The 54,861-nt window shown below is 64.5% G+C and carries 61 protein-coding genes (2 of these 61 only partly in view); 32 read left to right on the top strand and 29 right to left on the bottom strand.

Translation table 11 applies throughout. The annotated features are described in order from the left end of the window. On the bottom strand, window positions 1-213 hold the 5' portion of the coding sequence (locus CH296_RS10000) for a helix-turn-helix transcriptional regulator (RefSeq protein ID WP_094684683.1). It extends 648 nt beyond the left edge of the window; the window shows 213 of its 861 coding nt (coding positions 1-213); its start codon is at window positions 211-213; its stop codon lies off the left edge, out of view. 127 nt (window positions 214-340) lie between these two features. On the opposite strand from CH296_RS10000, the gene CH296_RS10005 reads away from it, so the two are divergent. After that, window positions 341-1,414: an aldo/keto reductase gene (locus tag CH296_RS10005; protein WP_094684624.1), complete on the top strand. Its 1,074-nt coding sequence runs from the start codon at window positions 341-343 to the stop codon at window positions 1,412-1,414. 12 nt (window positions 1,415-1,426) lie between these two features. Here the strand turns inward: CH296_RS10005 and CH296_RS10010 are convergent, their stop codons facing one another. Continuing rightward, window positions 1,427-1,888, bottom strand: coding sequence for a GNAT family N-acetyltransferase (locus CH296_RS10010; protein WP_179277684.1), 462 nt, complete (start codon window positions 1,886-1,888; stop codon window positions 1,427-1,429). Continuing rightward, a complete protein-coding gene (locus CH296_RS10015; RefSeq protein ID WP_218830252.1) occupies window positions 1,885-2,214 on the bottom strand; it encodes a cupin domain-containing protein in 330 nt (109 codons plus the stop codon). Before CH296_RS10015 ends, CH296_RS10010 begins: the two co-directional genes overlap by 4 nt. 369 nt (window positions 2,215-2,583) lie before the next feature. On the opposite strand from CH296_RS10015, the gene CH296_RS10025 reads away from it, so the two are divergent. After that, window positions 2,584-3,309: a haloacid dehalogenase type II gene (locus CH296_RS10025; RefSeq protein WP_094682406.1), complete on the top strand. Its 726-nt coding sequence runs from the start codon at window positions 2,584-2,586 to the stop codon at window positions 3,307-3,309. 266 nt (window positions 3,310-3,575) lie between these two features. Here CH296_RS10025 and CH296_RS10035 read toward each other — a convergent pair whose 3' ends face one another. The 4 genes from CH296_RS10035 to CH296_RS10050 form a co-directional block, all read right to left on the bottom strand. Beyond that, window positions 3,576-4,031, bottom strand: coding sequence for a MarR family winged helix-turn-helix transcriptional regulator (locus CH296_RS10035; protein WP_094682405.1), 456 nt, complete (start codon window positions 4,029-4,031; stop codon window positions 3,576-3,578). A 164-nt stretch (window positions 4,032-4,195) separates the two neighbouring features. After that, window positions 4,196-4,408 carry a hypothetical protein gene (locus CH296_RS10040; RefSeq protein WP_032397043.1) on the bottom strand — a complete coding sequence of 71 codons (213 nt, stop codon included), beginning with the start codon at window positions 4,406-4,408 and terminating at the stop codon, window positions 4,196-4,198. 16 nt (window positions 4,409-4,424) lie between these two features. Beyond that, entirely contained in the window at window positions 4,425-5,495 is a 1,071-nt protein-coding gene (gene mraY, locus CH296_RS10045) for a phospho-N-acetylmuramoyl-pentapeptide-transferase (RefSeq protein WP_032397044.1), read from the bottom strand. A gap of 117 nt (window positions 5,496-5,612) precedes the next feature. Continuing rightward, on the bottom strand, window positions 5,613-6,437 hold the full coding sequence (locus tag CH296_RS10050) for a helix-turn-helix transcriptional regulator (RefSeq protein ID WP_256980400.1): 825 nt from the start codon (window positions 6,435-6,437) through the stop codon (window positions 5,613-5,615). Window positions 6,438-6,482: 45 nt separating this feature from the next. Between CH296_RS10050 and CH296_RS10055 the strand changes: the two genes are divergently transcribed. Further along, a complete protein-coding gene (locus CH296_RS10055; RefSeq protein WP_094684627.1) occupies window positions 6,483-6,860 on the top strand; it encodes a VOC family protein in 378 nt (125 codons plus the stop codon). Beyond that, on the top strand, window positions 6,841-7,266 hold the full coding sequence (locus tag CH296_RS10060; RefSeq protein ID WP_052049975.1) for a VOC family protein: 426 nt from the start codon (window positions 6,841-6,843) through the stop codon (window positions 7,264-7,266). The genes CH296_RS10055 and CH296_RS10060 overlap by 20 nt, the downstream gene beginning before the upstream one ends. 4 nt (window positions 7,267-7,270) lie before the next feature. Here CH296_RS10060 and CH296_RS10065 read toward each other — a convergent pair whose 3' ends face one another. From CH296_RS10065 to CH296_RS10080, 4 genes are all read right to left on the bottom strand, one after another. Next, the gene (locus tag CH296_RS10065) at window positions 7,271-7,663 is read right to left on the bottom strand and encodes a VOC family protein (protein WP_032397048.1); all 393 of its coding nucleotides are present in this window, start codon (window positions 7,661-7,663) and stop codon (window positions 7,271-7,273) included. Next, window positions 7,660-8,181, bottom strand: coding sequence for a DUF664 domain-containing protein (locus CH296_RS10070; protein ID WP_094684628.1), 522 nt, complete (start codon window positions 8,179-8,181; stop codon window positions 7,660-7,662). Before CH296_RS10070 ends, CH296_RS10065 begins: the two co-directional genes overlap by 4 nt. Before the next feature lie 19 nt (window positions 8,182-8,200). Then, window positions 8,201-8,554 (bottom strand): PLD nuclease N-terminal domain-containing protein, encoded by a 354-nt coding sequence (locus tag CH296_RS10075; protein ID WP_032397050.1) that lies wholly within the window; start codon window positions 8,552-8,554, stop codon window positions 8,201-8,203. A gap of 106 nt (window positions 8,555-8,660) precedes the next feature. Then, window positions 8,661-9,278, bottom strand: coding sequence for a LysE/ArgO family amino acid transporter (locus tag CH296_RS10080; RefSeq protein WP_094646296.1), 618 nt, complete (start codon window positions 9,276-9,278; stop codon window positions 8,661-8,663). Window positions 9,279-9,353: 75 nt separating this feature from the next. Between CH296_RS10080 and CH296_RS10085 the strand changes: the two genes are divergently transcribed. Further along, complete coding sequence (locus CH296_RS10085) at window positions 9,354-10,208, top strand: LysR family transcriptional regulator ArgP (RefSeq protein ID WP_045197864.1); 855 nt, start codon at window positions 9,354-9,356, stop codon at window positions 10,206-10,208. Between the two features lies 1 nt (window position 10,209). Here the strand turns inward: CH296_RS10085 and CH296_RS10090 are convergent, their stop codons facing one another. Both CH296_RS10090 and lat read right to left on the bottom strand, forming a co-directional pair. Beyond that, window positions 10,210-10,614 (bottom strand): hypothetical protein, encoded by a 405-nt coding sequence (locus tag CH296_RS10090; protein ID WP_045197865.1) that lies wholly within the window; start codon window positions 10,612-10,614, stop codon window positions 10,210-10,212. Between the two features lie 69 nt (window positions 10,615-10,683). Next, window positions 10,684-12,012, bottom strand: a complete 1,329-nt coding sequence (gene lat / locus CH296_RS10095) for an L-lysine 6-transaminase (RefSeq protein WP_094684629.1) — start codon at window positions 12,010-12,012, stop codon at window positions 10,684-10,686. Window positions 12,013-12,136: 124 nt separating this feature from the next. Here lat and CH296_RS10100 point away from each other — a divergent pair, with 124 nt between their 5' ends. Genes CH296_RS10100 through CH296_RS10110 form a run of 3 tightly spaced genes read left to right on the top strand, consistent with a single transcriptional unit; the run spans window position 12,137 to window position 15,260 of the window. Then, a complete protein-coding gene (locus CH296_RS10100; protein WP_094684630.1) occupies window positions 12,137-13,672 on the top strand; it encodes an aldehyde dehydrogenase family protein in 1,536 nt (511 codons plus the stop codon). Between the two features lie 4 nt (window positions 13,673-13,676). After that, complete coding sequence (locus CH296_RS10105) at window positions 13,677-14,915, top strand: hypothetical protein (RefSeq protein WP_094684631.1); 1,239 nt, start codon at window positions 13,677-13,679, stop codon at window positions 14,913-14,915. Between the two features lie 51 nt (window positions 14,916-14,966). Beyond that, entirely contained in the window at window positions 14,967-15,260 is a 294-nt protein-coding gene (locus CH296_RS10110) for a hypothetical protein (RefSeq protein WP_094684632.1), read from the top strand. A gap of 98 nt (window positions 15,261-15,358) precedes the next feature. On the opposite strand, the gene CH296_RS10115 is transcribed toward CH296_RS10110, so the two are convergent. Beyond that, on the bottom strand, window positions 15,359-17,044 hold the full coding sequence (locus tag CH296_RS10115) for a cutinase family protein (protein ID WP_032397058.1): 1,686 nt from the start codon (window positions 17,042-17,044) through the stop codon (window positions 15,359-15,361). A 104-nt stretch (window positions 17,045-17,148) separates the two neighbouring features. Here CH296_RS10115 and CH296_RS10120 point away from each other — a divergent pair, with 104 nt between their 5' ends. The 7 genes from CH296_RS10120 (at window position 17,149) to CH296_RS10150 (ending at window position 23,549) form a co-directional block, all read left to right on the top strand. Further along, the gene (locus CH296_RS10120; protein ID WP_143546344.1) at window positions 17,149-17,403 is read left to right on the top strand and encodes a hypothetical protein; all 255 of its coding nucleotides are present in this window, start codon (window positions 17,149-17,151) and stop codon (window positions 17,401-17,403) included. Between the two features lie 86 nt (window positions 17,404-17,489). Next, entirely contained in the window at window positions 17,490-18,377 is an 888-nt protein-coding gene (locus CH296_RS10125) for a hypothetical protein (RefSeq protein ID WP_094656728.1), read from the top strand. Beyond that, on the top strand, window positions 18,374-20,560 hold the full coding sequence (locus CH296_RS10130) for a cation-translocating P-type ATPase (RefSeq protein ID WP_094684634.1): 2,187 nt from the start codon (window positions 18,374-18,376) through the stop codon (window positions 20,558-20,560). The genes CH296_RS10125 and CH296_RS10130 overlap by 4 nt, the downstream gene beginning before the upstream one ends. A gap of 43 nt (window positions 20,561-20,603) precedes the next feature. Then, window positions 20,604-20,837, top strand: coding sequence for an RNA-binding S4 domain-containing protein (locus tag CH296_RS10135; RefSeq protein WP_032397061.1), 234 nt, complete (start codon window positions 20,604-20,606; stop codon window positions 20,835-20,837). After that, window positions 20,834-21,571, top strand: a complete 738-nt coding sequence (locus CH296_RS10140; protein ID WP_094628922.1) for a class I SAM-dependent methyltransferase — start codon at window positions 20,834-20,836, stop codon at window positions 21,569-21,571. The genes CH296_RS10135 and CH296_RS10140 overlap by 4 nt, the downstream gene beginning before the upstream one ends. Continuing rightward, window positions 21,568-23,085, top strand: a complete 1,518-nt coding sequence (locus CH296_RS10145; protein WP_032397063.1) for an NAD(P)/FAD-dependent oxidoreductase — start codon at window positions 21,568-21,570, stop codon at window positions 23,083-23,085. The genes CH296_RS10140 and CH296_RS10145 overlap by 4 nt, the downstream gene beginning before the upstream one ends. Window positions 23,086-23,093: 8 nt before the next feature. Beyond that, window positions 23,094-23,549, top strand: coding sequence for a GNAT family N-acetyltransferase (locus CH296_RS10150; protein ID WP_094684685.1), 456 nt, complete (start codon window positions 23,094-23,096; stop codon window positions 23,547-23,549). Between the two features lie 52 nt (window positions 23,550-23,601). On the opposite strand, the gene CH296_RS28900 is transcribed toward CH296_RS10150, so the two are convergent. Both CH296_RS28900 and CH296_RS10155 read right to left on the bottom strand, forming a co-directional pair. Beyond that, window positions 23,602-23,775 carry a hypothetical protein gene (locus CH296_RS28900; protein ID WP_179277685.1) on the bottom strand — a complete coding sequence of 58 codons (174 nt, stop codon included), beginning with the start codon at window positions 23,773-23,775 and terminating at the stop codon, window positions 23,602-23,604. A gap of 50 nt (window positions 23,776-23,825) precedes the next feature. Beyond that, window positions 23,826-24,263: an Hsp20/alpha crystallin family protein gene (locus CH296_RS10155; RefSeq protein ID WP_045200692.1), complete on the bottom strand. Its 438-nt coding sequence runs from the start codon at window positions 24,261-24,263 to the stop codon at window positions 23,826-23,828. A gap of 228 nt (window positions 24,264-24,491) precedes the next feature. Here CH296_RS10155 and CH296_RS10160 point away from each other — a divergent pair, with 228 nt between their 5' ends. Both CH296_RS10160 and CH296_RS10165 read left to right on the top strand, forming a co-directional pair. Further along, the gene (locus tag CH296_RS10160) at window positions 24,492-24,836 is read left to right on the top strand and encodes a helix-turn-helix transcriptional regulator (RefSeq protein ID WP_032397064.1); all 345 of its coding nucleotides are present in this window, start codon (window positions 24,492-24,494) and stop codon (window positions 24,834-24,836) included. Further along, window positions 24,833-25,300 carry an SRPBCC family protein gene (locus CH296_RS10165; RefSeq protein ID WP_094684635.1) on the top strand — a complete coding sequence of 156 codons (468 nt, stop codon included), beginning with the start codon at window positions 24,833-24,835 and terminating at the stop codon, window positions 25,298-25,300. Before CH296_RS10160 ends, CH296_RS10165 begins: the two co-directional genes overlap by 4 nt. A gap of 1 nt (window position 25,301) precedes the next feature. On the opposite strand, the gene CH296_RS10170 is transcribed toward CH296_RS10165, so the two are convergent. The 3 genes from CH296_RS10170 to CH296_RS10180 form a co-directional block, all read right to left on the bottom strand. Continuing rightward, window positions 25,302-26,321, bottom strand: a complete 1,020-nt coding sequence (locus CH296_RS10170) for a DUF5914 domain-containing protein (protein WP_176459177.1) — start codon at window positions 26,319-26,321, stop codon at window positions 25,302-25,304. A gap of 153 nt (window positions 26,322-26,474) precedes the next feature. Further along, complete coding sequence (locus CH296_RS10175) at window positions 26,475-27,620, bottom strand: NAD(P)/FAD-dependent oxidoreductase (RefSeq protein WP_179277686.1); 1,146 nt, start codon at window positions 27,618-27,620, stop codon at window positions 26,475-26,477. Then, a complete protein-coding gene (locus CH296_RS10180) occupies window positions 27,617-27,952 on the bottom strand; it encodes a bifunctional 3-phenylpropionate/cinnamic acid dioxygenase ferredoxin subunit (RefSeq protein ID WP_179273657.1) in 336 nt (111 codons plus the stop codon). The genes CH296_RS10175 and CH296_RS10180 overlap by 4 nt, the downstream gene beginning before the upstream one ends. Window positions 27,953-28,129: 177 nt before the next feature. Between CH296_RS10180 and CH296_RS10185 the strand changes: the two genes are divergently transcribed. The 3 genes from CH296_RS10185 (at window position 28,130) to CH296_RS10195 (ending at window position 32,917) form a co-directional block, all read left to right on the top strand. Further along, window positions 28,130-30,562, top strand: coding sequence for an FAD-dependent oxidoreductase (locus CH296_RS10185; RefSeq protein WP_094684636.1), 2,433 nt, complete (start codon window positions 28,130-28,132; stop codon window positions 30,560-30,562). 73 nt (window positions 30,563-30,635) lie between these two features. After that, on the top strand, window positions 30,636-31,775 hold the full coding sequence (gene solA, locus CH296_RS10190; protein WP_094684637.1) for an N-methyl-L-tryptophan oxidase: 1,140 nt from the start codon (window positions 30,636-30,638) through the stop codon (window positions 31,773-31,775). After that, the gene (locus CH296_RS10195) at window positions 31,772-32,917 is read left to right on the top strand and encodes an aromatic ring-hydroxylating dioxygenase subunit alpha (protein WP_094684687.1); all 1,146 of its coding nucleotides are present in this window, start codon (window positions 31,772-31,774) and stop codon (window positions 32,915-32,917) included. Before solA ends, CH296_RS10195 begins: the two co-directional genes overlap by 4 nt. On the opposite strand, the gene CH296_RS10200 is transcribed toward CH296_RS10195, so the two are convergent. The 3 genes from CH296_RS10200 to CH296_RS10210 are packed head-to-tail and all read right to left on the bottom strand — an operon-like array spanning window position 32,891 to window position 34,677. After that, the gene (locus tag CH296_RS10200; RefSeq protein ID WP_094682519.1) at window positions 32,891-33,652 is read right to left on the bottom strand and encodes an IclR family transcriptional regulator; all 762 of its coding nucleotides are present in this window, start codon (window positions 33,650-33,652) and stop codon (window positions 32,891-32,893) included. The genes CH296_RS10195 and CH296_RS10200 overlap by 27 nt on opposite strands. A gap of 18 nt (window positions 33,653-33,670) precedes the next feature. Further along, entirely contained in the window at window positions 33,671-33,982 is a 312-nt protein-coding gene (locus CH296_RS10205; protein ID WP_045197890.1) for an AzlD domain-containing protein, read from the bottom strand. Next, on the bottom strand, window positions 33,979-34,677 hold the full coding sequence (locus CH296_RS10210; protein WP_032397071.1) for an AzlC family ABC transporter permease: 699 nt from the start codon (window positions 34,675-34,677) through the stop codon (window positions 33,979-33,981). Before CH296_RS10210 ends, CH296_RS10205 begins: the two co-directional genes overlap by 4 nt. A gap of 66 nt (window positions 34,678-34,743) precedes the next feature. On the opposite strand from CH296_RS10210, the gene CH296_RS10215 reads away from it, so the two are divergent. The 3 genes from CH296_RS10215 (at window position 34,744) to CH296_RS10225 (ending at window position 37,066) form a co-directional block, all read left to right on the top strand. Continuing rightward, window positions 34,744-35,301 carry a helix-turn-helix domain-containing protein gene (locus tag CH296_RS10215; RefSeq protein ID WP_032397072.1) on the top strand — a complete coding sequence of 186 codons (558 nt, stop codon included), beginning with the start codon at window positions 34,744-34,746 and terminating at the stop codon, window positions 35,299-35,301. Window positions 35,302-35,467: 166 nt separating this feature from the next. Continuing rightward, window positions 35,468-36,295, top strand: a complete 828-nt coding sequence (locus tag CH296_RS10220) for an SDR family oxidoreductase (RefSeq protein ID WP_094684638.1) — start codon at window positions 35,468-35,470, stop codon at window positions 36,293-36,295. 255 nt (window positions 36,296-36,550) lie between these two features. Continuing rightward, a complete protein-coding gene (locus CH296_RS10225) occupies window positions 36,551-37,066 on the top strand; it encodes a GNAT family N-acetyltransferase (RefSeq protein WP_094684639.1) in 516 nt (171 codons plus the stop codon). On the opposite strand, the gene CH296_RS10230 is transcribed toward CH296_RS10225, so the two are convergent. Both CH296_RS10230 and CH296_RS10235 read right to left on the bottom strand, forming a co-directional pair. Then, window positions 37,063-37,449, bottom strand: coding sequence for a hypothetical protein (locus tag CH296_RS10230; RefSeq protein WP_094646314.1), 387 nt, complete (start codon window positions 37,447-37,449; stop codon window positions 37,063-37,065). The two genes, CH296_RS10225 and CH296_RS10230, sit on opposite strands and share 4 nt — an antisense overlap. Before the next feature lie 29 nt (window positions 37,450-37,478). Beyond that, window positions 37,479-38,039 (bottom strand): DUF3558 domain-containing protein, encoded by a 561-nt coding sequence (locus tag CH296_RS10235; protein WP_256980401.1) that lies wholly within the window; start codon window positions 38,037-38,039, stop codon window positions 37,479-37,481. A gap of 463 nt (window positions 38,040-38,502) precedes the next feature. Here CH296_RS10235 and CH296_RS10245 point away from each other — a divergent pair, with 463 nt between their 5' ends. Beyond that, a complete protein-coding gene (locus CH296_RS10245; protein ID WP_094684642.1) occupies window positions 38,503-39,759 on the top strand; it encodes a reverse transcriptase family protein in 1,257 nt (418 codons plus the stop codon). An 81-nt stretch (window positions 39,760-39,840) separates the two neighbouring features. Here CH296_RS10245 and CH296_RS10250 read toward each other — a convergent pair whose 3' ends face one another. From CH296_RS10250 to CH296_RS10265, 4 genes are read right to left on the bottom strand one after another with little or no spacing between them, the layout of a single operon-like run. Next, the gene (locus tag CH296_RS10250) at window positions 39,841-41,973 is read right to left on the bottom strand and encodes an alpha-galactosidase (protein WP_256980402.1); all 2,133 of its coding nucleotides are present in this window, start codon (window positions 41,971-41,973) and stop codon (window positions 39,841-39,843) included. After that, window positions 41,970-42,899, bottom strand: coding sequence for a carbohydrate ABC transporter permease (locus tag CH296_RS10255; protein ID WP_082073862.1), 930 nt, complete (start codon window positions 42,897-42,899; stop codon window positions 41,970-41,972). Before CH296_RS10255 ends, CH296_RS10250 begins: the two co-directional genes overlap by 4 nt. Next, window positions 42,899-43,798, bottom strand: coding sequence for a carbohydrate ABC transporter permease (locus CH296_RS10260; RefSeq protein WP_045197906.1), 900 nt, complete (start codon window positions 43,796-43,798; stop codon window positions 42,899-42,901). Before CH296_RS10260 ends, CH296_RS10255 begins: the two co-directional genes overlap by 1 nt. 58 nt (window positions 43,799-43,856) lie before the next feature. Then, window positions 43,857-45,152, bottom strand: coding sequence for an ABC transporter substrate-binding protein (locus tag CH296_RS10265; protein ID WP_045197909.1), 1,296 nt, complete (start codon window positions 45,150-45,152; stop codon window positions 43,857-43,859). A 212-nt stretch (window positions 45,153-45,364) separates the two neighbouring features. On the opposite strand from CH296_RS10265, the gene CH296_RS10270 reads away from it, so the two are divergent. From CH296_RS10270 to CH296_RS10290, 5 genes are read left to right on the top strand one after another with little or no spacing between them, the layout of a single operon-like run. After that, window positions 45,365-47,398 carry a beta-galactosidase gene (locus CH296_RS10270; RefSeq protein WP_094684643.1) on the top strand — a complete coding sequence of 678 codons (2,034 nt, stop codon included), beginning with the start codon at window positions 45,365-45,367 and terminating at the stop codon, window positions 47,396-47,398. Further along, entirely contained in the window at window positions 47,398-48,216 is an 819-nt protein-coding gene (locus CH296_RS10275; protein ID WP_094628900.1) for a DeoR/GlpR family DNA-binding transcription regulator, read from the top strand. The genes CH296_RS10270 and CH296_RS10275 overlap by 1 nt, the downstream gene beginning before the upstream one ends. Window positions 48,217-48,232: 16 nt before the next feature. After that, on the top strand, window positions 48,233-49,348 hold the full coding sequence (gene galT / locus CH296_RS10280; RefSeq protein WP_094646457.1) for a galactose-1-phosphate uridylyltransferase: 1,116 nt from the start codon (window positions 48,233-48,235) through the stop codon (window positions 49,346-49,348). Next, window positions 49,345-50,511: a galactokinase gene (galK, locus tag CH296_RS10285; RefSeq protein WP_094646318.1), complete on the top strand. Its 1,167-nt coding sequence runs from the start codon at window positions 49,345-49,347 to the stop codon at window positions 50,509-50,511. Before galT ends, galK begins: the two co-directional genes overlap by 4 nt. Before the next feature lie 21 nt (window positions 50,512-50,532). Further along, window positions 50,533-51,624, top strand: a complete 1,092-nt coding sequence (locus tag CH296_RS10290) for an ABC transporter ATP-binding protein (protein WP_094684644.1) — start codon at window positions 50,533-50,535, stop codon at window positions 51,622-51,624. A 7-nt stretch (window positions 51,625-51,631) separates the two neighbouring features. Here the strand turns inward: CH296_RS10290 and CH296_RS10295 are convergent, their stop codons facing one another. After that, complete coding sequence (locus CH296_RS10295) at window positions 51,632-52,282, bottom strand: cutinase family protein (protein WP_094684645.1); 651 nt, start codon at window positions 52,280-52,282, stop codon at window positions 51,632-51,634. Window positions 52,283-52,479: 197 nt separating this feature from the next. On the opposite strand from CH296_RS10295, the gene CH296_RS10300 reads away from it, so the two are divergent. From CH296_RS10300 to CH296_RS10310, 3 genes are all read left to right on the top strand, one after another. Further along, complete coding sequence (locus tag CH296_RS10300) at window positions 52,480-53,604, top strand: hypothetical protein (protein WP_094684646.1); 1,125 nt, start codon at window positions 52,480-52,482, stop codon at window positions 53,602-53,604. A gap of 96 nt (window positions 53,605-53,700) precedes the next feature. Then, window positions 53,701-54,192 (top strand): GNAT family N-acetyltransferase, encoded by a 492-nt coding sequence (locus CH296_RS10305; RefSeq protein WP_179277687.1) that lies wholly within the window; start codon window positions 53,701-53,703, stop codon window positions 54,190-54,192. Between the two features lie 20 nt (window positions 54,193-54,212). Then, window positions 54,213-54,861, top strand: the 5' portion of a protein-coding gene (locus tag CH296_RS10310; protein ID WP_094684648.1) for a MerR family transcriptional regulator. Its footprint extends 182 nt past the window's final position; the window shows 649 of its 831 coding nt (coding positions 1-649); its start codon is at window positions 54,213-54,215; its stop codon lies beyond the right edge, outside the window.

Genomic DNA, 54,861 nt, shown 5'->3' on the forward strand with positions numbered 1-54,861 from the left:
CACTTGGGCGGACGGCCTGACATCACGTGCCTGTTCGAGACGAACGAGGTAATCCACGCTCACACCGGCCAACGCAGCGACCTCCTCACGCCGCAGACCGGGCGTACGTGATGCCCCTATCCGAGGTGGTAGACCGACGTCCGACGGGATCAGCGCCTCGCGCCTGGCGCGCAGAAATGCCGCCAGTTCGTCTCGACCCAGGTGCCCGCTCACCCGATCCACGGTAGGGCACTCGGGCGCGATCGGCCTGGTACCGCTCTTCCCAGGATGATCTGGTCCTTTCCGTTCCCCCTCGGTTCCAGGACGGTGAGTGGGACCGGACACGAAGGAGACATGACCGATGACACGTTTGGACGACTACCGACTGCTGGGCCGCTCCGGTCTGCGAGTTTCACCGCTGTCGCTGGGAACCATGACATTCGGCGATGCGTGGGGTTGGGGTGCGGACGAGGAAGACTCGAGGAGAATCTTCGACGCCTACCTCGACGCCGGCGGAAACATGGTCGACACCGCCAACATTTACACCGACGGACAGTCGGAGCGGTACCTGGGTACATTTCTCCGGGGCCGCCGCGATTCGGTCGTCGTCGCGACGAAATATGCGGCGACGCGTGATCCGTCGGATCCGAACGCAGGTGGGGGCGGTAGAAAGAGTCTCCGCGGGTCCGTCGAGGCAAGCCTGAGGAATCTCGGTACCGACTACATCGACCTGCTGTATGTGCACGCGTGGGACCGTATGACGCCGAGTGACGAGATCATCGCTTCGCTCGGTGAGCTGGTCCGTTCGGGAAAGGTTCTGTATATAGGAATTTCGGACACACCGGCATGGGAAGTCGCGCGAATGCAGACCACCGCGGAGTTGCGCGGGTGGCCGCCGTTCGCGGCACTTCAGGTGGAGTACAGCTTGATCGAGAGAACAACCGAGCGGGAATTGTTGCCGATGGCAGCGAGTTTGGGCCTCGGTGTGATTCCTTGGGCTCCCCTCGGCGGTGGCGTGTTGACGGGCAAATACTTTGCCGCAGACCTTGCGACGGCGGGCTCGGACAGCCCAGTGGGAACCCGTCGCGATCACGCCAAGGCGAACGGAACGCTGACCACGCGGGGGCTCGCAGTCGCGGACGCCGTCGTCGGTGTCGCACGCGAACTCGGGGCGTCCGCGGCTCAGGTGGCGCTGGCATGGACGCTCAGGCATCCGTCGGTCGTCAGCTCGCTGATCGGCGCGCGTACTCCGGAACAGTTGCAGGAGAACATCTCTGCGCTCGATGTCACCCTCGACGAATCCCACCTCGATGCACTGCACGCAGCCAGCGTTATCGACCTGGGGTTTCCGCACGAATTCCTGATGCGACCGATGGTGCGTGGCGTCACCACCGGCCGCACCTCGGTTCGGCCCCGTCCCATCAGGACCTGGTGAACCGGAGAATCCTTACGTCGGAGGACATCGAAAGATCATGGGATCACCGTCGTCGACGAGTGTGAACCCGGCACGCTCGAGCACCCGACGTGAGGCACTGTTGGCCGGATACACCTGCGCGGCCATCGGGAGACCATCCGTGTGATCCCGCGCGAGGTCGATCAGTTCGCCGGCGTAGCCGCGACCCCAATGGGTCGGATGCACCCAGTACCCGACTTCGATGTGATCCGATCGTCGAGTCAGGCTGAGCAAGCCGACGGGGTGTCGATCCTCGGCGGTGCCGATGAACCACCTCGGCACGTCCGGCGTTCGGGTGTCCTCGGCGTTCAGGGCACGTGAGAATCGACCATCGAAATAGTCTCTACTCCAGGGTTTTCCATCACCGACCCATCGGACGACCTCCGGGTCCGACGCCATCGAGAAGAGAAGATCGGCGTCGGACGGGACAGCAGCGCGCAGCTTCAGTCGAGTCACAACTCGTGGACCTGCGAAGTCATCTCTCCGCCAACATCCCCGGTGTTGACGGTGCCCGCCCTCTCGAACAGCAATGCCGACACCTCCTCGACGGCCTTGGGACAGTGCTCGACGCCTGCCGGGACGACGAAGACATCAACAGGTCCGAGAACGACGTCCCGGTCGCGCAGCTGGATGATCAGTTCCCCACTGTGGACGAAGAACATCTCGTCGGTGTCCGGGTGTGTGTGCCAGACGAATTCGCCGAGCAGCTTGACGACCTTCACTTCGTAGTCGTTGACGCTGACGAGTCGGTGAGGCTGCCAGGGCTTGTCGATCTTGTTCAGTGCGTCGTCGACATTGCGTTTGTTGGTGTCGGCACTGTCGCGGTCGATGCTCACAGGGCTGCCCTTCGTCGTCGATCGAGTCGGCTCGATGAAATTCTACCTGCGTCGTGACCCGGCGATGGTCCGCACGGATCGCTGCGAACGAGCTCACCCCGCCTGACACTTTCCCGGACGAGACCACGGTGAACAACCCGATACATCTGCTGCGCAACACGTTTGATCTCGAATCGGTCGGCGTCCGGTCCGGTGGTCGCAGCGACGGTCGGACGCTCGAGAACAGACGAAGAGCAGTAGGCTGCTGGTGACCTGAACACGGTATCGGCACGAACAGTCGGCCGTCATCGAATTGTCGCAAGGAGGACCGGCCGCATGAATCTCGCCGACTACGACGTCCTGAGCTTCGATTGCTACGGAACGCTGATCGATTGGGAAGCGGGCATCCTCGAGGTGCTCAGACCATGGGCGCAGCAGGCCGGTTCTCCGCTGTCCGACGACGAGCTTCTCGAGATGCACGGCGTCAACGAATCTCAGGCGCAGCGGGATTCACCCTCTGCGCTGTACCCGCGGATACTCGCCGATGCTTTCGCGCAGACCGGGCGCGCATTGGGAATACCTGTATCGGCCGAGTGGGCGGACAAGCTCGGGGCCTCCGTTTCGGACTGGCCGGCATTCGAGGACTCCGCCGACGCCTTGGCGTCCCTCGGTGAGAGCTACAAGCTCGTCATACTGTCCAATGTGCACCGCGACGGTTTCGCAGGTAGCAACCGCCGGCTCGGCGTGCAGTTCGATGCCATCGTGACCGCGGAGGACGTCAAGGCCTACAAACCGGCCGACAACCACTTCGACGCGCTCGATGGAGTCCTCGAGACGCTGGGTGTTCCACGATCACGGCTACTCCATGTTGCGCAGAGCCTGTTCCACGATCACGTACCGGCGAAACGGCACGGCATCGCCTCGGTGTGGATCGATCGGCGACACGATCGCCCCGGATGGGGCGCAACACCGGAGCCGTCCGAGCAATACAGCGTCGACATGAAATTCCCGAGCATGGCCGCATTCGCAGCAGCGGCCCGCGAAGCCCGCTCGGATGCGTAAGGTCTCCGCACTGATTGGATTCTCACTCGGGCTCATCGCGTCGATCGGTATCGTCCTGTGGACGGGCGCACCGCGTCGAGTGAATTACGCGTTCGTCGCAGGCCATTCGCAGTACTCGGAGTTCCTGGGTATGCCTGGGCCGCTGGGCGCACTCGTAGTCGGTTTGCCTGTTCTGGGAGCAGTCGTCGGCTTAGTTGTAGGCGTGCTGATGTCGAGGGCTCGAGGGTAACCCGATCCCGCGCGAGGTGGCCCGCACCGCCTGATCGTCACCAATGCCAGGCATTGCCTCCGACGTTCTCGATCGTTCGTTGCAGGACTTCGATGGTGGTCACGAAGTCGGCCTCGCTGATGCCCCTCATGCGCTCCTTCTGCAGCATGTTCTGGAGATCGGCTGCGCGCCTGAACGTGTCGCGACCATCCGGGGTGAACGTCATACGCGAATTCGATTCCACGATCCAACCTTTGGACTCCGCGGAGTCGATGGCCTCGACGATGACCTCCGGGGTGTCGTTGTGACCGATCTTCTCGATCGTCTCGGCGCGATCGGCTCCTGCGGGATGCAGCGAGATCTGATGTAGGAGCCACCATTCGGGTTGTGTGACGCCTATTTCGTGGAGTGCGCCGCGGGTTCGTGCTCGAATGGCTTCCCCGGCTCGCGCGGTCCAGAACCCGATGGGCTGACGCTCTGGCGGCTGCATCGGTCTGCTGGTTGTCGTTGTCATGAGGCAGACCCTAAAACCTGAACAGAGCTTGAGGTCAAGTGGCCCGTGGGTCGATGTTCAGGACTACACGAACGAGTCCGTACTTCAGCACGCAGGTAGTTCTCGGCCACAAGTTCACCCGGCCACTCCGCTCGGCCCGGGCTGCATGGTCGCGCCCTGAAGCCTTATTCGTCGGTGCGCAGTTGGTCGACCAGTGCGAAGAGTCGGCCCAGGTAGTCGCTGTGGAAGACTTCCGTCGCGCGGATTTTGGCGTCTCCGTCGAGACCGAATTGAAGATTGACGAGTTCGACCCCGATGGCGACGCGTCGAGCATCGAGTTGCTCGAGTTCGGCGGCGAGAGCGTCGACCTTGGCAACCGGAGACAGTTCGTCAGTCATCCCAGAATCGTAGAGGTCAGCCGACGGCGGCGAGGAACTCGCTGTAGAACAACCCGAGCCCCAGTGCCGACGCGATGGCAGCGAACAGCCACAGTCGTATGATGACCGTCGTTTCCGCCCAGCCGGCCAGCTCGAAATGGTGGTGGATGGGTGCCATGCGGAACGGTCGCTTTCCGGTGCTCTTGAACGACGCGACCTGGATGACGACGGAGGCACTCTCGGCGACGAACAGGGCTCCGAAGACGAGGGCGATCAGTTCGGTCTTGCTCACGATCGACAGGCCTGCGAGCAGTCCGCCGAGGGCGAGTGAGCCGGTGTCGCCCATGAAGATCTTCGCCGGAGCTGCGTTCCACCAGAGGAATCCGATGCAGGCACCCGCGGCAGCCGCGCAGACGACGGCGAGGTCGAGTGGATCGCGCACCTGATAGCACCCGGCCACGGAGTTGGTTGCGCAGGATTGCCGGTACTGCCAGAACGTCATCACCGTGTACGCGCCGAGGACGAGTGTCATCGATCCTGCGGCCAAGCCGTCGAGACCGTCGGTGAGGTTGACCGCATTGGACCAGGCGACGACCAGGAAGACACAGAACAGCACGAAGACGATCGGGGCCATGGTGAAGAACGTGGACTGGCGTACCAGCGACAGTTCGACATTGCCCGGAGTCAGTCCGTTCCCATTGCGGAACTGCAGCGCCAGCACGGCGAAGATCACCGCTGCACTGATCTGTCCGACGTACTTGCCGGTCGCCTTGAGTCCGAGGCTCCGCTTCATGCGGAGCTTGATGTAGTCGTCGAGAAAGCCGACAACGCCGAGTGCCGTCGCAAGAGCGAGTATCAACAGCGCCGAAGCCGACGGTCCGTCACCGCCCATCGTCACCAGGTGGGAGCCGAGGTAACCGGCCCACAGGCCGACGATGATCGCGACGCCGCCCATCGTCGGCGTTCCTCGCTTGGCGTGGTGACTTGCCGGACCCTCGACACGGATCTCCTGGCCGAATCCCTGCCGGGTGAACAGCGCGATGAGAAATGGAGTCAACAGAATCGAGACCGCCAACGCGATTCCACCGGCGATGAGAATGTTGATCATGCGTTGAAGCCCACTCTTCCTCTGTGCTGCTGTTCCTCACCGAGATGCTCGTCGAGCACCGCGGGATACTGTGCCAAACGAATCCGCAAAAGTCGCATTGCGTGACGAAGGCGTTACTCAGGGTTGGTAGGCGCTCGGCGGCATTCCGACCAGTTCGGTGAACTCCCGAGTGAAGTGAGCCTGGTCGAACCAGCCGTATCGGGCGGCCAGGTCTGCCAGCGGACCCGAGTAGCCGTTGTCGAGCTCACTGACAGCGTCGTGAATCCGATACCGCCCGAGCACCCACTTGGGCGTCGCACCGACGTAGCGCTCGAACAGCCGTTGCAATCGACGGGTGCCGATTGCGCACCGCTGTTCCACCTGTGCGACGCGAACCAGCGTCCGGTCGCGCAGCATCGTCGTGATGATGTCCAGGACGGTCCGGTACTCCGGTTCCACGTGACGGGCATAGGGCACGAGAACCGAGTCGACGACGGTTCGGCAGTGGTCGGCATTGAGATGTCCTCCCAGCTCGGCCAGTGCAGCAACGGTCTCGGCTCGGAACGGGGTCGGCGGCGCGACCGAGACGTCGCGCAGATTTCGGGCCACGGTTCCGGTGAAACTCGCGTATCCGCCGGGACGGAACTTGACCCCGAACACCCAACCGGATTCGGCGAGCACGACGTCGAAGCGACGGGTGAGCACGCCCGTCACGACCACCGGTTCGACGACGCCTTCCCGGGTCCAGCCGTGCTCGACGCTCAACGTGCAGGCCGGGTGTGGGAGCGTCGAGCTGCGATACGAGATGTCCGACGGCAGATCCCATCGCAGCTGCCAGTAGTTCTCGACCCACGGTTCCAACGCCGCTGCACACGGCAGCCGTGTCAGATCGACATACCGAGCCAGCTGATCCGGCCGCAGGACGCCGGACTGGGTGGCTGTCGCGTTTTTCCTATCCGGCACGCGCGTCAGTGTAGGAGCCTGGTCCGACACGAAAAGGAGAACACCATGACCCAGACACCCGTTGCCACGCTGAAGATGGTCACCCTGGACTGTGCCGACCCTACGGCCAGCGCCGAATTCTGGTCGTCGTTGCTGGGCTGGAGCGTTGTGCACGCGGAGCAGGACTACGCGATGCTGCAGGGTCCGAGCAGCGCGCTCGGATTCGGTCGCGTCGACGATTACCAACCGCCGTCGTGGCCCAACGCCAACGGCAGCAAGCAGTTTCACTTCGATCTGGCGGTCGAGGACCTCGATGTCGCGGCGTCGGCTGCGGTGGAGCTGGGTGCGACGCTGCCCGAGGACCAGCCGGGCGATACCTGGCGGGTGCTGCTGGATCCGGCCGGGCATCCGTTCTGTCTGACGAATGCCGCGAACTGGGGCTGACACGGCTAGCCTTGTCGTCGTGAAACCACGTCTGGCAGGAATCGAGATCGTCGTCGCCGATATGGCCGCAGCTCTGGCGTTCTATCGCGTTCTGGGACTGGACATTCCGGCCGACGCCGATGCCGAGCAGCACGTAGAGGTCGACCTCGGCGGCGTCAGGTTGCTGTTCGACCTGCCGTCGACCATCGCGTCGTTCGATCCGACGTGGACGCCGCCCAGCGGGGGCCACCGCGTCGCGCTCGCGTTCGATTGCGGTTCCGCCGCCGGAGTGGACGCGGCGTGGGCAGCGGTGACCGAGGCGGGGTACACCGGACACCTGCAGCCGTGGGATGCGTTCTGGGGGCAGCGTTATGCCGTCGTACACGATCCCGACGGCACCACCGTCGATCTGTACGCGAACCTCTGAGGCGTCAGCTCGACGGAGCGATGATCTGAATCAGGTTGCCGCAGGTGTCGTCGAACACCGCAGTGATCACCGGGCCCATCTCGGTGGGCTGCTGAGTGAACCGAACGCCCAGGCCGATGAGCCGATCGTATTCTGCTGCAACACTGTCCACCGCGAACTGTGTGAACGGGATGCCGTCCGCGAACAGTGCATCCTTGAACGGTGCGGTTGCGGGATGACCGCTGGGCTCGAGCAGCAACTCGGTGCCTTCAGGATCCTGCGGCGAGACGACCGTGAGCCAACGATCGGGGCCACCCATGGCTACGTCGTGCTTGACGACGAAGCCCAGTACCTCGGTGTAGAACGTCAGCGCTTTGCTCTGATCGTCGACGAAGACGCTGGTGATGTTGATTCTCATGCCGGTCCCTCACCTCTCGGCCCGCCGGCCAGTTCGACTGCGACGTCGAGGTGGCCGAGGTGACGGGCGTATTCCTGGAGTACATGGAAGCAGATCCAGATCAGAGTCGGCCGCTCATCGGTGAATCTTCCACCGAGAGTTGCCAATTCGTCCATCCGATGTGTGCTCAGTACTTCTTCGGTGAGCCGGGCACCGTCGTCGAGCCTGGTCAGCAGGGTCTCGGCGTCCACTTCGGCCGGCACATGCCAGGAGCCGTCTTTCTCGTCACCCCACGGCGCGTCGACTGCCCTGCCGAGAAATCCCCAGACGAACCAGCGCTGCTCCATGTGCACCAGATGGGTCAGCATCTGTAGTGGGGTCCACTCGGAGGGTAGGGCTGTGGTGGTCAAGGAATCGCCGCTCAGGGCCGTGATTCGCCGTACCAACTCGCCGCGATAGAAGCGCAGGTACTCGCGAAACAGGTTGGCGGGATCGGAGAGGGCGGAGTTCGGTTCGGGAAACGTCGTCAGCTTGGCCATGGCTTCTCTAGTTGTCGGCTCATTCGCTCTTGCGCTGTTCGCGGGCGATGCGACGCTGCTCCTCGGCGCGGGCGCGGCAGCGGCGTAGGAACTCCTCGTCGCTTTCCTGCGACTGGGCGACGGCCCGTCCGGGCCTTGCGTCGTACTCGGGGTAGGCCGACGCAGTACGAGGTGCACCGCTGCCACCCCAGATGCCGCCGTTCTCGGGCCGGCCGACGATGAGCCACGCAATGGACCCGGCGAGCGGCAGAACGATGACGAGCAGCAGCCAGACGATCTTCGGGAGGTGCCGGATTCTCGAATCGTCGGCGGTGATGACGTCGATCAAACAGAAGATCGACAGCAGCATGATCAGCAGGCCGAGGTACGGCACGGAAAATCCTCCAGTCTTTTCGAGACCGTGCGGTCGGTCTTTCGCGACTATCAGATCACTCGTTGTACCACCGATCAAGTGCTGCGAACGTCTCGAGTGTCGTGGCTCAGCCGAAAACCAGCAGAGCAGCCAGGGTGAGCATCATCGCTCCGATGCCGAGGTCGAGTACTCGCCACGCCGCGGGCTTGGCGAACAGCGGACTGAGCACCCGTGATCCGTAGCCCAGGGCGGTGAACCACAGGACGCTGCCCAGCATCGCGCCGACGGCGAACCACCACCGCAAGTCCCCCGGCTGTCGGTTGCCGATCGAGCCGAGAAACACCACGGTGTCGAGGTAGACATGCGGATTGAGCCAGGTCAGGGCCAGGCAGGTGGCAAGGGCGGCGATCAGCGAACCCGTTCCCTCCACCTGGGAGGTCATGGAAGCAGGTGTTCGGGCGCGGTTCAACGCCATCAGACCGTAGACGAGGAGAAACAGAGCACCCAGGACGGTCACGATCCGCAGAGCCACGGGAAATCGATCCACGAGGACACCGATTCCAGCCACCCCGGCCAGGATGAGGACCGCATCGGACAGTGCGCACACCGCGACCACCGGTAATACGTGGGCTCGTTGCAGCCCCTTGCGCAGCACGAAGGCGTTCTGCGCTCCGATGGCGACGATGAGGGAAAGTCCGACGCCCAGTCCGGTGAGGGTCGATTGTGCGGCCGCAAGGGAGGTCATGACGGCAACGTTAGGAGCGAGCCGTCATTAGGTCCAGCGAATGTATTTCAGGAACAATTAGCGTAGCTTCATCTGATGGAGATCGAGCAGCTCAGAGCCCTGAGGGCCGTGGTCGACAGCGGAACGTTCGAAGCCGCGGCCCGCGCGCTGTACGTGACGCCCTCGGCGGTGAGTCAGCGCATCAAGTCACTGGAGCAATCACTCGGCCGGACTTTGGTCCAGCGGAGCAAGCCGGTGGTCGCAACTCAGTCGGGCGTCGCAGTGCTGCGTCTGGCGCGCCAGATCGACACTCTCACCGAGCAGACTCGTGCCGAACTGAGTGACGACGGCGTCGCCGCGCCGATTTCGCTCGCCGTCAATGCGGATTCGATGGCGACCTGGGTGTTGCCCGCGCTCTCTTCACTGGCGCGCAACACCACCTTCGACCTGCATCGACAGGATCAGGACCGGACGGCGCAGTTGCTGCACGACGGGATCGTCTCCGCCGCAATAACGTCCGTTGCCGATCCGGTTCGTGGCTGCACCGTCCGACGCCTCGGTGCAATGCGCTACCGGCCGTCGGCCACACCCGAGTTCATCGAACGGTGGTTCACCGCAGGAGTGACGGCAGAGGCCTTGCGCTCCGCGCCGGTGGTGGTGTTCGATGCCGACGACCGGTTGCAGGACAACTACTTACAGCGATTCGATGTCGAACCGCATGAGCCGCCGAGACATCTGGTGCCTGCGTCCTCGGATTACGCACGGGCCGTCGACCTCGGCTTCGGCTGGGGCATGATTCCGGATCTTCAGGCCCGCGAGACGCTGATGTGCTTCGACGACAACGGAATCGACGACGTGACGCTGTATTGGCAGCAGTGGTCGTTGTCGTCTGCCGCACTCCAACGGGCAGCCGATGCCGTGGCAGAGGGCGCAGAGCGAATGTTGTTGTGATTCAGGCCGGACTGTCGTTCGGCACGATCTCGGGCAGACCGTCGCCGACCGGATCGAGAATCGCCGCCGAGCGGGCACCCCACCGCTCGTGCGCGGATTGCCGCGACATGCCGACGGCCGTCCCGATCGTCGCCCACGTTGCACCCTGAACCCGGAGCACCACCACGGTTTCGATGCCGTCCAGGCCTGCCGCCAGTTGCACGCGCAGGCTGAGTAGATGCCACGCGAGACTCCGACGTGCAGGCAGATCGGAAGATTGATCGGCCTCCCATTCCGGGGTGCCCGGCAGCGGACCGGTGCCGATGATCTCGTCTGCGATACGGCCCGCTTCGGTGGCTGCCGCTGTTACGACCGCCCGCGTTGCAGCGGTGATATCAGCCTCGGCTGCGAGGGTGATGGGATCCATGACCGACCTCCTGTGTCAGGAAAATCCTGACAGCAGGCCGCCGATGTTGTCAAGAGTTACCTGACAATGTCAGAGCATTCTCAGCACCCGGTCGATGGAGTCGACGGCCTGGGTCAGCTCGGTTTCGGTGATCGTCAGTGCAGGGCGGAATCGCACTGCCGACTCGCCGCAGCCGAGCGCCAGAACATGTTCCTCGGTGCGCAACAGCTCGATCACTCGGTCGCGGGTGGAGGCGTCGGGTAGGGAGAAGGCGCACATCAGCCCGCGTCCACGGACCTCGGATACAGCCGTGTGTCGAGTTGCCAGCTCCTGCAACATGTTCAACAGCACTGCTCCGAGCTCACCGGCGCGGTCGATGAGCTTCTCGGATTCGACCACTTCCAGAATTCGACGCGACCGCACCATGTCGGTGAGGTTGCCACCCCACGTCGAGTTGATGCGGGAGCTGACAGCGAAGACATTGTCGTCGATGTCGTCGACGCGACCGCCGGCCATGACGCCGCAGACCTGAACCTTCTTACCGAAGGCGACGACATCGGGGACGACGCCCAGCTGCTGGAATGCCCATGCGGTGCCGGTCATTCCGGCACCGGTCTGCACCTCGTCCATCACGAACAGCGCGTCGAACTCGTGGCACAGCTCGCGCAGCTTCTGCAGGAAGCGCGGCCGGAAGTGATGGTCTCCACCCTCGCCCTGGATGGGTTCGATTATGGCGCAAGCGATGTCGTGCGGATTGGCCTCGAACGCCACGCGGGCTGCCGCCAGCGATGCGTCCTCGAGATCGTCCATGTTCGCGTCGGATCTGATGAAGGGGGACGGGATGCGCGGCCAGTCGAATTTCGGGAAGCGGGCGACCTTGTTCGGGTCGGTGTTGGTCAGCGACATCGTGTAGCCCGAGCGTCCGTGGAATGCGTGCTCGAAGTGCATCACCTGCGAGCCCAACGAGGGATCGATGCCGTTGCGCTCGTTCCACCGTGACTTCCAGTCGAAGGCGACCTTCAACGCGTTCTCCACCGCCAGTGCGCCGCCCTCGACGAAGAACAGGTGCGGTAGGCGAGCGTCACCGAGAACCCGCGCGAACGTGTCGACGAATCGGGCCATGGGCACGGTGTAGATGTCGGAGTTGCTGGGCTTGTTCATCGCCGCCTGCATGAGATCGGCCCGAAACTCCGGGTCGTCGATCAGAGCGGGATGGTTCATGCCCAGCGCATTGGACGCAAAGAAGGTGAACAGGTCCAGATAGCGGGTGCCGTCTCTGGCGTCGACCAGGGTGCACCCGGTCGAAGCATCGAGGTCCAGTACCAACTCGAAACCGTCGGCCAACAGGTGTTCGCCGATCACGTCGCGGACGTTGGAGGCATCGATGGTCACTCCGGTGCGCTGTAATACTTGCGTCATGAAGACGAAGATACGCGTTAAAATTCCGTAAGCAAGTCCACATGACAGGAAATTATACTGTTGTGACCGTCGTCGGTAGGCTGATCTTCGACGGTTCGGTTCTCTTCACGGAAGGTGTACGCGCATGTCTGCATCCATCACCCACGACGAGTTGAGTGTGCGCACTCGCGCCATCCTCGACCGGCTGGGTGCCACGATCGCGCTCGACGCCCCCGCGGGACCCGACGCGATCATCGCGCGGTCGCCGATCACCGGTGGGAACCTGGCGTCGCTGGCGTCGGCCTCGGCTGCCGACGTCGAGGCCGTCGTCGCCGACGCGCGCACCGCGTTCGTGTCGTGGTCGCAGGTGCCCGCTCCGGTACGTGGTCAGGTGATTCGGGAACTCGGCGAACTGCTGCGCGTACACAAAGAGGATCTGGGCGCGCTGGTGTCCATCGAGGCCGGAAAGATCGTCTCCGAGGGGCTCGGTGAGGTGCAGGAGATGATCGACATCTGCGACTTCGCCGTCGGACTCTCGCGTCAGCTGTACGGCAACACGATCGCCACCGAACGGCCCGGGCATCGGATGATGGAGCAATGGCATCCGCTCGGTGTCGTCGGTGTCATCACCGCCTTCAATTTCCCTGTCGCGGTGTGGAGTTGGAATACCGCTCTTGCGCTGGTCGCGGGAGACACCGTCATCTGGAAGCCGTCGGAGAAGACTCCGCTGACCGCCGTCGGAGTGCAGGCGCTGTTCGAGCGTGCCGCCGCTGCCGCGGGAGTGGACCCCAAGATCGCACAGCTGGTGATCGGTGATCGCGCGTCCGGCGAAGCGTTGGTGGACGATTCGCGAGTCGCGTTGGTGTCGGCCACCGGCTCGACGAGAATGGGCCGTGCCGTCGCACCTCGGGTCGCCGAGCGATTCGGCCGGGTGTTGCTCGAACTCGGTGGAAACAATGCCGCGATCGTGACGCCGTCGGCCGATCTCGATCTGACGACGCGTGGACTGGTGTTCTCGGCCGCCGGGACGGCCGGTCAGCGCTGCACCTCGCTGCGACGCGTCATCGTGCATTCCTCGGTCGCGGAGGAACTGGTCGCAAAGCTGGTCGCGGCATACGAGACGCTCTCCATCGGATCTCCCTTGGCCACAGACACTCTGGTGGGCCCGCTCATCGACGCCGGTGCGTTCGCGGGGTACCAGAAGGCGCTCGAAGCCGCGGTGTCCGACGGCGGAACAGTGGTGGTCGGCGGGGAACGGGTGAACGTGGTCGACGAGTATTCGTTCTACGTTCAGCCCGCGATCGTGACGATGCCCGCGCAGACCGACATCGTCAAGCACGAGACGTTTGCCCCCATCATGTACGTGCTGACGTACGACACCCTCGACGAGGCCATTGCACTGCACAACGATGTGCCGCAGGGTCTTTCGTCATCGATCTTCACGACCGACCTGCGTGAAGCCGAGCGCTTCCTGTCCGCTGCCGGCTCCGACTGCGGCATCGCCAACGTCAACATCGGACCGTCCGGCGCCGAGATCGGCGGGGCATTCGGCGGAGAGAAGGAAACCGGCGGCGGACGTGAATCCGGTTCGGACGCATGGAAGGCATACATGCGCCGAGCTACGAACACGGTCAACTACTCCAACGAACTGCCCCTGGCGCAGGGAGTGAAATTCGGCTGACGGCATGATCGACAGTATGAAAGTACTGTCGATGATCCTGGCCGGCTTCGTCGTCGGCTATGCGGTCAGTGATATCCGACCCTTCGACTCCCTGCTGAGCAGCACGGCCGAATTCGGTTCACCGACAACGATCGTCAACGGGCTCGCCGTCCTCGCGTTGACCGCCTGCCTGGTGAGCGTCGCGCTCGCGCGTTCGAGTGCGCGGGGTGTGCTGGTCGTGGCGATCGGAGCAGTACTCGTCGTCGTGTTCCGGACAGTCGGCATGGTGACCGGGATGTTTGGCGACTGGGCCTGCGCAGTGGGCGCAGGTGCCCTGCTCGGCGCCTCCGCCGTACTCGCGGGGCGACATCGCGCAGCGCAGGCATCGCTGGCCGTCGCCGCGATCGGAGCCGGTCTTCTCGGCACAGCGCTGGATGCCCTGTTGCAAGCCGACGACGGTCCCGTGTTCGTGTGGGATGTCGTCGGTGCCGAGGATGCGGTGGTTCCGGAGCGAGCGATCGTCATGGTGATTGCGGCACTGGGTACGGCGCTCTCGCTCTACCAGGCACACCGCGATGTGGCGTTGCAATCGCACGAGACCCGACGGACTCGGCTGATCGGACTTCCGCTGCCCATAGCTGCCGGTGTCGTGAGTTGGTTCGCCGCCGGCCACGACAGTGGGGATGCCGTCTGGCTCGGTGCACTTGCCGGTATGGCCGTGCTTGCGGTGGTGGCCGCGTTCGCATTCCCCGGGCGAGACGGGCGCGTACTGCTGGTGCTGTTCGCGTCGGCCACGATCGGGTCGATGGGATTCGCCGTCGAGGATTCGCTGCAACTCGCCGTGAGTGTCGCGTTGCTGGTCGTCGGAGCGGGGATCGGCTACCGGTGGCCGCAACTGTACGTCGGACTGGGTGGGCTGCTCGTCGTTGCCGGTGCATCGCTGATCGAGGGCTACATCGCTCTGCCGTCGTTGTCGCAGTTCGCTCTGCCGTTCGTCGTCGCGTACGCGCTGGTGTCCGTGTTGTCGACGGCGCCGGGTTCGCTGGCCGTCGCGTTGCCTGCGTTGTTCACCATGACTCTTCCGGTCGTGGTGTATTCCGCGAGTTATCAGCCGGGCCTGTCTTCGGACGTTTCGGTCGCTACCCGCACGAGCGAGCCCGACCACCTGGTGTTGTCGCTGGCCGGGCTCGTGGTCGTTGCGGTGGTGACGGTTGCCTGCGCGGTGTTGATGCGCAGACCCACCCAGAATCCGGCGGCTCGGTAGCTGCCGACAGCGTCATTCCCGCGACGGCACCGTGGCCGTAGCCTGCATGGGATGGCCGATCACAACCGGAACAGAGATCTGCCCGACGACGTCTCCGATCTGACATTGGGTTTCTGCGTCGCCGTGGCGATGTTCTTGCCCTCGTATTTCGGTGCCACGCTCATCACCGACGCGCTGCTCGGCCGGGTTGGACTGCCGCTGTCCCCGCTGGCACTGGCACTGCTCGCGCCTCTTCCGACGCCGACCGGTCTCGACCGTGGCGGTCCGTCGATGGTGGTGTTCGTCGTTGTGGCGCTTCTGATCGTGGGCATCGTGATCCGAGGGAAGCTACGCGGCACGGCCTGAGTCCGGTGAATTCGACGGCAAACCGCTTGATGCGACAGCGCACGAGCCCGCCCACCCGATGACTGCGGTGGACGGGCTCGTGAGCGTTCTGCACTGGACTACGGCGCAGGTACAACCTCGGTGGTCGTGGGAATCACGGACTCGGCAGCCGTCTCGGTTGCGGTGACGCAGACCGGCGGTGCTCCCTCGACGGGGGTTTCACCCTCGACGGGGATCGTGCACTCGGGGGTCGTCGCGACGACGGCGGGTGCCGGTGTCTCGGCGGTGGTGACGGGTGCAGGCACAACCGGAACGGTGGTGGTCACGATCGGCGACGGGGTTGCCGGGGTGGTCGTGGTGGCCTTCGGAGTCGTGGTTGCCGACGTGGTCACAGGTGCCACGATCGTCTCGACCGCTGCACGTCCGGCCTTCTCCTGCACCTCTTTGGTCTTCACCGGCTCGCCCCGGTTGGCCTGCTCGGCCAGCTGGGTCAGCCAGGCCGCTGCGTACTGCACCGAGGTCAGTGGCTTGCCGTTGGCGGCGTCGGCGTCGCGCCAGTAGTCGAAGTGGTGTCCCGATCCGGGTGCCAGGGTGAGGCCGTACGGGTCGTTCATCACGACGGGGATGGTGTTCTGGTTCGAGGAGATGAATCCGGTGATCTCCTTGAAGATCTTCTGCGGCAGGTACACCATGTCGACCATCTGACCGGTCTCGATGGGCTCCTGCTCGCCGTCGACCTTGGCCGAGACCGGAGTGGTCACTGTGCCGGGCTTGTAGCCGGGCTCCGACACCTTGATCAGCACGTCGAGGAACGTCTCGTCACTCTGCATCCAATTGGGCTGAGAAGCAATGTCGTTGAAGGCATTGACGGCGATGCGTCCCAGTGCCAGCGCCAGATCGGCACCGGTGGCGGGGTTGAGGTTCTCGTTCTGCAGCGCGTCGGCGTTGACCTGGCGACCGACGTTGGCGGCGAGGTGAATCAGTGACGTGTTGGCGGGCAGTGCGCAGGTGAGGTCGCCGTCGGAGCAGAAGGACGCCACTCGGCCGTCGAGCGCTCCGAATCCACCGGACGTACCGGGTAGTGCTCCTTGACCGGGAATTGCGTTGTTGCCGTTCTGGTACCGGGTGTCGAAGCCGTCCGGATTGCTGAACGGGTTCTCGGCGCCGGGGAACGGTCCTTCCCCGGCGACGCGGCCGGCGTCGGCGAAGATGACGACACCGACGACCTGGTTGGGGTCGACGATTCCGTAGGTGCCGTCGGCGGACGCAACCTGGTTACCGACCTCCATCGCGGTGCGGCGGGCAACGTCTGCGCCCTCGCTGTAGCCGACGATGGCGAAGCGGGTCTTGGGGCAGGACGCCGAGATCGTCCTCATGATGGTCTGCGAGTTGGTGACGCCGGTCTGTACGGCGTTCTCGTAGCTCGCCAGGTCTGCCGGGTATTCGACGTACACCGCGGCGTAGGAGTCCGGAACCACGTTGCCGTTGTTGGGCGCACGGACGGCCTGGTCGATCCAGTCGCTGGAGTAGTCGCCGGACATCGCTGCGGGGAGCCGCTCGCCCTCGGGGGTGGTGAGCCACTTGACGCCCTCGCGCGGGGTGTCGCCGCGGCCGCCGATAGCGATGCTCACCATGTCGTAGCAGGTTGCGGTCGAGACCAGTTCGATCGATGCCTCGGTGCTCGTGGACGGAGTCGACCACGGTGCGGCAACGACCACTCCGGCACCGAGGGCTCCGATCGCAAACGCGCTCAGCGCGACGCGCGCACGCTTCGACTTGCCAACATTCATGTCTTCGATCCCCATCATGTCCGCCCGAACCGATCCCCACTGCAGTTGCCAATGGGTTACCCGGGGTTTCGTCGGTCGGGTCGTTCGCGTTACAAACCGCATCATTTACCGTCGTACGCATGGCTTTTCGCAGACGAATGACATCGACGGAATTCGACCTGACCGATGGGTCGACCTGCGTCGTGCGCGAGGCGGTGGCGTCGGACCTCCAATCGATCGTGGCTCTGCTCGTCGACGACCCGCTGGGTCTCATGCGGGAGCGCGCCGATGACATGGATCGGTATCGCACCGCCTTCGACGACATCTCATCGGACCCGCGAAACCTGCAGGTCGTGGCGGTGCACGGTGACGAGGTGGTGGGAGCGCTGCAGTAGACCGTCATGCCCGGGCTCGCCCACGTCGGATACAAGATGACACTCGGAACTACCGAATAGATACCCTGGGGGGGTAGGGTAGTGCCGTGAACACAGAACGGCAGGAGCTCGACGCACCCACCAAGCTCGTCGGATTTTTCGTCGGGATCGCGTTCCTGTTCCTGGCGGCGCTGTTCGTCGGGGACAAGATCGGACCCGACGCCCAGGCGACCGCAGCCGCGTCGCACACCGGCCACGACGCGCACGACGAGACGGCTGCCCCGGCCGCAGTGCCAGCCGGGCTCCAGGCCACCCAGGACGGCTATACACTCTCGCTCGAACGATCGGTCGTCGAATCGGGACCGGACGTACCGGTCGCCTTCACGATCAGCGGACCGGACGGGGCGGCACTGACCGACTACGACCTCATGCACACCGAGGAACTGCACCTCATCGTCGTTCGGCGTGATCTGACCGACTTCCAGCACGTCCATCCGACGCGCGACGCGTCGGGAACATGGTCGACGACTCTCGATCTCACCCGATCCGGGCCGTACCGCCTGTTCGCCGACTTCACCCCGGCCGGCGGGGAGAACATCACCCTCGGGGCAGAGTTGACCGTTCCCGGCGACTATCGGCCGGAGCCCCTGAGTACACCGAATGTGACATCGAGGGTCGACGGTTACGACGTGACGCTCACCGGAGCGGTCACCGCGGGCGAGGACTCCATCGTGTCCTTGTCGATCGCGCAGAACGGCCGCGAGGTCACCGATCTCGAGCCGTATCTCGGTGCCTACGGACACCTGGTGGCCCTCCGCGCCGACGACCTCGCCTATCTACACGTTCACCCCGAGGACGGCCCGCCGGGACCGACGGTCGACTTCACCGTCGACGCGCCGACCGCGGGAACATATGCGCTCTTCCTGGACTTTCAGCACGGGGGCGTCGTGCACACAGCCGAATTCACCATCGAAGCACGGGAGGAGCAGGCATGAGCCAGGAAACCGAACTGATCCTCGGCGGCATGACCTGTGCGTCGTGCGCCAACCGCATCGAACGCAAGCTCAACAAGCTCGACGGGGTAACGGCGACGGTCAACTACGCCACCGAGAAGGCGCGCGTCACCAGTGACGGCGTGGCCACCGAAGACCTCATCGCGGCCGTCGAGGCGGCCGGCTACACCGCCTCTCTGCCTGCGGCCGAACCGGCCGACCAGCCTCCCGCCGACCCGTTGAAGCAGCGGCTGATCGTCTCGGCGGTGCTCAGCGTGCCGGTGATCGCGATGGCGATGATTCCGGCGTTGCAGTTCACCAACTGGCAGTGGCTGTCGTTGACTCTCGCCGCGCCGGTGGTCGTATGGGGCGCGCTGCCGTTCCACCGCGCCGCATGGACCAATCTGCGGCACGGCACCTCGACCATGGACACCCTCGTCAGCATGGGCACCCTCGCGGCGTTGGGGTGGTCGCTCTATGCACTGTTCCTCGGCACCGCAGGCACCCCGGGTATGACGCATCCGTTCGAGTTCACGATCGCGCGTACGGACGGGGCAAGCAACATCTACCTCGAGGCCGCAGCGGGCGTTACCACCTTCATCCTGGCCGGACGATGGTTCGAGAGCCGATCCAAGCGCCAGGCCGGCGCGGCGCTGCGCGCTCTGATGGACCTCGGTGCCAAGACGGTGGCCGTTCTGAAAGGCGATACGGAACAAAAGATTCCGATCGAGCAGTTGGCCGTCGGCGATCTGTTCGTCGTTCGTCCGGGCGAGAAGGTCGCCACCGACGGCACCGTCGAGAGCGGCTCCTCGGCCGTCGACCGATCGATGCTGACGGGCGAATCCGTGCCCAAGGAAGTCGGCGTCGGCGACGCAGTGGTCGGCGCGACGCTCAACGTCGGTGGCCGAATCACCGTCCGAGCCAGGCGAATCGGCTCCGACACTCAGCTCGCACAGATGGCGAAGGCCGTCGAGGACGCGCAGACCGGCAAGGCGCAGGCGCAGCGATTGGCCGATCGTATCTCCGGGATATTCGTGCCGATCGTCATCGCGATCTCGGTCGCGACCCTCGGATTCTGGCTCGGTGCAGGCAGTTCCGCAGCGGGCGCGTTCACTGCTGCAGTCGCGGTGCTCATCATCGCGTGCCCGTGCGCGCTCGGCCTGGCCACACCGACTGCGCTGATGGTCGGCACCGGCCGGGCCGCTCAACTCGGGATCCTGATCAAGGGCCCGGAAATCCTCGAATCCACGCGCCGCATCGATACCGTCGTACTCGACAAGACCGGGACCGTCACCACCGGTGAGATGACGCTGCAGTCGGTTCACGTGGCCGACGGTGAGGACGAGACCGAGGTCCGTGCCGTGGCGGCAGCGTTGGAATCGGGTTCGGAACACCCCATCGCCCGCGCCATCGCGGGTTCGACCCGGTCCATGGCCGTCGAAGAATTCACCAGCCTCGACGGCCTCGGGGTGCAGGGCGTCGTGGACGGTCGCGCCGGCGTCCTCGGGCGTCGCTCGTTGTTGGCCGACTGGTCGATGCCTCTACCCACTGAACTCGCAGATGCATTCGAGGCCGCCGAACGGCAGGGACGCACCGCCGTCGCTCTCGGCTGGGACGGCAGGGCCCGCGGAGTGCTGGTGGTCGCCGACTCGGTCAAGCCGACTTCGAAGCAGGCCGTCGCGGAACTGCGGGCACTCGGCCTGACCCCGGTCATGCTGACCGGCGACAACGAGGCCACCGCTCGCACGATCGCCGCCGAGGTGGGAATCGACGAGGTCATCGCCGGTGTCCTGCCGACGGGCAAGGTCGATGCCGTTCGGGAACTGCAGGCGTCGGGCAAGGTGGTGGCGATGGTCGGCGACGGCATCAACGACGCGGCCGCCCTCGCCACGGCGGATCTGGGGCTTGCGATGGGTACGGGCACCGATGTGGCGATCGAGGCCAGCGACCTGACGTTGGTGCGCGGTGATCTACGGGCCGTGGGCGATGCCATCCGGCTCTCCCGGCGCACCCTGAGCACGATCAAGGGCAACCTGTTCTGGGCCTTCGCCTACAACGTCGCCGCTGTGCCGCTGGCCGCTGCGGGCCTGCTCAACCCGATGCTCGCCGGTGCCGCGATGGCGCTGTCGTCGGTGTTCGTGGTGAGCAACAGCCTGCGGTTGCGCCGGTTCCGTTCGTCGATGTGACCGGTTGGTAGCAGCGAACGGCTTGCTAGTACAGGATGGAGACATGTCCGACGCACACGATGTCCCCATCCGCGACGAATCGATCAGACTGGGTCAATTCCTCAAGCTCGCCAACCTCATCGAATCCGGTGCCGAGGCGAAGGGCGTGATCGCCGACGGTCTGGTCAGTGTCAACGGGGATGTGGATGTGCGGCGCGGACGGCAGTTGCAGCACGGTGATGTCGTATCGGTCCAGGGTGGGCCCTCGGCCCGCGTCAGCAAGGAAGAGGCACTGTGAAGGTCGGTAAGGGCGGACTGCCGCGCAACGAAGTTCCCGGGGCATTCGATGTCGGTGCCAAGGCGTACGACCGGCTCGTCGGAGCGAACCCCGGTTACCACGAACACCTGCTCAAGTCGGCCAAGCGGCTGCGGATCCCGAACCTGGGTGCAGGCCTGCGTCTGCTCGACATCGGTTGTGGCACCGGCGCATCCACTGCAGCGCTGCTCGAAGCCGCGCCGCATGCCGAGATCGTCGCCGCCGACGCGTCGGCCGAGATGCTCGAGGTCGCGCGGAGCAAGGACTGGCCGTCGAACGTGACGTTCGTGCACTCACGCGTCGAAGATCTGGCGATCAACGGGGTGGACGGTCCGTTCGACGCGATACTCGCCGCGTACCTCATCAGGAACGTCGACGATCCCGACACGGAGCTGAAATCGCTTCTGTCCCTGCTGCGTCCGGGCTCGACCATCGCATTCCACGAGTACTCGGTGCACGACTCGCTGCGGGCCAGGATCTCCTGGAACGTGGTGAGCTGGGGCATCATCATTCCTCTCGGCTGGCTGGCGACGCGCGACGCCACCCTGTACCGGCACCTGTGGCGCAGCGTCGTGACCTTCGACGGTGCCTCGGCCTTCATGCGGCGGATGCAGCGAGCCGGCTACACCGGGGTGGCCAAAGAGACCATGACCGGTTGGCAGAACGGTGTGGTGCACACGTTCCTCGGCTCTCGTCCCGCGGAGGAAGAGCGTTGACCGATTCCAAGAGAGTCACTCATGCTGCGGTGCAAGGGTATTCCGACGCCGCACAGCTGGCGGACGTTCCGCAGGTGGTGGTGGTCGGCGGTGGCATCGCGGGTCTGAGTGCTGCGACCGCGCTGGCCGAGCGGGGGGTGAAAGTGCACGTGGTCGAACGCGAGAGCTACCTCGGCGGCCGCGTCGGCGGATGGGACACGACGCTCGAGGACGGCTCACCCGCCACCATGAGCCGCGGCTTCCATGCGTTCTTTCGGCAGTACTACAACCTGCGAAACCTGCTCCGCCGCACCGACCCCGAGTTGGCTCGGCTGCGTCCGGTGGACGACTACCCACTGATCGACGGTGACGGCCGGATCGACGGATTCAAGGGCTTGCCCGAAACGCCGCCACTCAACGCCTTCGCGTTCGTCAAACGTAGTCCGACGTTCCGGTGGAAGGACCTCACCGACCTCAACGGTATTGCGGCACTGCCGTTGATGACGGTCAGCGTGCCCAAGACCTTCGACGAGCTGGACACCACTCCCGCCGCAGAGTTCTTGCGCAACATCAACTTCCCCGAGGCCGCGCGGCACCTGGCGTTCGGAGTGTTCTCCCGCAGCTTCTTCGCCGACCCCGAGAAGATGTCTGCCGCCGAGCTCGCCATGATGTTCCACATCTACTTCCTCGGCTCCTCCGAGGGCCTGATCTTCGACGTTCCCCGTGACCCGTACCCGCAGGCTCTGTGGAACCCGTTGGGGGAGTACCTCACCGGACTCGGAGTCGACATCAGAACCTCCACACCGTGCGGCGAGATCAGCCGCGGCGGGTTGCGAAAGTTTCGCGTCGACGCAGGCGGCATCATCGACGCCGACGCGGTGGTACTGGCGACCGACATCGCCGGATTGCAGCGAGTGCTCGAGCAGTCACCCGAGCTGGGGACGCCCGATTGGCGCAAACAGGTTGCTGCGCTGCAGAACACACCGCCGTTCCTGGTGCACCGCGTGTGGTTGAGCAAGGCCGTCAACGCCGATCGCCCCGCCTTCATCGGCACCGGTGGCATGCCTCCGATCGACAACATCAGCGTGCTCGAGCGGTTCGAGGACGAGGCCGCACAGTGGGCTGCCCGCACCGGCGGCTCCGTCGTCGAACTGCACGCCTACGCCGCCGAGGAATCCGAGGAGGTGACGCGTCAGCAGCTGATGGATCGGATGCACGAGATCTATCCGGAAACCGCCGATGCAGAGGTGATCGCAGAACGATCCGAGTGGCGTGACGATTGCCCCATGTTCGGCCTCGGCGCGTTCGCCGAGCGCCCCACCGTCCGTACCCCCGAACCCGCACTGGTACTTGCCGGCGACGGAATCCGTATCGATCTGCCGGTGGCGCTGATGGAACGTGCGGCCACCACCGGGCTGCAGGCCGCGAACACACTGTTGGCGAGCTGGGGCGTCACCGGTCACGACATCGAAACAGTGCCGACGAGTGGACGATTCAAGATGTTCGACGCCATCGAGAGGCTCATGAACAGGTGAGTTCCGGCATGCGGATCGAGGTCGACGATCTGTCGCGTCCGCAGGTGCAGGCGCTGCTGACCGAGCATCTCGCGGACATGAACGCCACCTCGCCTGCCGAGAGTGTGCATGCCCTGGATCTATCGGGTCTGCGGGGGTCCGACGTCTGCGTGTGGACGGCTTGGGATGCCGACACACTGTGCGGTATCGCAGCGCTGAAGGAGCTCACCCCGGATCATGGCGAGCTGAAGTCGATGCGGACCACGGGGGCGGCGAGGGGGCAGGGTGTCGCCTCGCGCCTGCTCGTGCATGTTCTCGACGATGCGCGTCGACGTGGGTACGGGCGGGTGAGCCTGGAAACGGGAACCCAGGACTACTTCGCTGCTGCCCGCAGGCTGTATGTGCGCCACGGGTTCGTCGAGTGCCCACCGTTCGCGGACTACGTGCTCGATCCATCGAGCACGTTCTTCTCGTTGTCTCTGTAGAGGTCCCGATGACGGAGGGCCGGCACCGAGTATTCGGTACCGGCCTTTCTCGTCACGCTGCTTGCTGTGTGTGCGGGTAGAGATCGTCGTCGAGAGGCTCGGCTCGACACTGATCGCGCACATCCGCCGTCGAGCATTCCCTGATGCTCGTCTCGACACCCACCACTGTGCGCCACCACTGCTCACGGTCGGCCGATTCCGTCCACACCACCGCCTCGGATGGCATAGTGCATCACCCCAATGGTTTTCGTGATCTGTTCGGCTGTCCGTTTCGGGTCAGGTCGATTCGTGTTCGATGGACTTCTGCTCGGTGTGTGCGATGTCGATCTTGCGTGGTTTCGCGCGTTCGGCGAGGGGAATGGTGATGGACAGAACGCCGTTGTCGTACGCCGCGGAGATGCGCTCGGTATCGACGCCGTCACCCAGCGAGACCTGGCGGCGGAACGTGCCGGCGAATCGTTCCGAGGTAATCCACTGCACCCCTGTGTTTTCCGGAGCGGATCGATGAGCGGTGAGCGTCAACGTACCGCGGTCGACGTCGACATCGATCGATCCGGGGTCGATGCCGGGAAGATCGGCACTGAGCACGTAGTGGTCGTCGACTTTGTAGAGGTCCATCGGCATGAATCGCGGGGCGCGGTCCGAACCGGAAGAGGCACCCAGCATGGCCGAGGTGAGGGAATCGACATCACGGAACGGATCGAAACGAAGCACAGCAACCACCTCCTGTACCCAGATGCGCTCACCCCTGTGGCGAGTCGCTCGTTAACTGTGCAGATCAGAAATTAGCACTCTGACCCTTCGAGTGCCAAGGGGTTTTCTGGAGGTTCTCAGAAATTTTTCAGATCCAATAGTGCTGTGCCGCAGCATGGGTCGTGATCAGGGAAGTCGGTTTCGATACTTAGCTCTTGCACTCAGTATGACTTGGCGATAGTGTGCCTTATGGCTCAGTATTCGACCGTTCTCGATGATGTGTTTCAGGCACTGGCCGACCCGACCCGGCGGGCAGTGTTGAGCCGGTTGAGCTCCGGACCGGCCACGGTGGGCGAACTTGCCGAACCGTTCGACATGACTCTGCCGTCGTTCATGAAACACATTCATCTGCTCGAGCGCAGTGGCTGGATTCGCACGCGCAAGGTGGGCCGTGTTCGTGCATGCACGATCGAGCGAGCCAACCTGGACGTGGCCGATCACTGGCTACGCGAGCAACGAGCCGTCTGGGAATCCCGCACCGATCGCCTCGAACAGTTCGTCACCGACACCGCGAAAGAAAGTGAAGCGCAATGACATCGATCGATCCTTCCCTCGACCTGACCATTTCACGCGTGATCAAGGCTCCACGCGCAGCAGTGTGGAGTGCGTGGATCGACCCGTCGAAATTCGAGAAGTGGTGGATCCCTGCGCCTGCTCTGTGCCGGGTGGACGGCTGGGACCCGCGACCGGGTGGGGCCTTCCGGACCCTCATCAGCGAATCCGGTGGCGACTTCGCTCCGCACATCGACGGCTGCTTCCTCGCCGTCGACGACGGTGAGCGCATCGTGTTCACCAACTCCCTCGTCGAAGGGTGGCGGCCGGCACCGCAGCTGTTCATGACCGCGGTGATCACCCTGTCCGACCACCCCGACGGAACCCAGTACAACGCCCACGTGATGCACCGCAACGAAGAAGACCGAAAGATGCACGAGGAGTACGGCTTCCACGACGGCTGGGGTACCGTCATCGCGCAACTCGCCCAGTTCGTCGAAGGCTAGATCAAGCCCGGCCCTGCGAACGCAGCTCGTAGCGTCGCTCGGCGTAGTCGAGATCGTCCTTCCACAACCGTGCAGCGGTGAAGTTCATCGCCGGTCGCAGGAGACCGGACGCCTTGCGCGCCATCTGGAATCCCGGTCGATCCGAACTTGCGATCGTGGCTTCGATGACGGCGGTACGCGGTGTGCCGTCGGGTGCGGGGGCCAACGGGGTCGCATGGGTTTCGACGACGCTGCCCGCTCCCTCACCGTCGAGGATGCGCATCACGATGGTGCGGGGACCGGGGCAGACGAACTCGGCCCGCACCGGCACACCGACGCCACGACTGACGCGGAAGGTCACATCGACGAGAAAGCGATCGTCCTCTTCGGGCACATCGATGTCGGTAGGTGCGCTGACCACCTTCAGCCGTGCGAACGAGTACGGGTGGAACCACGCACCGTGCCAGGGGTCGAGTCGATTGGCGATGATGTCGTCGGGCTCGCACTTGCCGACGAGAGTGACCACACCGGCGATAGCAGTCGAAGCAGGCGGGCGGATCGGAACCACGGGGACGGGCGTCGGCTCCTCGCCACCGAGCTCGTCGAGCCGAACCCACACCAGAACCCCGTCGTCGAACGCGGGCACCGGACGCCAACCGGGCTTGCCCTTCGGCCCGAGCGCAAGACCGTGCCAGCGGCAGACCAATGTGTCGCATTCGATCTTCGCGGTATCCAACGCCGCGCCCAGGTGCGGGCACGCACCCGGCCCGATGTGCACCTTGCCCGCAGAGTCCCGCCAGGCCACCAATTCGGTGGTGCCGACATACCTGCCGAACGGTTTGTCGGCCTTGACGTCACGACTGGCAGCGAACACGAACCAATTGCCCGAGGTCCGCGTCTTCGCACGCTTCAAAGCAGACTCGATGACCTGCGGATTCGCACCCTTCCAAGTGGGCTCCTGCTTGGCCCACGACTCCGACGGCAGCGGCTGCAGCGGCATCGTCTTCGGCCACCGTCGTCGTACTGCATCCAGCGCGGTCATTGCTGCTCCCAAAGTCGACAATCGATTCCCGTGTTCGATCACCATTGTTGCCGTTGGTGGGTACTCAATGTGACATTCGGTGGCCTTTTCGGGGGTCAATGTCACATCGAGTGGACCTAGGGGGTGCCGTCGGCGGAGGGAAACAGGGAACGCTCAGGTCATCAGGGTCGAGGTATCGACCACCTGACGGCGCCATTTGCCGAAGGATCGCGGCGAGGACACCGCCAGCACGGCGACCGGGCGGTCGTTGTGTCGGTATAGAGCGACGAAGGGCCCGGTGGTGGGGTCGCCCTCGACGATGTCGGCGATGCAGTCGGGTCCGTGATGTCCGGCGAACTGGATTCGCGCGGCGTATTGGTCGGACCACACGTATGGCAGTCCGGTGAACCCCTTGGACCCACCGGTCAGCAGTGCCTCGACGGCGACGGCAGGGCGGGTTGCGGCGGAGGTCCAGTGTTCGTCGCGCCGAATCACCCCGGCGGCATCTCGCACTGCAGCGCAGTCCCCGACGGCGACGACGGCTGGGTTGGAGGTGATGCCGCGGTGATCGGTCACCACTCCGCCGTGGATGTCCAGGCCGGATCCGTCGAGCCAGCCGATGTTCGGCGTCGAACCGACGCCGAGGACGACCACGTCGGACTCGATCATCGAACCGTCCGCCAATTCCACCGCACGTACCCGGCCCGCCTGGACGACGAATCCGGCTACCGATACTCCGGTCAGCAGTGCCGCACCGGCGTTGCGGTGCCACCCGGCGATGAGTGAGCCCAGCTCACTGCCGAACACGCGAGCGAGCGGAGTCTCCGAGGCTTCTACGACGGTCACCGAAGCGCCCATTCCCACTGCAGTGGAGGCGACTTCGCTGCCGATGAACCCGGCTCCGACCACCGTGACCCGAACTCCCGACGACAGCGAAGACCGCAGCGCACGCGCATCGTCCAGGCTGCGCAGCACATGAATTCCGTCGATCCCGACTGTGCCGGGGAGCCGGCAGGCCGCAGCTCCGGTTGCGATCACCACCGCGTCGGCGCCGATATCGCCGGATGCGGTCGAGACCGTGGTCCCCGACAGGCCGGTGGCCGCACAACCGAGACGCCACTCGACGTCCAGACCGTCGATGTCGAGTGGCAGTGCGGATTCGTCACCGAGAAGGAAACTCTTGGACAGTGGCGGTCGGTCGTACGGCAGGTGCACTTCGTCGCCGATCATCGTGATGCGGCCGTCGAAACCCTGATCGCGCAGTGCGCGGGCTGCGGCCACCCCGGCGAGCGAGGCTCCGACCACGGTCACCGACTTCACGGAGTGACCGCGATGCGGATGACTCCGTCCTCGACGTGTACGGCGTGCGTACGTACGGGGATCTTCGCGGGAGCACCCAGTGCCGCTCCGGTGCGTAGGTCGAAACATGCTGTGTGGAGCGGGCATTCGACGGCGCAATCCTCCACCCAGCCTTCGGACAATGAGGCGTCCTGGTGGGTGCAGGTGTCGTCGATGGCGAAGAACTCACCTTCGACGTTGAAGATCGCGATCGGCGGTGCTCCGGCCGGGGTGATGCGCAGGGCCTCGCCGTCGGGGAGATCCTCGGCGCGACCGACGTCGAGCAGGACGCGGGTGGAGAACGTTGCGGTCATGGTCGGGCCTCCGGGGACCTGAGGGTGTGCAGTGCTCGTGTTGTACCCAGCGTGGGATCACCCCGTTGCGGCGATGGAACGCTCGAGTTTCGATCGTGTGAATCTGTTGCGCTATACGAAGTGCAGTTCGTATTGTGCAACTAAATCAACTCGACGTACACCCCCTAGGAGCGTGTCATGTCCTCGAGCATCCCGAGGGTTGTGATCGTCGGTGCCGGAATCGTCGGCTGCAGCCTCGCCGACGAACTCACCGCACGTGGCTGGACGGACGTGACCGTCCTGGACAAGGGCCCGCTACCGCTCACCGGAGGTTCCACCTCGCATGCGCCGGGCCTGGTGTTCGCCACCAATTCTTCCCGATCGATGTCGCGCTTCGCGGCCTACACGGCCGCCAAGTTCAAGAGCCTCGATTGCTTCCTCGACGTCGGTGGCCTCGAGGTGGCGACGACGCCCGAGCGCGTCGACGAGCTGCATCGACGCCACGGTTTCGCCACGTCCTGGGGACTGACCTCGGAGGTGGTGGACGCCGAACGCTGTCTCGAGCTGTACCCCCTGCTCGATCGCGGCCGGGTACTCGCCGGCCTGCACACCCCGGACGACGGACTGGCCAAGGCCGTCAAGGCCAGCTCGACGCAGGCCGAGCTGGCCACCGCGCGCGGGGCGCGATTCATCGGCGGCATGAACGTCACGTCGATTGACCGGAGCAACGGTCGAGTCACGGCCGTGCGGGCGGGCGAGCACACCTTCGAGGCCGATATCGTCGTCTGCTGCGCCGGATTCTGGGGGCCGGAGCTGGGCGAGCTTCTCGGTATGACGGTGCCGCTACAGCCCCTGGCGCATCAGTACGCGCACACGACCGAGTTGGACCTGCCGTCGCGTCGAGCTCGTACCGAAGCGGTTCTGCCCATCCTCCGTCATCAGGACGAGCGGCTCTACTACCGCGAACACGGCGATCACCTGGGAATCGGCTCGTACCACCACCGTCCCATGCCCGTCGATTCCCGCGAACTCGGTTCCAGTGAGAACGTGACCGCACAGAACATGCCGTCGTCTATGCCGTTCACCGACGCCGATTTCGCCGACGCCTGGCAGCGCAGCACCGAGCTCCTTCCCACGCTCGAACACGCGAAAATACAACACGCGTTCAACGGCATCTTCTCCTTCACACCCGACGGCGCACCGATCGTCGGAGAATCACGAGAAGTGCAGGGGCTCTGGGTCTCCGAGGCGATCTGGGTGACGCATTCTGCCGGCGTCGCGAAATCGCTCGCCGAGCAGATGATCACCGGGCACAGCGAGATCGACATGCACGAGTGCGACCTCTACCGATTCGAGAAGACCGACCTGGTGCCGTCGAACGTGGCGCGCACCAGTGCGCAGAACTTCGTCGAGGTGTACGACATCATCCACCCACTGCAGCCCAAGGTGGAACCGAGGCCGTTGAGAGTGAGCCCGTTCTACGGTCGTCAGCAGGAGCTCGGCGCGATGTTCCTCGACGGTGCCGGCTGGGAGCGACCGCACTGGTACGAGTCGAACAGCGTTCTGCTCGAACAACTTCCGGAACAGTGGCAGGCACCGAAGCGAGAGCCGTGGTCGGCGAAGTTCTGGTCACCGATCAGCGCCGTCGAGGCCTGGCGCACCCGCGAGGCGGTGGCGATGTACGACATGACGCCGCTGCGACGCCTCGAGGTCGGCGGACCCGGTGCGCTCGCGCTGCTGCAGAAGTTGACGACCAACCAGCTCGACAAGAAGGTCGGCAGCGTCACCTACGCACTGATGCTCGACGCGACCGGTGGTGTTCGCAGCGATGTGACCGTCGCCCGAGTTGCCGAGGATCGGTTCCAAGTGGGAGTGAACGGTCCGCTCGACGAGGACTGGATGCTGCGCCATGCCGGCAGTGATGTGTACGTTCGCGACATCACCGGTGCCACCGCCTGTATCGGTCTGTGGGGACCGTTGGCGCGGGAGGTACTGGCTCCGCTCACCTCGGCCGACATTTCGCATACCGGTCTGAAGTACTTCAACGGCAGGACCATTCATGTCGGCGGGGTCGACGTCCTGGCGCTGCGACTGTCGTACGTGGGCGAGCTCGGCTGGGAGCTGTACACCGACGCCGATACCGCACTGCGCCTGTGGGACACGCTGTGGGAGGCCGGGCAGGCGCACGGCGTCGTGGCCGCAGGGCGCAGTGCGTTCAACAGTCTCCGACTGGAGAAGGGCTACCGGTCGTGGGGTACCGACATGACCACCGAACACGATCCGTATCAGGCGGGGCTCGGGTTTGCGGTACGAAAGGCCAAGGGTGACTTCGTCGGAGCCTCGGCGCTGCACGAAGGAGGCGACGGCCCGGTGCTGACCTGCCTGACGTTGGACGACCCGTCTCACGTGGTGATGGGTAAGGAACCGGTACTGCGCGACGGCACCGTGGTCGGGTACGTGACCAGCGCCGCGTACGGATACACGGTCGGCAGGACGGTGGCCTACGCCTGGCTACCGGCAGGGCTGCAACCCGGTGATCATGTTGCAGTCCAGTACTTCCGAGACCTACTACCCGCGACGGTCATGGCCGAACCGCTGGTGGATCCCGACATGAGCAAGATCAGATGTTGAGGCGGGAGTGGAGCCTGCAGGAACGACCCAGGGATAGCGGGAGTGGAGCCTGCAGGAACGACCTAGGAGAGATATGACGTATGACGTGATCGTCCTCGGTATCGGCGGCATGGGTAGCGCCGCCGCCTGTCACCTCGCCCGACGCGGGCAGCGGGTGCTGGGTATCGACCAATTCGGACCGGCGCATGCGCTGGGATCGAGTCACGGCGGCTCCCGCATCTACCGGCAGTCGTACTTCGAGGATCCGGCCTACGTGCCGTTGCTCCTGCGCGCGTACGAACTGTGGCACGACCTCGCCGCGGACAGTGGGCGCGATGTGTTCACCGAAACCGGTGGCCTCTATGTGGGAAGGCCCGACGGGCTCACGTTCGGCGGAAGCCTGCGGGCGTCGGAGAAGTGGGGTCTGAAGCACGACGTACTCGACCCTGCCGAGGCGCAGCGACGCTTCCCGACGGTCCGACTCAGGTCCGACGAGTTCGCCCTGTTCGAGGAGAAGGCGGGCATCGCGCGACCGGAGACGACGGTGGCCGCACATCTCGATCTCGCCGAGGCTGCCGGTGCCGAACTGCGCTACGACGAGAAGGTGCTCGGTTGGGAATCCACCGACTCCTCGGTGACCGTGACTACGGTGGCCGGAACGTACACCGCTGGAGCACTGGTCATTTCACCGGGAGCGTGGGCACCGCAGCTGTTGGCCGAGATCGGCGTACCGCTGGTGGTCGAACGGCAGGTGATGCACTGGGTCACCCCGGAATCGGGCGAAGCGGCCTTCGACAGCTCGCACCACCCCGTCTACATCTGCGGGGACGGGCCGGATCAGATCTACGGCTTTCCGGCCATCGACGGGGACGGCGGCGGTGTGAAGATCTCGTTCTTCCGCGCCGGGACACCATGTGATCCCGACACCATCGACCGCACAGTGCATCCCGAAGAGATCGCTCGACTGCAGGAGCGCATCGTCACCACGTTCCCGGCGCTGTCGGGACCACACCTGGATGCGAAGACCTGCATGTACACCACGACGCCGGACGAGCATTTCGTACTGGCGAAGCATCCGGACCACGCCAATGTCACTGTGGCGTGCGGGTTCTCGGGCCACGGGTTCAAGTTCGTTCCCGTCATCGGAGAAGTTCTGGCCGACCTTGCGATCAACGGGGCCACGTCACACCCGATTGCGCTGTTCGACCCGGCGAGATGCGCGGTGTCGGCATGACCATGGTCGATCCCGAACTGCAGCCCACTCTGCTCCCGACGTTGGGCGGCGAAACGTACGTCGATCCAGCATATTTCGTTCGCGAGCAGGAGCAGATCTTCGAGCAGATGTGGTTCTGCGCCGCCAGATCGGACGACATCGCAGAGCCCGGAAAATTCCGCACGGTTCAGGTCGGTCGAGAGTCGATCCTGGTCAGCCGCAATCGGAAGGGCGGCGTGACTGCGTTCTTCAACATCTGCCGACATCGCGGCGCGACTCTGTGCACCGAGGCGTCGGGCACGGTGCGTCGAAACTTTCAATGTCCCTATCACGCATGGACGTACGATCTCGACGGCAAGCTGATCGCAGCTCCGAACCTGATCGATATGCCGATGATCGATCGGGTGGAGTACGGGCTCCGGAAGGTGCATGTCCGGGAATGGCTCGGATACGTCTGGGTGTGCGTTGCCGAGGAGGCCCCGTCGTTCGAGGACACGGTGCAGGGCGACGTTCGCGAACGACTCGGAGGTGTGGGTGCCATCGATTCGTACGACGTGGAATCACTCGCCCTCGGGCGCCGGATCGTCTACGACGTCAAGGCCAACTGGAAGCTCATCGTCGAGAACTTCATGGAGTGCTACCACTGTGCCACGATTCATCCCGAGCTCACCGAGGTGCTACCCGAGTTCGCCGACGGCATGGCAGCACAGACGTACGTGGGGCACGGTGCAGAGTTCGGCAGTGACATAGCCGGCTTCACCGTCGACGGCTCCCACGGATTCGACGCCCTCGACGGGGTAGGGGAGGATCGGGATCGACGGTACTACGCCATCACGATCAGGCCGACGGTGTTCGTCAACCTGGTTCCCGACCACGTCATCATCCATCGCATGTTCCCGATGTCCGTCGATCGAACGGTCGTCGAATGCGATTGGCTCTATGCCCCTGCAGTCGTGGCAGATCCGCACAGCGCGGCGACGATGGACAAGAGTGTGGAGCTGTTCCATCGCGTCAACGAGCAGGACTTCGAGGCGTGCGAGCGGTGCCAGCCGGCGATGTCGTCACGGATGTATCGCGACGGCGGCGTGCTGGTGCCGGCGGAGCATCACATCAGGGCGTTTCACGACTGGGTCGGATCACGCTTGGCCGGACCAACCCAATAGCGTCGAGACGCGCTGTGCAGCAGCGAGAACGGACACCCCTGCCGCGGTGAGGCGGTCCTCGTCAAGTCGGTAGGCGGGGCCCGAGACGGTGATCGCACCCACCGCGGAGCCGTCGTAGCTGAGGATGGTGGCCGCTGTCGCGTTCAGTCCGATCTCCAACTCCTCGCGCGCGTAGGCGATTCCGGTGGACCGGACCGTCTCGATCTCGTCGAGCAGAGCGGTCTTGGTGGTGATGGTGTTGGCGGTGAACAGTTCGAGATGACCGTCGACTCCGGCTTTCAGAAGCGAGTCGTCGTACGCCATCAGTGCTTTCCCGCTGGACGTCGCATGCAGGGCAGATCTCTCACCGAGCCAGTTGTGACTGATGATCGACGAACCGCCGCGGACCTGATCGATATTGACGGTGACGTTGCCGTCCGGCACAGCGATGTTGACGGTCTCGCCGATGGTGTCGGCGAGTTCCTGCAGGATCGGTCGGGCGATGCGGGTGATGTCGAGTTGCGCGGATACCGACGTGGCGAGGCGGATCAAACCGATGCCGAGGCGATACTTGCCGCGCTCGCCTGGTTGCTCGACGAGTCGGCGAAACTCCAGTGCGCTGAGCAGGCGAAACGCCGTGGACTTGTGCACTTCGAGGTGCGCCGCAACGTCCTGCACACCGGATTCGCCGTGGTCGGCAAGGTATTCGAGCACCTCGATCGCGCGATCGACGGACTGAACAGGGGACTCGGACACCAACCCAGTGTTGCAGACTCAGGCGACGCCGACCCATCGAAGCCCCGCAGTGGTGGCGGCTGCGGCGAGAACGATGACTACGAACGGCGCTCGTCGCCAGGCGAGTACGGCAGCGACAGCTACTCCTGCGGGTAACGCGAATCCGGCGAAGTCCTTGCCTACGAGGAGCGTCGAGGTGGCGACCAGTGCCACGAAGATCACGGCGACTGCGGTGGTCATCACCTTGTCCATGCGAGGGGAGATGGTGACTCGGGTTCGGAGTGCCGGGCCGGCGATGCGGAGGGCGTAGGTGCCGATGATCAACGCGAGCAGGGGAATCGTGAGGTTCATGCGGATTCCTTCTGTGCGGCAGGGGTATTGGAGAACATGGCCGGTACGACGGCGATCAGTGCCAGGAGAACGGGTAGTCCGCTGGGCAGGAACATCGACGCGACGAGCGCAATGCACGCTCCGGCGAGGGCTGCGTTGCGGGTGGCCCGGTCTCGGAGCGCAGGCATGATCAGTCCCAGCAGAATCGCCGGGAATGCGGCATCGAGACCGAGTGCGGCGGTATCGCTGATCGCTCCACCGCCAAGGGTGCCGATCGCCACGCCGATGTTCCAGGTGACGAACAGTCCGATCCCGCACACCCAGAACGCTGTTCGACGGCTGCCCTCGTCGTGTTCGGCCACGCTGAAGGCCACCGCCTCGTCGGTGATGAGGTGAGTGCCGAGTAGCCGCTTCAGTGGTGCGACGTTCCGAAACACCTCGCCGATGGAGAAGCCGAGCGGAACCAGTCGGATGTTGGCGAGCAACGCGCTGGCCACAGCAGCAACGGGATTTCCTCCGGCCGCCAGAATTCCGACGAAGATGAACTGGGACGAGCCCGCGAAGACCACCAGTGACATCACGACCGGAAGCCACAGTGGCAGGCCCGCGGCTACGGAGATGGCACCGAACGATGCCCCGACCAAGGCGTCGGCCAAGCAGACCAACGCAATGTCGCGGATGTTGACCCCCTGCAGGGTTCGCCATGTCGAACGCATGGTCGTTATAGTGGACCCTGTTAGTCTGTTCGTCAAATCAAACGGACGTACCGATGGAGTGAACGAATGGCGGATACCGGTCCACCGATTGCGGCCATCGCTGCCGCTCTCCAGCAGGAGCGACGACGCGTCGGCCTGTCTCTCGCAGAAGTCGCCCGCCGTGCCGGCATCGCCAAATCGACTTTGTCGCAACTGGAATCGGGTACCGGAAATCCGAGCCTGGAGACTCTGTGGGCACTCAGCGTCACGCTGGACGTGCCGTTCTCCAGGCTGGTCGAGCCCGCAAAGCAGTCGGTCCGCCTGATCCGTGCGGGGGAGGGGCCGAGATTCGCGTCGGACAGAGCGGACTATACGGCCACCCTGCTGGCGTCGTCTCCGCCGAACGCCCGCCGAGACATCTACTTGATCAGCGCGGACGTCGGCGAACCTAGGCGTTCGGATCCGCATTCGCCGGGTGTCGTCGAGCACGTGGTGCTCAGCGCGGGACGAGCCATGGTCGGGCCGCTCGGCGAGGCCGTCGAGCTGGCTCCGGGCGATTACGTGGCCTACCCCGGCGATGTGCCGCATATCTTCGAAGCGTTGGAGCCGAACACCATGGCAGTGATGATCACCGAACACAGCTGACGGGTGGGGAATAGTCGGCGGGGGTGTCTCGTTGGAACCCCTGACGGCGTCCGCTTGGCAAGCCCCGGGCCTCACCCCATTTGTCGCTTCGAGCGACCACTCGCCGAGAGGCGTTTGCAGCGGGCGTCGTCCCTACTTCTGTCCGTGTAGCGAAGGGACGAGATTCATGGCAGCGAAGACATGGTTCATCACCGGCACCTCCAAGGGCTTCGGTCGTGAGTGGACGATCGCAGCGCTCGAGCGCGGTGACCGGGTAGCGGCCACCGCCCGCAACACCGACACATTGAAGGACCTGGTGGAGCAGTACGGCGACGCCATCCTGCCGATCGAACTGGACGTGAACGATCGCGCGGCCGACTTCGCGGCTGTGCAGCAGGCCTACGACAAGTTCGGCTCGCTCGACATCGTCGTCAACAACGCCGGCTACGGCCAGTTCGGCATGATCGAGGAACTCTCCGAGGAAGATGCCCGCGCGCAGATCGAGACCAACGTCTTCGGCGCGCTGTGGGTGACGCAGGCGGCCCTGCCGTTCATGCGTGAGCAAGGGAGTGGCCACATCTTGCAGGTGTCGTCCATCGGTGGAATCTCCGCATTCCCGAATGTCGGTGCGTACCACGCGTCCAAGTGGGCCCTCGAAGGGTTCAGTCAGGCGTTGGCCCAGGAGGTCGAGGACTTCGGCATCCATGTGACGCTGATCGAGCCGGGTGGGTTCTCCACCGACTGGTCCGGCCCGTCTGCCAAGAAGTCCACCGACATCGCCGCGTACGACTCGATTCGAGACAAGGCTGCGAAGCTGCGCAGTGCCCGGCAGGCGACTCCCGGTGATCCGAGTGCAACACGGTCGGCACTGCTCAAGGTCGTCGACGCCGAAAAGCCGCCACTGCGAGTCTTTTTCGGCGACGCACCACTGCAGATCGCGACGAAGGACTACGAGTCGAGGCTCGCGAGCTGGCGCGAATGGCAGCCCGTGGCCGTCGAGGCGCACGGAGGCTGATTCTTCCCAGGGACCAGCAGAAGTCGACTCGAGCTGCAGCGACTTCGGCTTCGGCCCGTGGCAGGTTGGCGTCGACGCCTCTTCGAGGTAGGGGTTGCGAAGCACGACCGTCTTGCGGGTAGCTGCCTGCAAACGAATCGCCTGCCAGAAGTGCTTGCGCGCGGATTCACGCCCCTCGTGGGGATTCACACCGCCTGTAGCGGGCGTGAATGACGATGAAGGGCGTGGATTGGGTAGTGGACTTATCGTGGCGTGATGAAAATCCGATTCGACGTGGGTTCGTATGCGGTCCGGGAGGTCGAGGGCAGCGATGGTCCTGAGGACCTCCTGGCGGTGTTCAACAGCAATCCCGAGTTCCTCGACGCGAGTACGTTGCACACCGGTGTCACCGCATTCACCACGGAGGATGTCGAGAAGTTCCTGTGGCACAACACGGTTATGGAGAACTCCCAGTGCCTGGTGATTCGTGTAGCAGAACGAATCGTGGGAGTGGTGACGTTGCTTGTTCCGCATCCGCGCGAGGGACAGCCATGGGTGGGGAGTCTGATCGTCGACGCGGACGAGGGCCACGATCGTGTGGCGAATCAGGTGCTGGCGGAGCTCGAGCGCAGGCTTGCGGCGCAGGGGTGGACCCATGTGTTCGTGGGTCCGATGGTCAGCATGGTCGAGAGCATCGGATGGTGGCGTTCACACGGCTATCTGCCGGTCGAACGGCGACTGGACAACGACAAACGCGAGGTCGAAGTCCATCGAAAAGTGTTGCGCTGCTAGCTTCCCGGAGCGAGTGCGGTGATGTTCGCAGACGTCTGGGTATCGGTAGCCTCGGTCTCGTCGAAGTAGCGCCGAAAGAGCATCCGCATTGATTCGATGACCTCGATGTGCTGCTGAAGAATCACGTCGAGAGACCGATCGGTGCCGGTGGCGAGGCGACCGAACCGGGCTTGCAGAGCTTGCGCGGACGGTAAGTCGCCCCAACTCTTGGCTTCTGCCAACGCGAGCGCGTCGATCTGCATTTTCTCGAGGTGCGCGAGGTAAATGACACAGGCCGCGTCGCACTTGGCAGCGACTTCAGCGGGAATGGCCAAGGTGCCCTCGTCGGCTTGCGTATTCAGGTCCTTCCAGTACGTGAGCGGATCCGATTGGGGATTGGCCACTAGTTCGATCCCTTTCGTATGGGCGTGGTCTAGGTGGGAAGTTCAGAATCGAGAGCGGCGACGACCTTGTTCAACTCGGTGCACGGGTCGTACGGCGGGTCTCCGACCCCTGCGCCCGTGATGATTGTTGCCCTGATCAATTCGTTACCTGAGACGAAGGCGACACCGCAGTTCAGACCAGCATCGGCCGTAAGTTGCTGATATTGCGTGGCGTCGCGCGTACCCACCCGAACAGGTTCGAGTCGGTTGAAGTAGCTAGGATCGTTGACAAAGTCCATGGTCTCGAAACCGACGAAAATTCGCACGTAGTACTTGCTGCTCGGCGGCCGACTCTCCCACCCACAGATCTTGAATCCATTCTGATCCCGCCCGAACACCCCGGACTCCTTGGTGTCCACGTTCAATCCCGCTCGTTCTATGGCCTCGTTGGGGATGGTGCATGGGTCCCAGGGCGTCGGCGCGGGGTTGGTCGTACTGGCCGCCCCACTTGATGTCGCGTCGGCGAGGGCGTCGCCGTCGGTGTCGCTCGAGCAGCCCGCGGCGATCACCAGCACCGCCATCGCCGGCATCCATCGTCGTGCCCTACGCATTGCCTCACCCATTTCTCGCGGACGTCTACGTCCTTGGACGCAGCCCGGCTCTTGTCGGTTCCAATACCTTCGCTGCGAACCTCGGCGTTCGGAATCGCGGTCGATCGGCGGGTAGTCGCGCGCGGTGGACGCTGGTGAACCAGCAGATTCGGCCGCAGATCTCCGACCTCATGGGCGAAGTCGAGTCTCTTCTTCCGTGACGGTCCTGCGGGCAACGCGCTGACAGATCTGCGTCCCTTTGGCATGGTGGAGGGATGCAGCGGCGCGTGGGCGAGAGTTGGTCCGCGGGACCGGTCTCAGGGGTAACCCCTGGGTACATCACGAGAATCGAGCACTGCGTCCGAAGCTGGTCTGCACGCTCCGCGTGCTTGGCAGCTCCGAGGACGAAAGATTTCGGTCGCCCCGCGCCGTTGCATGTCACGGCGTTGAATTCCACGGCACTGCATCCGATCGACGACCGCCTGTGACCGAACGCGAATTGACCCCACAGGCGGCCGCGACGCTGGCGCGCCTGGCTGCGGATGCCGAGTGGACGCGATCCGGACTCGCGGAGGCGTTCGAGCCACTCGTCCCGGCCAAAGCGACGTGGTTGGCGGATCGGGTCATCAATCTGTATCCGAGTCCGCCGTTCGACGAGGCGTCGATTTTCGTTCTGCTGCGCGACCTTCCGTTCATTCCGGAGCCGTCGGTGTCGTCACAGAGACCGACGCGCAACAGTGACAAGCCCTGGCGATTCGAGGTACCGCGGTACGAGACCACCGGTCAGCTCGCGCGGTCGCTGGACCTGACGATCTCCGAAATCGAATGGTTCGCCGATCTGCAGGGCAGGCTTCGCACTGCGCCGTTCCCGTTGCAGCACTATCGATCTGCACGGCTCGACAAGCGTCAGGGCATCCGACTGCTCGAAGTGCCGAAACCACGTCTACGGGAAATTCAACGAAAAATACTGCGCCGCATCCTCGATCGGATCCCGGCTCATCCGGCGGCGCACGGCTTCGCGAAAGCGCGCAGTCCGCGTACATTCGCGATGTCGCATTCCGAACGCGACGTGGTGATCTCGGTGGATCTTCGGCGCTTCTTTCCGTCCATCGGATTCGATCGAGTGGTCGCGATCTTCGAGGCCGTGGGATATCCGCGGACAGTCGCGGCGAATCTCGCCGCGCTCTGTACCACGGTGACCCCGGCACGTGAGTTGGTCGGCGTGGACCGTCCCACGGCGGCGCGGCTTCGCGCCACCCACCTGCCGCAGGGAGCGCCTACGTCACCTGCGTTGGCGAATCTGGCTGCGCGACAACTCGATATCCGGGCCACCGGGCTTGCCCGGTCCGTCGGTGCCCGCTACAGCCGATACGCCGACGATCTGGCGTTCTCCGGTGGGCCAGACCTCGACGTGGACAGACTGCTGTGGTTGATTACTCAGATCGCCCACGACGAAGGCTTCGCAATTCATCCGGACAAGACCAGGGTCAGGCGCGCTCATCAGCGACAACAGCTCACCGGACTCGTCGTCAACTCGTGGCCGGCGGTGCCCCGAGAGGAGTACGACACTCTCCGGGCACTGCTGCACAACTGCATCACCAGTGGCCCAGCCGAGCAGAATCGGCATCACCACAACGACTTTCGGGCGCATGTATACGGGCGAATTGCCCGAATCGGCGAGACAAACGAGACGCGTCGAGCAAAGCTACTGAGCATGGCGTCCCGGGTGAATTGGGACTGAAGCGGCGAATCGGCTCCTGGGATTCGGATTCCATCCTCTGATCGCAGTCGGAAATCCAGAACTGAGGAGCCGATTCACAGTTCAGACGGCTTGCACCCTGAGCAATACCCCGGTCTGCGGGAACAGCACCGGTAGTGCCACACCTGCCCGAGCCAGCATCGAACCCGACAGCTCGACCACTCCGCCGTCGGCGATCCACGGTGGTAGCTCGATCCCGTTGCCGGAATCACTCAGTGCATGAACGAATTCGACGCGATACCGCACGGCCGGATCGAGGCCCGGAAGCCGAACCCGATCGGTGCGGTCCTCGGGCGAGGTGTCCATTCGCACCACTGCGTACGCGGCCTCCGAGCAGTCCGCAGCCACGACGCCGTGCACCCAGACACTCGGGTCGGGATGGTCGGCGCGTACCACGTTGCCGGTGTGAAGCAGTCCGCGCAATTCCTTGTACAGCGCAGTCCACGACCGCAGGTACTCGTGATCTTCCGCCGCCAGCTCGGTGACGTCCATCTCCAATCCGGCGTGACCGAACAGTGATGTCAAGCAACGGAACTGAAGAGTCGACCACCGACCGGACGTGTGCGCGATCTGCGGACCGACGTGCGAGCCGATCAGCTCCGGAGGCAGCAACTGCGTCGTCCACCGCTGCAACCTTTGACGTTCGAGTGGATCGTTGGTGTCCGACGCCCATACGCGGTCGGTGTGTTCGAGGACCTCGAGGTCGATGCGGGCGCCGCCGGATGCACAGGACTCGAATTCGACGTGGGGATGCCGCGAACGCAACGCGTCCAACAGCCGATAGAACGCCGAGGTCTGGGCGTGCACCGCAGCGCGTCCGTCGGAATCGACCGCCAGCATCAGGTCCCGGTTGTGGTCCCACTTCACGTAGTCGGGCCGCTCGTTCGTCAACACGGTATCGATGGCAGTGAGGAGATACTCGAACACCTCCGGGCGGGTCAGATCGAGCACGTGCTGGTGACGCCATTCGAGGGGTAGTCGCCCGGGTGCCGCGAGCAGCCAATCCGGATGCGCCCGAGCGATGTCGGAATCCAGGTTGACCATCTCGGGCTCGAACCACAGTCCTGGACTCATACCGAGTTCACGAACGTGATCGAACAGCGGTGCCAGTCCGTCGGGCCAGACGCCCTCGTCCACCTGCCAGTCGCCGAGGCCGGCTCGATCGTCGCGGCGGTGTCGGAACCATCCGTCGTCGAGCACGAATCGTTCGACGCCTACGTGCGCGGCGACGTCGGCGATCTCGCGGAGTCGGGTGAGATCGTGATCGAAGTAGACCCCTTCCCACACGTTCAACACCACCGGTCGCGGCGAGGTGGGATGTGCGGATCGGGATCGCATCCATCGGTGCAGCGACTGCGCCGAACCATCCAGCCCTGCATCGGAATACGCGAAGTGCACCCACGGTGTCGTGTAGGTGTCGCCGTCCTGGAGTATCACCTCGCCGGGTGCCAGCAGCTCTCCGCCACCCAACACTCCTGAGGCCTGGCCGGCCCGCTCGGGTAGACGCTCGGCCAGATGCAGGTGATCGCCGCTCCAGGCGACATGTGCACCCCATACCTCGCCAGTGCGAAAGCCGAAGCCTTCACTACCGGCGGTGAGAACCAGGGTGGCGTCGTGCCCGGTTCTACCGCGTCGTGAGGCGCGCACGGTAGAGCCGTGATCGAACCGTCGCCGCTGGGGGGTACGTTCGCGGCAGTGCCGTCCCGTCAGGTCGAGTAGTTCGGTTGCACTGTCCGGCAACGGCATCAGCGTCACGACGCCGTCGACGGTCAAGGGTCCGCCGGAGACGTTGCGAACACTCTGCTGCACTCGCAGTGAGCCACCGATCTCCAACGACAACTCGATCGACCACGCGATTCCCAACTCGGAGTCGGACGCCTCGACCTCACAACGGAAGTCGTCGGCGCGAACAGCGACGTCGCCCCACCGTGGGTACTGCACCGACCCATTGCGGTGCAATGCCAGAGCCGGTGTGCCCTGCCAGGCGTCGTCGCTGCCGGGTGCGAGGGTGAGCCACCGGGGCACATCCACGCTCGAATGCGGAACAGCGGGGATCGCGGCCCTGCGCAGCTCGGTCAGGTCGTTCTCGGACAGCTCGCCCAGATCGGTACCCCAATGCAGCACGGCCGGAACGGCGGTGGACGACGGGCCGAGAATCACCATGACACCGTCACGGCGAAGGACGGAAAAACTCACTTGTTGGCACCCATCGTCAGACCGGATACGAAATGGCGTTGCAGCGCAACGAATACGAGCACTGTCGGTAGAGCCACCAGCACCGAGCCCGCGGCGAGCAGATTGGTGTCGGTGAAGAAGCTACCCTGCAGATTCTGCAGCGCCGTCGTCACCGGGAGCTTGTCGCCACTGACCATCAGGGCCAGAGCCCAGAAGAAGTCGTTGTAGATCCATGTCACCATCAGTGTCGCGAGTGCAGCCAGCGCGGGACGGCACAGCGGCATGACCACCTGCCAGTACTGGCGGAACAGACTCGCTCCGTCGACGGTGGCGGCCTCGAGCAGCTCGTGCGGAACTGTTTTCATGTAATTGCTCAGCACGAACACGCAGAATCCGGTCTGGAACGCGACGTGCACGATGATCAGACCCCAGTAGCTGTCGTACAGCGAACCCGACGAACTCATCCAGTACGGAACGGGAATTGCGTTGTACAGACGGAACAGTGGCGTGAGCAATGTCTGCTGGGGCAGCAGGTTGCCTGCGATGAACACCGCGAGCATGAAGATGTTGAACTTCCAGCTGAAGCGGGCCAGGATGAATGCCGCCATCGAGCCGAAGAACAGGATGAGCAGTACCGACGGCACGGTGATGATCAGCGAGTTGAAGAAGTAGTGCGGGATTCCGCCGATCTGCCACGAGTCGATGTAGTTGCTGAACGTATAACCGCCGACGGACAGGTATCCGTTGAGCAACACGTAGTCGTAGTCGCGGAACGAGTTGTACACCGCCCACACGAGCGGGAACATCCAGACGAGCGCCATGACGGTCAACAGCACGTAGATGGCGATCTGGGCGGTGCCGGCGCGCCGACGGTTGGCGACGGCGGCGCGGTTGCGGGTCAACGGATCGCGCTCGGGCGGTGCTGTGCGGGTGAGTGAAGTGGTCATCAGTCTTTGCTCCGAAGAACGATGGCGAGGTACAGGGCGATGAAGACGAGAGAGATGAGAAGCATGACGGTCGCCAGGGCCGAGCCGAAGCCGATGCGGCCTGCTTCACCGACGACGTTGGCGGTGACCAACGCCGATATCAGTTCCAAACCGTTTCTGCCCCTGTTGATCACCCAGACCAGGTCGAAGGCGCGCAGTGCCTCGATGACGGTGATGACGACGATGAGCAGATTGGTGTTCTTCATCAGCGGGAAGATGACGCTGAAGAACGTGCGGATCGGCCCGGCACCGTCCATCACCGCGGCTTCGCGGACGGATGGATCGATGGCCTTGAGGCCGGCCAAGTACAAGAGCATGATGTAGCCGGTGTGACGCCACCCGGCGGCGACCATCACGGCCCAGATGTTGATGTCCGGGTCGCCGAGCCAGTCGACGTCGGTGCCCAGCAGGCTGTTGAGGACGCCGCCTTCGGTGGAGTAGATGAGCTGCCAGATGAAGCCGATGAGAGCCATCGACAGCACCACGGGAATGTAGAAGATGCTCTGGTAGAGCCGAGACCCTTTGAGGTTCTTGTCCAGAAGGATCGCCAGCAGGATGCCGATGACGGTGGGGACGAGGAACAGGAACACCAGCCAGAGCACGTTGTTGTGCAGGGCCTGTTGGAACGGTGGGTAGGCCTCGACGGCATCGACGTAGTTCCGAGTGCCGATCCATTCGATGCTCGATGTGCCGCCGATGCCGTCCCAGCGGGCGAAGGACAGGATCACCGTGAAGATCGTCGGAATCCAGACGAGACCGATGACGATCAGCGCGGGGACTCCGAGCATGAGCGCGATGGTCCACTTCTCGCGAACACTGCGCCGAATCTTCGGCGACTTGACCCGTTCGGGTGCGGTCATGGCATTACCTGATCTCGATGTAGAGTGGATGATGGGGTCCGAATCGCACTGCGCACGATCATGTTCCGAACACCGCCGACTTCTGGCGTTCGATACTGCGTACCAGGCCGTCGACATCGTTGGGGTTGCCGATGAACTGTTGTAGGGCCGGGATCATGACGATCGAGGCGAAATCGGGACGGGTATCGCGGTCGAAGAACTGGGTGATCTCCTCGGCGTTCTGCACCAGATCAGCCGATTTGCGCACCAGCGCAGGGAAACTCGACAGGTCGGCGTCACGGTGAGCGGGAATGGCCTGCGGATCCTGCTTCGCGTATGCGACGGCAGGGTCGGGGCCGGTCATGTAGGTGAGGAAGTCCTCGGCTCCGGGCCGGTTGCGCGGGTCGGTGCGCATCATGAACCCGTCCATCGGTGCCTCGACCGTGGATGTTCCTACGGCTGAATCGAGTTCGGGGAAGGTGAAGAAGTCCAGATCGTCGCGCTCGGCACCGGCGGGGAAGCTCTGCGCCACGAACATGCCGGCGACGAGCGACCCGACGCTCTTGTTCAGCAGCGCCATCTGCGCATCGGCGATCTTGCGGCCCAGCGGCTGCGGCTGGTGGAAGGGCAGCAGTTCACGCCAGGTGTCGAACACGGAACGCACGCGATTGTCGGTCCAGCTCACGTCTCCGGCGAGCAGGGTTCGGTGGAACTCGACGCCGTTGAGCCGCAGATTCAGATAGTCGAACGTTCCGAACGGTGGCCACCCGTCGCGGGCCCCGAAGCCGATCGGGGTGAGGCCGTCGGCCTGCATCTGCTTGCTCAGCGCTACCCACTGGTCGTAGGTCGCCGGGGGCTCGTACCCGCGCTCGGCCCACAGGCTCGGCCGGTAGAACACCGCCCACGGGTAGTAGAAGAACGGGATCAGGTACTGCTTGCCGTCCATACCGGTCGAGTTCTCGCGGAAGCTGTCGTTGAAGCCACCGCCGTGGTTCGCCCAGATCGGCGACAGATCCTCCACCAACCCCTTCTCGGCGAAGTACTTCACCCGATACCCGCCCATCCAGGTGACGACGTCGTCGGGCGTGCCCTGGAGGTAGTTGTTGACGTTCTCCTGGAACGACGTCGAGTCGACGGTGTTGACGGCGAGCTGCCGCCCGGTCTGCTGTCGATACATCGCAACGAAGTCCTCGACACCCAGCTTGGAGTTGGGGTCGGACAAGCGTGACCCGAGCGTGGTGACGTTCGGGTCGACGCTGTTCGAGCACGACGACAGCGCGCCACCGGCGGTGATCGCACCCGCGGCGACGAGCGCGGACCGCAGGAAATCGCGTCGTGACGGCTGCCACGTGCGCGGCCACTCGTGTGGGTTCATGGAAGTCCTTCGACGAGAAGTATCGATAACGATCAGAAGTGAACATATTCGCGGTAGGTTCCGCGTCGTTTCTCTGACCATCCGGGGTGATGCAGGTTACAGAAGCACGACGCGAGGGCGTCTGTCAAGCTCTTCGAGGCCCGCTCACCAGCATCAGTAAGAAAATGTTCATTCATGTTGACATCTGAGAACTGCTCGTTCATATTGTGAGCATGGACACAGCGCGACGCAGCACCTGGCCGACCCAGGGAATCTCCTTCGGCGGCGACTACAACCCCGAGCAGTGGCCCGAGGACGTCTGGCGACGCGACGTCGAGCTGATGCACGAGGCCGGCGTCGACTTCGTGACCGTCGGTGTCTTCTCCTGGGCGCGCCTGCAGCCGACCGCGTCGACGTGGGACTTCGAGTGGCTCGACCGAGTCATGGATCTGATGCACGAGGGCGACATCCGCGTCGACCTCGCAACGGCGACGGCCTCGCCCCCGCCGTGGTTGGCCACCGCCTACCCGCAGATGCGCCCGGTGGACGAGCGCGGCTACCGCTACGCCATCGGAAGCCGTCAGACGTGGAGCCCCAGTTCTGTTGTGTACCGCGAACATTCGCTCGTGCTGGTCGAGAAGATGGCGCATCGCTACGGTGAGCACCCAGCACTGGCGATGTGGCACGTCTCCAACGAACTCGGCTGCCACAACGCACTGTGCTACTCCGACGACAGTGCCCATGCATTCCGAGAATGGCTCAGCGCCAGGTACATCGACCTCGAGACCCTCAACACCGCCTGGGGAACCGACTTCTGGAGCCAGCGCTACAGCGACTGGGACGAGATCGTTCCCCCGTCGGTGAGCACCACGTTCGGCAATCCCACGCACCAGCTCGACTGGCGCCGCTTCTGCTCCGACGCTCTCCTCGAGCAGTACCGCGCCGAGAAGGCCGTGCTGAACCGCATCACCCCGAACGTCCCGGTCACCACGAACTTCATGGTCGGCATGGGCCAGGGCCCCGCGCTCGCAGGCAACATGGACTACGCGTCCTGGGCCCCCGAGCAGGACATCGTCTCGACCGACCACTACCTCGTCGGCCCCGAGACCGGCGACGCGGCAGCGCATCACAAGCTGTCGTTCTCCGCCGACCTCACCCGCGGCGTCGCCGGCCGTCGACCCTGGTTGTTGATGGAGCATTCCACCAGCGCGGTCAACTGGCAGCACATCAACCGGGCCAAGATGCCCGGTGAGATGATGCGAAACTCCCTGGCGCACATGGCCCGAGGCGCAGACGGCATCGCGTACTTCCAGTTCCGTGCCTCCAAGGCCGGGGCCGAGAAGTTCCATTCCGCACTGGTGCCGCATGCCGGTGAGGACTCCGCACGCTGGCGTGAGGTCGTCGAGCTCGGCGCTGCGCTGCGTCGTATGGCCCCGGTGGCAGGAAGCACCGTCGATGCCCGGGTCGCCGTGCTCTTCGACTGGGCATCGCAGTGGGCATGCGAGCAGGAGGGCCATCCGTCGATGGCGATGCAGCCCATGAAGATTGCCCGACGGGCACATCGCGGCTTCACCTCCGCAGGCGTGACCTGCGACGTCGTTCCGTCGTCCACGGATCTCGGCGGCTACGACATCGTCGTCGTGCCGGCTCTGTATCTGTGCAGCGACGAGACCGCGGCGCGGATTGCCGACGCGGCCGATGCGGGCGCGCAGGTACTGGTCACCGCATTCTCGGGAATCGCCGACGAGGACGACCACGTGCGACTCGGCGGCTACCCGGGCGCATTCCGTGAGCTGCTCGGCGTCCGAGTCGAGGAGTTCTTCCCGCTCGCCGACGGCGAGACGCTGACTCTCGACGACGAGACCGTCGGTGAGATCTGGAGCGAATACCTCACCACGACCGTGGACGTCGATGTGCTGGCGCGCCATACCCGGGGGCATCTGCGCGGCGTTCCCGCGCTGACCAAACGTACCGTCGCCACCGGTGCCGCCTGGTACGCCGCCACCGTGCCCGACGCGGCAGGCTGGGCCACGCTCGCCGACAAGCTCTGCGCCGCAGCCGGAATCGACACCCGACGCGATCTCGGATCGGATGTGGAGATCGTCCGTCGGTCGGCAGGGGAGCAGTCCTGGCTCTTCGTGCTCAACCACGGAACCGACAAGGTCAGCGTGCCCGCCTCGGGTACCGATCTGGTCGGCGGCGCGCAGATCGACGGCGAACTGATCCTGGCCGCAGGCGGCAGTGCCGTGATCGCCGAGAACCGCTGATGCTCGCCCACCAGCGTCAGCAGAAGATCCTGGACCAGGTGACGGCGGAGGGTGCGGTCAAGGTCGCGGATCTCGGTGCTGCACTGTCGGTGTCGGACATGACCATTCGACGCGACGTCAACGAGCTCGTCGCCCGCGGTCTGGTCGAGCGGGTGCACGGCGGCGTGACGCTGCCGCGATCGGCGAGCGTCTTCGAGCCGGGGTTCTCGGCCAAGTCCGAACTCGATCGCGATGCCAAGGCGGCAATCGCCCGTGCCGCTGCACGATTCGTGCGGCCCGGGACCTCCATCGGCATCTCCGGTGGCACCACGACGCACGCACTCGCACAGGAACTCCTCGACGTTCCGGACATCACCGTCGTCACCAATTCGCTGCCTGTCGCCGAGGTCTTCCACACCGGTGGGCGGTCGGATCAGACGGTGTTGCTCACCGGCGGACAGCGCACGCCGTCCTACGCGCTCGTCGGACCGCTCACGGTCAGTGCCCTACAGAGTATTCACATGGACATGCTGTTTCTCGGAACACACGGTGTGGACATCGAATCCGGGCTCACCTGCCCCAATCTCATGGAAGCACAGACCAACCAGGCGCTGGTCGCGTCGTCTCGTCGCGTCATCGTGCTCGCCGACCACACCAAGTGGGGTGTTCGCGCACTGGCCAACACCATCCCGCTCTCGCGCGTGGACGTGTTCGTCACCGATGCCGGACTCGACCCCGGCGTTCACGAGGCGTTGTCCGAGACGGTCGACGACGTGGTGATCGCCGGAGAGCACACCCCCGACACGAACGAGGAACGAGCACTCGATGACCGCGCATGACGCCCCGACGCACTCGATGCGCAAGACGTCGACCACTCTGGCCGACGGCCGTGAGCTGATCTACTACGACGACACCGAGCCCTACCTCTCCGGTGGAGCCACCCGCGATCTGGTCGATACCCGAGCCCTCTCACCGTCGATGTCCCAGTCGCAGATGCGATTCGACGTTCTCACCGGGGAATGGATCGTCATCGCGGCGCAGCGAATGGACCGCACGTTCCTGCCGCCGGCCGACGCGTCGCCGTTGGCACCGAGCCGACCGGACCGTCCGGCCACGGAAATTCCGGCGGCCGACTACGACGTGGTGGTGTTCGAGAACCGCTTCCCGTCCCTGTCCGAAACGGCAGCGCAGCAATCACTTCCGAGCGAGGTGGACGGCGAAGCGCTGTGGCCGATGGCTCCCGGCACCGGGCGGTGTGAGGTGATCTGCTTCGCGAGTGACCCCGATACATCCTTCGTCGCGCTGGAGCTCTCTCGCGTCCGCACCATCATCGACGTCTGGGCCGATCGCACCACCGCATTGTCCGCGATCCCCGGTGTCCAGCAGGTGTTCTGCTTCGAGAACCGGGGTAAGGAGATCGGCGTCACCCTGACCCACCCGCACGGTCAGATCTACGCGTACCCGTACCTGCCGCCGCGCACCGATGCGCTGATTCGTCAGTCTCGCAAGCACTTCGAGAGCACGGGCCGGGTTCTGCTGGCCGATGTGCTGGCCGCCGAGCTGCGTTCGGGGCGACGCATCGTCGTCGATGCCGAGCATTGGGTTGCGTACGTGCCTGCAGCATCGCGGTGGCCGGTCGAGGTACATCTCGCTCCGCGTCGCGACGTTGCAGATCTCGCCGAGTTGAGCGGTGCGGAGCGGGACGAGCTGGCCGTGGTCTATCGGGATCTGTTGCGTGGAGTCGACGCGTTCTTCGAGGGCGTCGACGAGGTGCCGTACATCGCGGCGTGGCACCAGGCCCCTGTCGGAGCAGATCGCGAACTGGGACGCCTGCATCTGCAACTGTTCTCGATGATGCGCTCACCCGGTCGGATGAAGTTCCTCGCCGGATCGGAATCTGCGATGGGAGCCTGGATCAACGACACCACTCCCGAGCGGATCGCAGACCGGATGCGCGAGGTGCTCGCGTGAACTGGCTCGACGTGATTGCCGACGAGGATCTCGCCGACGGTGCCGCCGCGCTGTTCCGCAGTGCACTTGGCGGTGAACCCGACGGCGTCTGGATCGCTCCGGGTCGCGTCAACCTCATCGGCGAACACATCGATTACGCGGGGGGACTGGTGTTGCCCTTCGCGCTGCCGTATGCCACCGCGGTTGCAGTGCGTCGCCGCGAGGACACGACCGTGCGGGCCGTGTCGACGCACACCGAGCAGTCGTGGACCGGAGAGCTCGACGAGATCGGTCCGGGCACCCCGTCGGGTTGGGCGGCTTATGTGGCGGGAGTGTCCTGGGCACTCGGTGAGCATGGAGTCGGCGGAGTCGACGTGGCCGTGCATTCCTCGGTGCCGGTGGGTTCGGGGCTGTCGAGCTCGGCGGCGCTGGAATGCTCGTTCGCCCTCGCGCTCGACGATCTGTTCGGTCTTCGGCTCGACCGAAAGGTGCTGATCGACGCCAGTATTCGCGCCGAGAACGAGATCGCCGGCGCGTCGACGGGCGGCATGGATCAGAACATCGCGATGTCGGCCGAGGTGGGACACGCGCTGCTGCTCGACTGCCTGGACGGTTCGACGCGTCAGATCCCCCTCGATCTGGCCACGTCGGGAACGCGCTTGCTGGTGATCGACACCAACGCCCCGCACCGTCTGGTCGACGGTCAGTACGGAGCCCGGCGCGCCGCCCTGGATACGGCGTACGCCGAGTTGGGGGTGACGACGTTACGAGGTCTCGATCTCGAGCGGGCGGTCTCGGGACTCGGCGACGAGACGTTGATCGCCCGAGTCAGCCACGTCATCAGTGAAATCGGGCGCGTGGAGCAGGCTGCCGAACTCCTCGACCGCGGTGCAGCAGGTGCCGAGCTCGGTGAGTTGATGACGGCATCGCACAGGTCGTTGCGTGACGACTACGAGGTCAGTTCTCCCGAACTCGACAGCGCTGTCGACGCGGCCCTGAGGGCAGGCGCGTACGGCGCTCGGATGACGGGCGGCGGATTCGGCGGATCGGCCATTGCGCTGGTGCCCTCGGAACTCGTCGAGACCGTGGCGAACGAGATCGCCTCCAGTGCAGCACGATCCGGACTGCCGGAACCCACCTTTCTCACTGCCGAGCCCGCCGGCTCCGCACATCGATTCTTCTAACCCATACAAAGGAGCACTCCCATGGCACAGGTCACGTACGAAGGAGCCACCAAGCTCTACCCGGGATCGGACGTCGCGGCAGTCGAATCGCTGGACCTCGCTATCGAGGACGGCGAATTCCTGGTGCTCGTCGGGCCTTCCGGTTGCGGTAAGTCCACTTCGCTGCGGATGCTCGCCGGTCTGGAGGACGTCGACTACGGTGCCATCAAGATCGGAGACCGGGATGTCACGTCACTCGCGCCCAAGGAGCGCGACATCGCGATGGTGTTCCAGAATTACGCGCTGTACCCGCACATGACCGTCGCCAAGAACATGGGTTTCGCGCTGCAGATCGCCGGAATGGACAAGTCCGAGGTGGGCCGACGCGTCGAGGAGGCTGCGAAGATCCTCGATCTCACCGACTATCTGGGCCGTAAACCCAAGGCGCTCTCCGGTGGTCAGCGGCAGCGAGTCGCGATGGGCCGCGCGATCGTGCGCAACCCGCAGGTGTTCCTCATGGACGAGCCGCTGTCCAACCTCGACGCCAAACTCCGCGTGCAGACCCGTACTCAGATCTCGCTGCTGCAGCGCAGGCTCGGCACCACCACCGTGTACGTCACCCACGATCAGGTCGAAGCCATGACCATGGGTGATCGCGTCGCCATCATGAAAGCCGGTGTGCTGCAACAGTGCGCCAGCCCCAAGGAGCTTTACGAGCGCCCGGTCAACGCATTCGTCGCAGGATTCATCGGATCGCCCGCGATGAATCTGTTCGAGGTGGACGTCGTCGCCGGTGCCGCGAAGCTCGGATCGCTGTCGGTGCCCATCGAGCACACGATCTCCGATCGAATCGACGGCAGCCGCGTCACGATGGGCGTCCGACCGGAAGCGTGGACGCTTTCCGATTCCGGTACCGACATCGTCGTCGACGTCGTCGAGGAACTCGGCGCGGACGCCTACATCTACGGCCGGACCGTCGAGGACGCGTCGAACCTCGGTACCGTCGGGGCGCAGATCATCGCGCGAATCCCCGACATCGCCACCCCGTCGCAGGGCGATGTCCTCCGCATCGCCCCTCGCGCCGAGGCGGCCCACTACTTCTCGACCACGACGGGATTGAACCTGCGCCGCTGAGATCGGGTCAGCTACGAACTCGAGCCGCTGCGAATTGGGCACCGGCGGTGGTGGATCCGTCGATTGCGTACCGAAGATGCGCGAGAACATCGAAGCTGCCGATCTGGCACACCGGGTCGCCGACCGTGCAGAAACTCTGCGTGCGCGGGCCGTACGTGGCGCTGGCGGTCTCGATCTTGCTGCCGCGGAGCCCGAGCGGGTTGCCGAACACCACCACCGCGTCGATGCGGTCGGCGATCTCCGCCGGGATGACGGCTCCGGTGTTGTTGCTGCTGGTCCGCAGACCCACAGCGTTGGTCACCACGGTGGCCCCTTGTGAGTATCCCCCGATCACGAACGTCGTCGACGGGCACGACGCTGCGACGGACGTGAGGTGTTCGACGAGGTCCCGAGATCCCGGTCCGGCGCTGGCCTGTGTGACGTCGGCCGCGTAGTTCACCGCGTACGTACTGATCGAGCGGTCCGACAACTCCGACTTCAGCCGATCGACGAACGGCCCGCCGGTGATACCGAGGCCGGGGAACTCCGCGGTTCCACGGGCGAAGGCCACGTCGACATCCGAGCACGGGGCAGCGTTCGCCACACCGGTGGGTTGGGCCACGAAGAATGTGGAAACAGCAAGTGCTGCAACCGAATACGATGCCAGACGCTTGTTCATGAAGTTTCTCCTCGGTCGGTGAGTGCGCAGGTCGAACCATAGCCGTGTCGTACCGCCGGGTCGGAAGTTTCCGGCGAAGTCTCAGCTGCCGCTGTGGTCTCTCCAACTCTCGCTTCTCAACGCCTGTTGCGCTACTGTCCTCGGCGGGGTGAGTCCGATCTGCACCGATTGCGGATCCAGATGTTCCGGGGGAACACGTGTCGAAGAAGTGGTTGCGCGGCGTCGTGGTGTCTGCAGTGGCGGTCGCATTGTGTCCGATCGCCACGGTCTCGGCGGATCCTGGGCCGAGCCCGGCACCAGCGACCATCATGGGGTCCATCGACGACGGGCCGGGTAGCTTCAGCGTCTTCCGTACCGTCGACAGTGGTCAGCGCCCCACCGCCGAGGACAACGCTGCGTGCAACGACTACTTCGGCTCACCGCGCTCGCTGACCGTGGTCGAAAGACTCGACGCGAGGATGTACACCTTCACCAACGATCCGTCGACGGGCTTCCTTCAGAACCCGACGGCCCAGAACGTCGGACCGATCTACGTGTGCGACGGGCCCCTGCTCGACGGCCAGGCCTTCCTGGATCAGTGGGGTGCTCTGACGGCTCCCGGCCTCGGCACGCTCTCCATGTACGGCCCGTGCGGACTCGAGTTCCTGATCGGTTCGCCCGGACGCGCGGCCGTCGATTGTGTGATGCGAGTGAACCCCAACGAGTCCGGGGTCGTCGACGGCGTCGCGACCAGCAACTCCATCGTCAACCCGCTTCGCCTGCCGGACGGTCGCACCGGCTCGCTGTGGACCCTCTACACACTCGGTGACGGCACTGCCCCCGTGCCGGAACCCGTTGCAGGAACACCGCAACCGACCGGGTCGGTGAAGTACAGCGTCGGACGCGAGGTGAACTCGGTTTCGAACGGAAGCACTCCCGCATGTCCGGGTGGCGTGCGCACCACCGAGATCCACGCCGTGTCCGTGGACGCCGCCACTGGCGCGGCATCGACCGAGCCGTCCGCGGACGTGGCCGCCACCGCATCGATCTGCTATCAGAACCCGTCGACTCCGGATTTCGGCGCATCGCTGAGCATCACCAGCTACGGCGTCACGCCTGCGCTCACGGCCACGTCCACCGGGCAGTGCCTTCGTATGGATCTGCCGATCGAGCCGGGCACCGTGCAGCAGTCCTGCGGCTTCACCTTGCCGCCGCAGCCGGCTCTCGGCCTGACCGGTGGCCAGGTGACGCTCAACGGTCTGGTTCCGACGAACGATGCTGCAGGATCGGCCAATTCGGCGATCTGGACCACCTCGTTCCTCGGTTCCATCACCCCTCGATGAACGGCCGCCGGATCGGCGGTGGTGGTTCTGTCGCTGGTGGTAACGACGCCACCACCGACCGTGCGTCGGGTCTGACGCCGGTGTTACCGTCTGCCCGTGGACCTCGTCGTTCCCTCCGGTGATCTCGCTGCTGCGTGGAGGGATTCGTACGCCGAATGGGGGCCGGGGTTTCACGAGGACGGTTTCGGGTTGACGGCTGACGATGATGTCGCGTCCGCACAGGGCTTTTCGGATTGGATCGAGCGGCTTCGAGACGATACGGAGTGCACGTACCGCTGGATCGTGGCGGGCGAACGAGTCCTCGGCGGCATCGCGCTCAGACACGACAGCCACGAACTCGCCGCCCGACTCGGGCACATCGGCTACGGGGTTCGCCCGTCCGAACGAGGTCGGGGAGTTGCATCGTGGGCAGTACGCGAGGTGCTGACGCTCGCGGCGGGCATGGGCATGACCCGGGTAACGGCAGTCTGCGAGGTGAGCAACGCAGCCTCGATAGCGACTCTGGAGCGTGCCGGAGGCGAGCAAGTCGACTGCATCGGCCCGGTGGTTCGCTTCCGGCTTCCTGCGCTTGACCCTCACACTGTGTGAGACGAGAACCTCGGAGGGTCATGTTCAGCATTGGAGAGTTCGCATCGATCGGCCGGGTGTCGGTTCGTATGCTTCGGCATTACGACGAGATCGGGTTGTTGACGCCGGCGCGGGTTGATCCGTTCACGGGGTATCGCTCGTACGACGGTTCGCAGTTCGAAGTTCTGGGACGCATTCTGATGTTCAAGGACCTCGGGTTCAGGCTCGACGAGGTGACACAGATCGTGCACGGCCAGGTCGATGACGATCGGCTACGCGAGATGCTCACGGCCAAGCGCGATGATGTCGCTCGTCGGCTCGATCTCGACGCCGCTCGCCTGCGCCGCATCGAAGCGCGACTCTCCCACACCGAAGGGATTTCGATGATCACCGTGGATACCAAGTCGTTGCCGGCCACCCGTATTGCCGTTCTCACCGAGACCGCCGCTGGCTTCGGCCCACAGAACATCGGACCGATCATCGGTCCGATGTACGCCCGGCTCGCCCGGACACTCGCCGGGCACGGCGTGACGTTCGGGCCGTCGTCGATCGCCATGTACGAGGCCGTCGACGACGGAGACGGCAGCGGCGTCACCGTGCATGCCGCATTCGAGGTGGGACCCCAGGTCGTGGGCGGTGAGGGCTACGAGGTGCGCGAGCTACCGCCCGTCGAGCTCGCGGTGACCACCG

The organism is Rhodococcus sp. 14-2496-1d (genome assembly GCF_002259365.1).
Classification (GTDB): domain Bacteria; phylum Actinomycetota; class Actinomycetes; order Mycobacteriales; family Mycobacteriaceae; genus Rhodococcoides.

What these genes read in the sequence shown, in the direction of transcription:
- CH296_RS10005 (WP_094684624.1), top strand. Translation starts at nt 341, where the DNA reads ATGACACGTTTGGACGACTACCGACTGCTGGGCCGCTCCGGTCTGCGA.
- CH296_RS10025 (WP_094682406.1), top strand. Translation starts at nt 2,584, where the DNA reads ATGAATCTCGCCGACTACGACGTCCTGAGCTTCGATTGCTACGGAACG.
- CH296_RS10035 (WP_094682405.1), bottom strand. Translation starts at nt 4,031, where the DNA reads ATGACAACGACAACCAGCAGACCGATGCAGCCGCCAGAGCGTCAGCCC.
- CH296_RS10040 (WP_032397043.1), bottom strand. Translation starts at nt 4,408, where the DNA reads ATGACTGACGAACTGTCTCCGGTTGCCAAGGTCGACGCTCTCGCCGCC.
- mraY (WP_032397044.1), bottom strand. Translation starts at nt 5,495, where the DNA reads ATGATCAACATTCTCATCGCCGGTGGAATCGCGTTGGCGGTCTCGATT.
- CH296_RS10055 (WP_094684627.1), top strand. Translation starts at nt 6,483, where the DNA reads ATGACCCAGACACCCGTTGCCACGCTGAAGATGGTCACCCTGGACTGT.
- CH296_RS10060 (WP_052049975.1), top strand. Translation starts at nt 6,841, where the DNA reads ATGCCGCGAACTGGGGCTGACACGGCTAGCCTTGTCGTCGTGAAACCA.
- CH296_RS10065 (WP_032397048.1), bottom strand. Translation starts at nt 7,663, where the DNA reads ATGAGAATCAACATCACCAGCGTCTTCGTCGACGATCAGAGCAAAGCG.
- CH296_RS10070 (WP_094684628.1), bottom strand. Translation starts at nt 8,181, where the DNA reads ATGGCCAAGCTGACGACGTTTCCCGAACCGAACTCCGCCCTCTCCGAT.
- CH296_RS10080 (WP_094646296.1), bottom strand. Translation starts at nt 9,278, where the DNA reads ATGACCTCCCTTGCGGCCGCACAATCGACCCTCACCGGACTGGGCGTC.
- CH296_RS10085 (WP_045197864.1), top strand. Translation starts at nt 9,354, where the DNA reads ATGGAGATCGAGCAGCTCAGAGCCCTGAGGGCCGTGGTCGACAGCGGA.
- CH296_RS10090 (WP_045197865.1), bottom strand. Translation starts at nt 10,614, where the DNA reads ATGGATCCCATCACCCTCGCAGCCGAGGCTGATATCACCGCTGCAACG.
- lat (WP_094684629.1), bottom strand. Translation starts at nt 12,012, where the DNA reads ATGACGCAAGTATTACAGCGCACCGGAGTGACCATCGATGCCTCCAAC.
- CH296_RS10100 (WP_094684630.1), top strand. Translation starts at nt 12,137, where the DNA reads ATGTCTGCATCCATCACCCACGACGAGTTGAGTGTGCGCACTCGCGCC.
- CH296_RS10105 (WP_094684631.1), top strand. Translation starts at nt 13,677, where the DNA reads ATGATCGACAGTATGAAAGTACTGTCGATGATCCTGGCCGGCTTCGTC.
- CH296_RS10110 (WP_094684632.1), top strand. Translation starts at nt 14,967, where the DNA reads ATGGCCGATCACAACCGGAACAGAGATCTGCCCGACGACGTCTCCGAT.
- CH296_RS10115 (WP_032397058.1), bottom strand. Translation starts at nt 17,044, where the DNA reads ATGGGGATCGAAGACATGAATGTTGGCAAGTCGAAGCGTGCGCGCGTC.
- CH296_RS10120 (WP_143546344.1), top strand. Translation starts at nt 17,149, where the DNA reads ATGGCTTTTCGCAGACGAATGACATCGACGGAATTCGACCTGACCGAT.
- CH296_RS10130 (WP_094684634.1), top strand. Translation starts at nt 18,374, where the DNA reads ATGAGCCAGGAAACCGAACTGATCCTCGGCGGCATGACCTGTGCGTCG.
- CH296_RS10135 (WP_032397061.1), top strand. Translation starts at nt 20,604, where the DNA reads ATGTCCGACGCACACGATGTCCCCATCCGCGACGAATCGATCAGACTG.
- CH296_RS10150 (WP_094684685.1), top strand. Translation starts at nt 23,094, where the DNA reads ATGCGGATCGAGGTCGACGATCTGTCGCGTCCGCAGGTGCAGGCGCTG.
- CH296_RS28900 (WP_179277685.1), bottom strand. Translation starts at nt 23,775, where the DNA reads ATGCCATCCGAGGCGGTGGTGTGGACGGAATCGGCCGACCGTGAGCAG.
- CH296_RS10160 (WP_032397064.1), top strand. Translation starts at nt 24,492, where the DNA reads ATGGCTCAGTATTCGACCGTTCTCGATGATGTGTTTCAGGCACTGGCC.
- CH296_RS10165 (WP_094684635.1), top strand. Translation starts at nt 24,833, where the DNA reads ATGACATCGATCGATCCTTCCCTCGACCTGACCATTTCACGCGTGATC.
- CH296_RS10170 (WP_176459177.1), bottom strand. Translation starts at nt 26,321, where the DNA reads ATGACCGCGCTGGATGCAGTACGACGACGGTGGCCGAAGACGATGCCG.
- CH296_RS10180 (WP_179273657.1), bottom strand. Translation starts at nt 27,952, where the DNA reads ATGACCGCAACGTTCTCCACCCGCGTCCTGCTCGACGTCGGTCGCGCC.
- CH296_RS10185 (WP_094684636.1), top strand. Translation starts at nt 28,130, where the DNA reads ATGTCCTCGAGCATCCCGAGGGTTGTGATCGTCGGTGCCGGAATCGTC.
- solA (WP_094684637.1), top strand. Translation starts at nt 30,636, where the DNA reads ATGACGTATGACGTGATCGTCCTCGGTATCGGCGGCATGGGTAGCGCC.
- CH296_RS10195 (WP_094684687.1), top strand. Translation starts at nt 31,772, where the DNA reads ATGACCATGGTCGATCCCGAACTGCAGCCCACTCTGCTCCCGACGTTG.
- CH296_RS10205 (WP_045197890.1), bottom strand. Translation starts at nt 33,982, where the DNA reads ATGAACCTCACGATTCCCCTGCTCGCGTTGATCATCGGCACCTACGCC.
- CH296_RS10210 (WP_032397071.1), bottom strand. Translation starts at nt 34,677, where the DNA reads ATGCGTTCGACATGGCGAACCCTGCAGGGGGTCAACATCCGCGACATT.
- CH296_RS10215 (WP_032397072.1), top strand. Translation starts at nt 34,744, where the DNA reads ATGGCGGATACCGGTCCACCGATTGCGGCCATCGCTGCCGCTCTCCAG.
- CH296_RS10220 (WP_094684638.1), top strand. Translation starts at nt 35,468, where the DNA reads ATGGCAGCGAAGACATGGTTCATCACCGGCACCTCCAAGGGCTTCGGT.
- CH296_RS10225 (WP_094684639.1), top strand. Translation starts at nt 36,551, where the DNA reads ATGAAAATCCGATTCGACGTGGGTTCGTATGCGGTCCGGGAGGTCGAG.
- CH296_RS10235 (WP_256980401.1), bottom strand. Translation starts at nt 38,039, where the DNA reads ATGCGTAGGGCACGACGATGGATGCCGGCGATGGCGGTGCTGGTGATC.
- CH296_RS10255 (WP_082073862.1), bottom strand. Translation starts at nt 42,899, where the DNA reads ATGACCACTTCACTCACCCGCACAGCACCGCCCGAGCGCGATCCGTTG.
- CH296_RS10260 (WP_045197906.1), bottom strand. Translation starts at nt 43,798, where the DNA reads ATGACCGCACCCGAACGGGTCAAGTCGCCGAAGATTCGGCGCAGTGTT.
- CH296_RS10265 (WP_045197909.1), bottom strand. Translation starts at nt 45,152, where the DNA reads ATGAACCCACACGAGTGGCCGCGCACGTGGCAGCCGTCACGACGCGAT.
- CH296_RS10270 (WP_094684643.1), top strand. Translation starts at nt 45,365, where the DNA reads ATGGACACAGCGCGACGCAGCACCTGGCCGACCCAGGGAATCTCCTTC.
- CH296_RS10275 (WP_094628900.1), top strand. Translation starts at nt 47,398, where the DNA reads ATGCTCGCCCACCAGCGTCAGCAGAAGATCCTGGACCAGGTGACGGCG.
- galT (WP_094646457.1), top strand. Translation starts at nt 48,233, where the DNA reads ATGCGCAAGACGTCGACCACTCTGGCCGACGGCCGTGAGCTGATCTAC.
- CH296_RS10290 (WP_094684644.1), top strand. Translation starts at nt 50,533, where the DNA reads ATGGCACAGGTCACGTACGAAGGAGCCACCAAGCTCTACCCGGGATCG.
- CH296_RS10295 (WP_094684645.1), bottom strand. Translation starts at nt 52,282, where the DNA reads ATGAACAAGCGTCTGGCATCGTATTCGGTTGCAGCACTTGCTGTTTCC.